Origin of the sequence: Streptomyces sp. NPDC059080, assembly GCF_042739975.1 — a bacterium.
GTDB classification, from domain to species: domain Bacteria; phylum Actinomycetota; class Actinomycetes; order Streptomycetales; family Streptomycetaceae; genus Streptomyces; species Streptomyces benahoarensis.
In genome coordinates this window covers 1-42,647 of record NZ_JBHYGX010000041.1, presented here as the reverse complement: position 1 = coordinate 42,647, position 42,647 = coordinate 1, and the positions used below count along the sequence as shown (strand labels likewise).

The 42,647-nt window shown below is 70.7% G+C and carries 36 protein-coding genes, 1 pseudogene and 1 riboswitch; of the genes and pseudogenes, 14 read left to right on the top strand and 23 right to left on the bottom strand.

The annotated features are described in order from the left end of the window. The first annotated feature begins 640 nt into the window (after window positions 1–640). Together ACFWWQ_RS24865 and ACFWWQ_RS24860 are read left to right on the top strand one after the other, a co-directional pair. On the top strand, window positions 641–1,591 hold the full coding sequence (locus ACFWWQ_RS24865) for a S1 family peptidase (RefSeq protein ID WP_384600122.1): 951 nt from the start codon (window positions 641–643) through the stop codon (window positions 1,589–1,591). Between the two features lie 231 nt (window positions 1,592–1,822). Then, window positions 1,823–2,068, top strand: a pseudogene (locus ACFWWQ_RS24860) (LLM class F420-dependent oxidoreductase); the annotation flags it as partial. A gap of 52 nt (window positions 2,069–2,120) precedes the next feature. Here the strand turns inward: ACFWWQ_RS24860 and ACFWWQ_RS24855 are convergent. Beyond that, entirely contained in the window at window positions 2,121–3,023 is a 903-nt protein-coding gene (locus ACFWWQ_RS24855; RefSeq protein ID WP_384600118.1) for a serine hydrolase, read from the bottom strand. A gap of 187 nt (window positions 3,024–3,210) precedes the next feature. Then, window positions 3,211–4,104, bottom strand: coding sequence for a LysR family transcriptional regulator (locus ACFWWQ_RS24850; RefSeq protein ID WP_384600114.1), 894 nt, complete (start codon window positions 4,102–4,104; stop codon window positions 3,211–3,213). 158 nt (window positions 4,105–4,262) lie between these two features. Here ACFWWQ_RS24850 and bla point away from each other — a divergent pair, with 158 nt between their 5' ends. Continuing rightward, the gene (gene bla / locus ACFWWQ_RS24845) at window positions 4,263–5,186 is read left to right on the top strand and encodes a class A beta-lactamase (protein ID WP_384600110.1); all 924 of its coding nucleotides are present in this window, start codon (window positions 4,263–4,265) and stop codon (window positions 5,184–5,186) included. A gap of 169 nt (window positions 5,187–5,355) precedes the next feature. On the opposite strand, the gene ACFWWQ_RS24840 is transcribed toward bla, so the two are convergent. Both ACFWWQ_RS24840 and ACFWWQ_RS24835 read right to left on the bottom strand, forming a co-directional pair. Next, window positions 5,356–5,964: a restriction endonuclease gene (locus ACFWWQ_RS24840; RefSeq protein WP_384600107.1), complete on the bottom strand. Its 609-nt coding sequence runs from the start codon at window positions 5,962–5,964 to the stop codon at window positions 5,356–5,358. A gap of 397 nt (window positions 5,965–6,361) precedes the next feature. Then, window positions 6,362–7,042, bottom strand: coding sequence for an isochorismatase family protein (locus ACFWWQ_RS24835; RefSeq protein WP_384600104.1), 681 nt, complete (start codon window positions 7,040–7,042; stop codon window positions 6,362–6,364). A 449-nt stretch (window positions 7,043–7,491) separates the two neighbouring features. Between ACFWWQ_RS24835 and ACFWWQ_RS24830 the strand changes: the two genes are divergently transcribed. Then, a complete protein-coding gene (locus ACFWWQ_RS24830; protein ID WP_384600101.1) occupies window positions 7,492–7,986 on the top strand; it encodes a pyridoxamine 5'-phosphate oxidase family protein in 495 nt (164 codons plus the stop codon). A gap of 399 nt (window positions 7,987–8,385) precedes the next feature. Then, the gene (locus ACFWWQ_RS24825) at window positions 8,386–9,927 is read left to right on the top strand and encodes an acyl-CoA synthetase (RefSeq protein ID WP_384600098.1); all 1,542 of its coding nucleotides are present in this window, start codon (window positions 8,386–8,388) and stop codon (window positions 9,925–9,927) included. A gap of 69 nt (window positions 9,928–9,996) precedes the next feature. Here ACFWWQ_RS24825 and ACFWWQ_RS24820 read toward each other — a convergent pair whose 3' ends face one another. After that, the gene (locus tag ACFWWQ_RS24820) at window positions 9,997–10,947 is read right to left on the bottom strand and encodes a LysR family transcriptional regulator (RefSeq protein ID WP_384600095.1); all 951 of its coding nucleotides are present in this window, start codon (window positions 10,945–10,947) and stop codon (window positions 9,997–9,999) included. A 74-nt stretch (window positions 10,948–11,021) separates the two neighbouring features. On the opposite strand from ACFWWQ_RS24820, the gene ACFWWQ_RS24815 reads away from it, so the two are divergent. Next, window positions 11,022–12,143, top strand: coding sequence for an EamA family transporter (locus ACFWWQ_RS24815; protein WP_384600092.1), 1,122 nt, complete (start codon window positions 11,022–11,024; stop codon window positions 12,141–12,143). 84 nt (window positions 12,144–12,227) lie between these two features. On the opposite strand, the gene ACFWWQ_RS24810 is transcribed toward ACFWWQ_RS24815, so the two are convergent. Then, complete coding sequence (locus ACFWWQ_RS24810; RefSeq protein ID WP_384600088.1) at window positions 12,228–13,559, bottom strand: aminotransferase class I/II-fold pyridoxal phosphate-dependent enzyme; 1,332 nt, start codon at window positions 13,557–13,559, stop codon at window positions 12,228–12,230. A 35-nt stretch (window positions 13,560–13,594) separates the two neighbouring features. Between ACFWWQ_RS24810 and ACFWWQ_RS24805 the strand changes: the two genes are divergently transcribed. Next, complete coding sequence (locus ACFWWQ_RS24805) at window positions 13,595–14,311, top strand: pyridoxamine 5'-phosphate oxidase family protein (RefSeq protein ID WP_384600085.1); 717 nt, start codon at window positions 13,595–13,597, stop codon at window positions 14,309–14,311. 10 nt (window positions 14,312–14,321) lie between these two features. Beyond that, window positions 14,322–14,981, top strand: a complete 660-nt coding sequence (locus ACFWWQ_RS24800; protein ID WP_384600082.1) for an FMN-binding negative transcriptional regulator — start codon at window positions 14,322–14,324, stop codon at window positions 14,979–14,981. Window positions 14,982–15,161: 180 nt separating this feature from the next. On the opposite strand, the gene ACFWWQ_RS24795 is transcribed toward ACFWWQ_RS24800, so the two are convergent. Both ACFWWQ_RS24795 and ACFWWQ_RS24790 read right to left on the bottom strand, forming a co-directional pair. Further along, on the bottom strand, window positions 15,162–16,286 hold the full coding sequence (locus ACFWWQ_RS24795; RefSeq protein ID WP_384600080.1) for a DMT family transporter: 1,125 nt from the start codon (window positions 16,284–16,286) through the stop codon (window positions 15,162–15,164). 88 nt (window positions 16,287–16,374) lie between these two features. Beyond that, entirely contained in the window at window positions 16,375–16,908 is a 534-nt protein-coding gene (locus ACFWWQ_RS24790) for a Clp protease N-terminal domain-containing protein (protein ID WP_384600077.1), read from the bottom strand. Window positions 16,909–17,315: 407 nt separating this feature from the next. Between ACFWWQ_RS24790 and ACFWWQ_RS24785 the strand changes: the two genes are divergently transcribed. Further along, on the top strand, window positions 17,316–17,744 hold the full coding sequence (locus ACFWWQ_RS24785) for an SRPBCC family protein (RefSeq protein WP_384600074.1): 429 nt from the start codon (window positions 17,316–17,318) through the stop codon (window positions 17,742–17,744). A 136-nt stretch (window positions 17,745–17,880) separates the two neighbouring features. Here ACFWWQ_RS24785 and ACFWWQ_RS24780 read toward each other — a convergent pair whose 3' ends face one another. Then, window positions 17,881–18,543, bottom strand: a complete 663-nt coding sequence (locus ACFWWQ_RS24780) for a PadR family transcriptional regulator (protein WP_384600072.1) — start codon at window positions 18,541–18,543, stop codon at window positions 17,881–17,883. Between the two features lie 203 nt (window positions 18,544–18,746). Between ACFWWQ_RS24780 and ACFWWQ_RS24775 the strand changes: the two genes are divergently transcribed. Then, the gene (locus tag ACFWWQ_RS24775) at window positions 18,747–19,571 is read left to right on the top strand and encodes a PhzF family phenazine biosynthesis protein (protein ID WP_384600069.1); all 825 of its coding nucleotides are present in this window, start codon (window positions 18,747–18,749) and stop codon (window positions 19,569–19,571) included. 598 nt (window positions 19,572–20,169) lie between these two features. On the opposite strand, the gene ACFWWQ_RS24770 is transcribed toward ACFWWQ_RS24775, so the two are convergent. Beyond that, window positions 20,170–21,513 carry a flavin monoamine oxidase family protein gene (locus ACFWWQ_RS24770; protein ID WP_384600066.1) on the bottom strand — a complete coding sequence of 448 codons (1,344 nt, stop codon included), beginning with the start codon at window positions 21,511–21,513 and terminating at the stop codon, window positions 20,170–20,172. Window positions 21,514–21,837: 324 nt separating this feature from the next. After that, complete coding sequence (locus tag ACFWWQ_RS24765; RefSeq protein ID WP_384600063.1) at window positions 21,838–22,581, bottom strand: CPBP family intramembrane glutamic endopeptidase; 744 nt, start codon at window positions 22,579–22,581, stop codon at window positions 21,838–21,840. Between the two features lie 303 nt (window positions 22,582–22,884). Here ACFWWQ_RS24765 and ACFWWQ_RS24760 point away from each other — a divergent pair, with 303 nt between their 5' ends. Next, window positions 22,885–24,672, top strand: a complete 1,788-nt coding sequence (locus ACFWWQ_RS24760) for a substrate-binding and VWA domain-containing protein (RefSeq protein ID WP_384600061.1) — start codon at window positions 22,885–22,887, stop codon at window positions 24,670–24,672. A 175-nt stretch (window positions 24,673–24,847) separates the two neighbouring features. Here the strand turns inward: ACFWWQ_RS24760 and ACFWWQ_RS24755 are convergent, their stop codons facing one another. Continuing rightward, window positions 24,848–26,422 (bottom strand): glutamate-cysteine ligase family protein, encoded by a 1,575-nt coding sequence (locus tag ACFWWQ_RS24755; protein ID WP_384600161.1) that lies wholly within the window; start codon window positions 26,420–26,422, stop codon window positions 24,848–24,850. A 530-nt stretch (window positions 26,423–26,952) separates the two neighbouring features. Here ACFWWQ_RS24755 and ACFWWQ_RS24750 point away from each other — a divergent pair. Both ACFWWQ_RS24750 and ACFWWQ_RS24745 read left to right on the top strand, forming a co-directional pair. Beyond that, complete coding sequence (locus ACFWWQ_RS24750) at window positions 26,953–27,540, top strand: hypothetical protein (RefSeq protein ID WP_384600058.1); 588 nt, start codon at window positions 26,953–26,955, stop codon at window positions 27,538–27,540. Between the two features lie 371 nt (window positions 27,541–27,911). After that, window positions 27,912–28,118, top strand: a complete 207-nt coding sequence (locus tag ACFWWQ_RS24745; protein ID WP_143943666.1) for a DUF5999 family protein — start codon at window positions 27,912–27,914, stop codon at window positions 28,116–28,118. Window positions 28,119–28,179: 61 nt separating this feature from the next. Here the strand turns inward: ACFWWQ_RS24745 and gcvP are convergent, their stop codons facing one another. Further along, on the bottom strand, window positions 28,180–31,065 hold the full coding sequence (gcvP, locus tag ACFWWQ_RS24740; protein ID WP_384600055.1) for an aminomethyl-transferring glycine dehydrogenase: 2,886 nt from the start codon (window positions 31,063–31,065) through the stop codon (window positions 28,180–28,182). 187 nt (window positions 31,066–31,252) lie between these two features. Next, a riboswitch (glycine riboswitch) is annotated at window positions 31,253–31,349 on the bottom strand. 114 nt (window positions 31,350–31,463) lie between these two features. Here gcvP and ACFWWQ_RS24735 point away from each other — a divergent pair. Continuing rightward, window positions 31,464–31,844, top strand: a complete 381-nt coding sequence (locus tag ACFWWQ_RS24735; protein WP_384600052.1) for a PRC-barrel domain-containing protein — start codon at window positions 31,464–31,466, stop codon at window positions 31,842–31,844. Window positions 31,845–31,891: 47 nt separating this feature from the next. Here ACFWWQ_RS24735 and ACFWWQ_RS24730 read toward each other — a convergent pair whose 3' ends face one another. The 10 genes from ACFWWQ_RS24730 to ACFWWQ_RS24685 form a co-directional block, all read right to left on the bottom strand. Then, window positions 31,892–33,559: a DNA polymerase IV gene (locus ACFWWQ_RS24730; RefSeq protein WP_384600050.1), complete on the bottom strand. Its 1,668-nt coding sequence runs from the start codon at window positions 33,557–33,559 to the stop codon at window positions 31,892–31,894. A gap of 86 nt (window positions 33,560–33,645) precedes the next feature. Further along, window positions 33,646–34,248 (bottom strand): MerR family transcriptional regulator, encoded by a 603-nt coding sequence (locus ACFWWQ_RS24725; RefSeq protein WP_384600048.1) that lies wholly within the window; start codon window positions 34,246–34,248, stop codon window positions 33,646–33,648. Between the two features lie 222 nt (window positions 34,249–34,470). Beyond that, a complete protein-coding gene (locus tag ACFWWQ_RS24720) occupies window positions 34,471–34,944 on the bottom strand; it encodes a bifunctional nuclease family protein (RefSeq protein ID WP_006606439.1) in 474 nt (157 codons plus the stop codon). Between the two features lie 53 nt (window positions 34,945–34,997). Next, window positions 34,998–35,744 (bottom strand): MerR family transcriptional regulator, encoded by a 747-nt coding sequence (locus ACFWWQ_RS24715; RefSeq protein WP_384600045.1) that lies wholly within the window; start codon window positions 35,742–35,744, stop codon window positions 34,998–35,000. Window positions 35,745–35,761: 17 nt separating this feature from the next. Then, window positions 35,762–36,598: an FHA domain-containing protein gene (locus ACFWWQ_RS24710; RefSeq protein ID WP_384600158.1), complete on the bottom strand. Its 837-nt coding sequence runs from the start codon at window positions 36,596–36,598 to the stop codon at window positions 35,762–35,764. 118 nt (window positions 36,599–36,716) lie between these two features. Then, window positions 36,717–37,619: a DUF881 domain-containing protein gene (locus tag ACFWWQ_RS24705; RefSeq protein ID WP_384600042.1), complete on the bottom strand. Its 903-nt coding sequence runs from the start codon at window positions 37,617–37,619 to the stop codon at window positions 36,717–36,719. Between the two features lie 278 nt (window positions 37,620–37,897). Further along, window positions 37,898–38,230 carry a small basic family protein gene (locus ACFWWQ_RS24700; RefSeq protein WP_030282870.1) on the bottom strand — a complete coding sequence of 111 codons (333 nt, stop codon included), beginning with the start codon at window positions 38,228–38,230 and terminating at the stop codon, window positions 37,898–37,900. Continuing rightward, the gene (locus tag ACFWWQ_RS24695; RefSeq protein WP_384600039.1) at window positions 38,227–39,162 is read right to left on the bottom strand and encodes a DUF881 domain-containing protein; all 936 of its coding nucleotides are present in this window, start codon (window positions 39,160–39,162) and stop codon (window positions 38,227–38,229) included. The genes ACFWWQ_RS24700 and ACFWWQ_RS24695 overlap by 4 nt, the downstream gene beginning before the upstream one ends. Window positions 39,163–39,237: 75 nt before the next feature. Continuing rightward, window positions 39,238–41,733 carry a sugar phosphate nucleotidyltransferase gene (locus ACFWWQ_RS24690; protein ID WP_384600036.1) on the bottom strand — a complete coding sequence of 832 codons (2,496 nt, stop codon included), beginning with the start codon at window positions 41,731–41,733 and terminating at the stop codon, window positions 39,238–39,240. Between the two features lie 115 nt (window positions 41,734–41,848). Beyond that, entirely contained in the window at window positions 41,849–42,457 is a 609-nt protein-coding gene (locus ACFWWQ_RS24685) for a CDP-alcohol phosphatidyltransferase family protein (RefSeq protein WP_384600033.1), read from the bottom strand. Window positions 42,458–42,647: the final 190 nt, after the last annotated feature.

Sequence of the window (42,647 nt, the reverse complement as noted above, 5' to 3'; positions counted from 1 at the left end):
GTCTCCTCCGCGCTCCCCTGACACACCCAACCCACCACCCCCCTATCAACCACCAACCCCCCCCAACCCCCGCCCCCCCCACCCTTTTGCCCGCCCCCCCCCCGGGGGGCGGGGCCCCCCCCCCACGTTCGCGCATGTGCGTTCTGTATCCGAGCAGCCAGAAGCCTGGCCCTCCGCTCGGGAGAGGCCGGGTTTCGTACGTCATACCGATGGCTTTATTCACGGGTCATGGCAGTCAGTCACCACGTCACGGAAGTTGAGCCAGAACCCGAGTTTTGACAGCACTGCGGTTCTTACTGGGACAGCATTGGGATGCTCCTGGTGAAAGGTGCTGTTCATGCCGCAGATGTCGAAGCTTCGGCCGTTCCGCGTCGCAGCCGGTTTCCAGTACGGCGTGCACGAGCGCGGGTAGGGCGTACGTCTGCGTCTTGGATCCCGGGCCGGTGACTCCCTCCGGGGGGGCTTCTCCGGCGCTCTGCGAAGTCCTTCGCCGGGCAGTCACAGTCCGGGCCCCGAGTTTTCCCCAGTGCAGAGGGGGGCTGCCCCCACCATCGACCGGCCCGCTGCCAGGATGGTCCGGCAGGCATCGCACAACGAGGCTGAATGCATACGGATCCACCAAGCGAAAAGGGAACCCTCTGTGTTCAGCTTCACGCCGCTGCGCCGCCGCACCGCCCGCACGGCTGCCGTCGGCGCTCTCGCCGCCGCGGCCTGCGCCACCGTCATGGCAGGCAGCGCCGGAGCCATCGTCAACGGGTCGGACTCCACCGAGAGCTACCCGTTCATGGCGACCATCCCGGAGTCGGCCCCCGAGCACGGTCTGCACGACGGGAACTGCGGGGCGTCGCTGATCGATCGGCAGTGGGTACTGACGGCGGCCCACTGCGTGAAGGGCGACGGCCTCAAGTTGGACGGCATCGTGCGCGTCGGCAGCGCCCACCGCACGTCCGGCGGCACTGTCCGCAAGATCGACCGGACCTTCATCCACCCCGCCTATGTGAACGGCGGCGGCAAAGTCGCCAACAAGAACGACATCGCGCTGATACGCCTGGACCGCCCGGTCGCCGGGAAGCCCATCGAGATCGCTGCACAGGCCGGACGGCCCGGCACACCGACCCGGCTCCTGGGCTTCGGCACCACCGTCGACACCGAGTTCACGTTCCCGGACCGGCTCCAGGAGCTGAACACCCGCAGGGGCGCCATCTCCGAGTGCGCGCCCGGCTACGCGGACCGGACCCGGCTGTGCACGATCACCACCGTGCCCAAGGCCATGGCGTGCTTCGGGGACTCCGGCGGCCCCCAGGTCCAAAAGGGCCGGGGCGGCCGCTGGGAGCTGATCGGCGTCACCTCGGGGCCCGGCGCCCCGAACGTGCCGTGCTCGCAGGGCCCCGGCCTCTACACCAGCGCGCCCGTCTACGCCGGCTGGATCGACAAGACCATGAAGAGCAACAGTGCTCTGTCGACTGCGGCCAAGGGCTCCGACCTCGCCAAGACCGGCACGAACGACAACACCGCGGCGATTGCCGGCGTAGCCGCCGCGCCGCTCTCAGCAGTTCGGTCTGCACCTGGTAGCCATCGCGGAAGGAAATGACGTCGTCGAAGGACCAGAGGTCCACCGACGCGCTCGCCGAGGCCACCACGGCCTCCTGCCAGGACGCCCGCTCGACCCCAGCCAGTGAGCAAGGTTCGACGAACGCAGGGGTGAAACCCTTCTCGGCGCAGTAGCGGACGTAGTCGAGGGAGTCCTCCTCACGCCCGAGCACACGTACCTTCACCGGCTGTTCCTCTCCCCCGTGCCGACCTGCTCGGTCGCTTCCGCCGGCGGCTTGCGCAGGGCGAGCAGATCCCCTCGTACGCCCGTGTCATCGGGCTCTCGGGCGGCCGCCGGGCAGCAGACGTCGCGGTGATCGGTGACGAGTGCACGGTCGCGGAGGAAGTACGGCGCTCCCGCGACGCAGGCGCCACGGAGGTGGTGTTCGCCGGTACGGAAAGCGCCGGTAACGCCGACCGCCGCCGTACCTGGCAACTCCTCGGCGAACTGGCGGGCGGTCCGGTCGCCAGGGGCTGACCCGCGCCGGGGCGTACGCCGGACCGGGCGCCACCGGGCCGCTTCCGCGGGCTCAGAACTGCCGCAGGTGGTCGCGGAGCCGACGCGCCACCTGGCCCATGAGGGCTTCGGCCCCGGGCTGGGCGCTCGCCGGGACCAGCGACTCGGTGAGGACGGCGACCGCGAATATCTGGCCGTCGGCGTGCTCGACCACGCCCGCCTCATGCCGGAGGTTGAGCAACGTACCGGTCTTGGAGGACCAGGTGGTGGCGTCGGAGCTGAAGTCCGGGGCGAGGCGGTGGCGGAGCAGATGGTGGCTCATCAGCTCCCGGACGCGCGCGGCGACCTGCGGTGGGATCGCCGAGGGCGTCCACAGCGCCTGGAGCAGGTCGGCGTAGGCGCGGGCGCTGCCGGTGTTGGCGCGGGTGGTGTCGAGCTGCGGCACGCGGTGGCCGCGGCCGCTGGTGCCCGCGTCGATGGCGAGGGCGTGCGCCAGATGGGCCTGCCCGGCGTCGAACCGCTCCTCCGGCGTCTCGGACAGCTCCCGCATCCCGTGCCGGACGGTGATGCCGACGAGGCCGAACTCCTGGAGGATCGCGGCGACCCGGGCGGGCGGGGTCAGGCCGAACAGCGCGTCGGCGGCCGTCCCGTCGCTCACGCACGTACTCAGGTAGAGCAGATCGTCGAGGGCGATCCGTACGGGGTGCCGGAAGCGGCTCAGCCCGGTGGGGCCGGGAGTGGTGATCCGGCCCGGCGCCACGTCCAGCATCGTCGCGCCGTCGAGTTCGCCCCGCCGGATGCGCTCGACCGTCGCCAGCGCCAGCGGCACCTTGACCAGGGAGGCCACGGGCAGTTGGGCGTCCGGCTCGATCCCCAGCTCCTCGCCGGTGTGCAGATCACGGACGAGGAGACAGCCGTGGAGGCCGCCGTCGTGCAGGTCGCGACGCAGTTCGCGCAGCAACGCTTCGGTACTCATGGACGGCTCCGGGCGGTAGGGGCGGGGACGGTGGGGTACCCCGGTCGGTGGGGGCCGGGCGGTGTGGCGGTGGACGGCGCGGTGTCGCCGGCCCGCCGAGGAGATGGTCAGGTACCGGTCTGCGCGGGACGGTTCGAGGGGCGCGCCCGGACGGTCCGGGCTCCGCGGCCGTGCGCAGTCCCGGCCCTCACGAGTCCGCCCCGGTGCCGGTGGCACGGTCGACGCCGAGACAGCGGGCGAGGGCATCGCCCAGGCGTGCCTCCATGTGCCGGCCGCTGCCCTCCGCGGCGGCGAGCGCGTAACCGCGGGCGAGCGTGATCCCGCCGAGCGGCCGCCAGTGCAGCGCCAGCTCCGTGGCCTGCGCCGGGGAGCAGAGCAGCAGGTCACGACTGGTCAGGACCTCCGCTGCCGCCGTCGTCAGATCGGTCGCGGTGACGAGCTGGGCGGGCCGCAGCCCCACCGCGTCCCGCAGCCGGGTGAGCGGATCGCGGATGTGCGGTACGTCGTCCTCCGGCTGGATCCAGACGCACCGGGCCGGGCCGGTGGCGGCGCGGCCGACCCGCAGCGTTTCGAGGTGGACGCGGCGTGGGCCGGAGTCGTCGGCGGCGGCGAGGCCGAGCGGCACCGTCCAGGTCGCGCCGTCCGGCGGCACGGCGAGCACTCCGGCGCGCACCTGGTGGGCGTGGAGGAGTTCCTGCCGCCGCGCCGGGGCCTCGGGACGCAGGTCGAGGGTGACGCCGTGCCCGCGCGCCTCCGCGACGAGGCGTGCCCGGTCGGCGGTCGGGCAGATGGCGGGCACCGCGAGCCGCCACGGCCGACGGCGCGCGGCCTCCGCCTCGTGCAGCAACACATCGGCAGCCTGGACGAGTTGCCGGGCAACGGGGAGCATTTCGCGGCCGAACGCCGTCAGCACGGCCCGCCGCGCGGTGCGCTCGAACAATTTCTCCCCGAAGTGCTCCTCCAACGCGGCTACCCGGCGGCTCGCCACCGACTGGGACATCCGCACGGCGGCCGCCCCCACGGTGAAACTGCCGCGCTCGCTGACGCTGACAAACGCACTGCACGCCCCCACGAGATCCACTCCGGGACCCTATGCCAGATCGGCATGGAACCGTGCGTCGGCGTATTGGACTGCATGACGGGCGGGGGCAACAGTGGTCGTGCAATCCCGATCACCCACCGGGACGGGCCCGCCCGTCCCCGATGCGCCCTGCCCGCAAGGCGCCTGGAGGTCAGACCATGCAACCGTTCCGTGCCCGGGGTGCCGTTCGCGGCGCGCTCGCCACCCTGCTCCTCGTCCCACTCGTCGCCTGCGGCACCGGCAGCGCCGAGGCGGAGGCATCGGCGCCGTCCGCGACGGTCGCACCGTCCCACGCCCGGCCGATCGCCCAAGACCTTCGGCAACTGGAGCAGAAGTTCTCCGCGCGGCTGGGCATCTACGCCGTCGACACCGGCACCGGCCGCGAGGTCGCCTACCGCGACGGCGAACGCTTCCCGTTCAACTCGACGTTCAAGGCACTGGCCGCCGGGGAGGTCCTGAAGCAGAGCACGCTGAGCGGGATGAACGAGGTGGTCAGGTACTCGCAGGACGATCTGGTCCCCAACTCCCCCGTGACGGAGAAGCACGTCGGGGCCGGGATGACGCTGCAGGCACTGTGCGACGCCGCCGTCCGCTACAGCGACAACACCGCCGCGAACCTGCTGTTCGACAAGCTCGGCGGCCCCAAGGGTCTCAATGCGGCGCTGAAGAAGCTGGGCGACCAGGTGACGCGGATGGAACGCCCCGAACCGCTGCTCAGCACCTGGGATCCGAAGTCCACCCGTGACACGACCACACCCCGGGCCCTGGCCAAGGATCTGCGCGCCTACGTCCTCGGCAAGGTGCTGCGCCCGGCGGAGCGCGCACAGCTCACCACCTGGCTGCGGACCAACACCACGGGCGACACCCTCATCCGGGCCGGTGTGCCCAAGAGCTGGGTGGTCGGCGACAAGACCGGCATGGGCAGCAACTACGGAACCCGCAACGACATCGCCGTCCTGTGGCCCGCACACTCCTCCCCGATCGTCGTGTCGATCCTGTCGAGCCGCGACGCGGAGGACGCCACCCCCGACGACAAACTCATCGCCGAAGCGGCGTCGGTGGTCGCCCGCACGCTGAAGTAGCCGGACGCGGCGGGCGGGTGCCGCCGGGCGGGGCTGCGCCGTGAAGAACGCAGTCCCGCCCAGGGCCGGACCGCCGGCAGCACTGTCCCGGACCGCTCACGGACATGAGGGGCTCGCCCCGGGAACGCTCACCGGGCCCATCTGGAGAGCGGCGGTGCGGCTCCGTGCCCTACGGGTACCAGGGCGGACGCCCACCGGCGGCCCACCGGCTCAGCGTCCGACCGTCGACGAGACGCAGCGGCTGGTCGAGTTCGGCGTTGGCCCGCCGCGCATCCTGCGTAAAGTCGCTGGTCGTCACGATGAGCGCGGTATCGCAACGGTGGTAGGCACGGTAGGTCCCGTTGACCGCGTAGACGACGGGCGCACCGACCCGGTTCCCCGCCGCGAACCGCTTGCACTGGACCGCGATCCGACGGCCGTCGGCGAGCTGTACGAGGACATCGAGCGCCCGGTCGTTGGCGCCGCCGGACACCGTGGCGGCACGGACCCCCGGATCGCGACGCGCGAGATCCGCGACGGCATGCTCGAACTGGCTCCCGCTCATGTGCTGATATGCGGCGATGCTGTGGGTGCCACCCGTACGAGCATCAGCACGCGCCCTCGACTCCCGGAAACGGCCGCCGCGCATCCGGTGGACGGTCACGGCCACCCCGAGTACCAGAGCCCCCAGAAGGCCACAGACGACGGGATGGGCCCGGACCGTCGCGATGACGACGATGAGCGCCCCCACACCGACGACGAAGCGCCCCAGGGTGACCTCGCGCCTCAGCCGCCGCACAGTACGCCGCCGGGCCCGCGCAACCGGCCGACGACGAACAGCGGAGGGCCGTCGCACAGCGCCGGTCCGACGGCTACGGGTCGAGGAACGTCGTTGTGCCGGTGCAGCCATCGGTCTCCCCGGTTCGATGGGGGCAGGTCGCATCGAGGCCGGCGCCCGCCAGGCAATCCCTGCAGTGTGCTGGGACTACGGACCCGACCGGCGCAAAGCCCGGCATGTTGGCCGGTTGTCGTGCTCGGCCGAGCGAGTTGTCGCCCTTGTCAGCCCCTCACGTCCAGCTGAGCGGCGCAGTCGTCGTGGATGTGCACCGTGAACTCGGCGCCGCCTGCCTCCTGCCGCCTGCCGCCTTCAGGCCGCCGTGCCGTTCCAGGGCAGCCTGACACGCTGGGCATACGGCCTATATTCCACCCCGCACAGGACTTCCTTCTCCGCTCTCCGTCGGCCTCTGCGGGCCTTCCCAGCACGCCACCACGTCATTGGTCCGGGTCACCGTGGCCACCAGGGCCAGGGAGTGACGGACCAACGCGGGGACGTACGCGGCCGGCACACCCGCGATCGCGTCCTCGGGTACCACCGCCACATATCCGGCGTTGACCGCGTCGAACACGGCATTCGGGATCGCCACGTTCGCCGACACTCCCGTGATCACCACCGTGCGGCAGCCGAGGTTGCGCAACAGGGCATCGACATCCGTACCGGCCAGCGGCGACAGACCATGCATCCGCCGCACCACGAGGTCGTCCTCCGACACCGCTATCGGTGCGGCGATCCGAGCCGCGGCCGTGCCGACGACCTGCTGTACGGGCAACCGCTCGGCAGCCCGGAACAGCCTGGCGTTGCGGCTGGCCCCCCGGCCGTCCGGGCGCCGTACCGCGAGCGCATGCATCACCTGCACCCCGGACCCGTGCGCCGCGGCAACCAACCGCGCCACATTGCCCAGCGCCCCCGACTCCCGTGCGGCCACGGCCAGTTCCGGCAGTGCACTCTCCGTCCCCACAACGCCCTGCTGGCACTCCACGGTGAGCAACACCGTCGTCGCCGGGTCCACCTGCGCCATGAGTCTCGCGTCCGCCGCCATCCCCGCCCCATCCTCTGCGCGTTCAGCGATCTCCGGACTGGAGCTCCCGACCGGCCTCACCCGCCGACCGGCCCCGCCGGAGACCTACCGCATGCCCTTGCATCCTGCGTCGCGCACACGCAATCATTCCTGACGGCCCATCAGTTTTCAATTGACAAGGATCCAAGGATCAACGGCGCAAGGAACGCCACATCGCCACCAAAGGGAACTCGATTCGGGAAAGGGACACCGGCCACCTGCCGGTCGGCACAGCCCGGCCTGGCAATCGGTCCGCCCTGGCCCACGGATGCACCACGCTCCACTGCGACCGCCCGGCCAAGCTTCGGCCGCCCCGGCACACCCCCGATTCCTTCCGGGCGAGATCAAGCACGGATGTCACGGACTCCCCGACCACCCCCCATCACGGCACGGTGCACCTCAAGCCGACGGCGACGACGGAGGCGACTCACATGACGGAGACCACGAAAGACGGCGGCACGGCTGACACGCAGCGGCACGGGCGTCGGATCATGATGACGGCCGACGAACGCGATGCCTTTCTCGCCGTGCAGCGGACCTGCCGCGTCGCCACCGTGAGCGGGAACGGCGCTCCCCACATCGGCGCGCTGTGGTTCGTCTGGGACGGCACGGCGCTCTGGCTGTATTCGCTCACTCGCAGCAAGCGCTGGAGGCAACTGCGGAACGACCCCCGGCTCTCGGTGGTGATCGACGACGGCGAGGCATACGGGGAGCTGCGCGGCGTCGAGCTGTCCGGCCGGGCCGTCTTCGTCGGGGAGGCACCGCGCACCGGCCAGCCGTGCCCGGAACTCGACGTCCCGGAGCGGTTGTTCGCGTTCAAGTACTTCGACCTGGAGAGCATGCCGCACGACGGCCGGCACGCCTGGCTGCGTCTCGTACCGGACACCGCCGTCTCGTGGGACTTCCGGAAGATGCCGAGGGGCTGATCGCACCGGACCTGCTCCGGCCGGTACGACCGGCGGGCCGGCCGTGACGAACTTGCGCTGCGTCGCGCCCACTTCTCCCCTTGCTTCCGTCCCGTCCAAGCGTGTTGCTGGTTTCATCTCGGCTGTTGTCATGCCTTCACGTTAGGTTTCGTCGCTGCTGTCCGTAATCAGGGAAATCCCTTGTTCCGCTCGGGGATCTCCCTGACTCACCCCCGAGCCGACGTGGGCGACGAGCCACGCCGGAAAGGCGCGGGCGTCGGCCCGTGCATGCGATGTCAGTGGTCTCTGCGAGAGTGGACGGGTCAGCTCAACAGCACCGGTCCGCGCCGTGTCGGCCGCGGGGCGGTGGGCAGCTGCGGCCCGGTGCGGCCGGGCGCCGACAAGGATGGAGGAGTTGCGGTGAACGTGTTCTTCCCCGCGCTGCGTGACAGTTCTCCCGCGCCCGCGCTGCGCTTCGGCGACCGCACGCTGAGTTATCGCCAACTCGCCGCAGTCGCCATACCGCTCGCCGAACATCTCGGCGGGCGAACGCGCGTCGCGGTGTGGGCGACCCCGACTCTGGAGACGTCGGTGGCCGTGGTCGCGGCGCTGCTGGCCGGGGTGCCCGCGATTCCTGTGAACCCCAAGATCGGGGCGAGCGAGTTGGCGCACATCGTGGCCGACAGCTCCCCTGACCTCGTCCTCACCGAACCGGGTGCCGTACTGCCCGACGCGCTCGCCGCGCTCCCCCGCCTCGACGTCAGGACCGCCACCGCCGAGCTGGCGTTTCCGCAAGAAGCGGATGGCCGGGGCATCACGGAAAGCGGGCTGACGGACGGACCGGAACGGACGCCGGAGTCGGGCGCCTCGGCGCCCCCAAAGGTGCCGGTGCTCCCGCACGAACCAGGGGACGAGGCTCCGGCGCTGATCGTCTACACCTCCGGCACCACAGGGCCGCCCAAGGGTGTGGTGCTCCCCCGCCGGGCCGTCGCGCACACCCTCGACGCGCTGGAGGACGCCTGGCAGTGGACTGCTGACGACGTACTCGTCCATGCTCTTCCGCTGTTCCACGTCCACGGCCTCATCCTCGGCGTCCTGGGGCCACTGCGGCGCGGCGGCAGCCTCCACCATCTGGGCCGGTTCACCACGGAAGGCGTGACCCGCGGCCTGTCCGACGGTGGGACGATGCTGTTCGGTGTTCCGACGATGTATCACCGTCTCGCCATGGAGGCTGGTGACGATCCGGCGCTCGCCGCTGCCCTGGGCGCCGCCCGGCTGCTGGTCTCCGGGTCGGCGGCGCTGCCGCTGACCGACCACGAACGCATCACCGCGGCGTGCGGGCGCCGGGTGATCGAGCGGTACGGCATGTCGGAAACGCTGATGAACACCAGTGTGCGGGCGGACGGCCCGTCGGCCACCGGCTCGGTCGGTGTGCCGCTGCCCGGCGTCTATCTTCGCCTGGTCGACGAGGCGGGCCAGGACGTCGCGGGGTCCGACGGCGAGACCGTGGGCGAGATCCAGGTGCGCGGCCCGAACCTCTTCGTCGAGTACCTCAACCGCCCGGACGCGACCGCCGGGGCTTTCGACGGCGGGTGGTTCCGCACCGGCGACATGGCAGTGCGGGACACCGAGGGCAACTACCGCATCGTCGGCCGGAAGGCGACCGATCTCATCAAGAGCGGCGGATACAAGATCGGCGCCGGTGAGATCGAGAATGCTCTGCTGGCGCATCCGGCGGTGGCCGAGGCAGCCGTCACCGGTGAGCCGGACGACGACCTCGGCGAACGGATCGTCGCCTGGGTGGTCATGGCACACGATGCCGCGCGGCCCTCCGCCGATGAGCTGTCCGACCACGTCGCCCGCCACTTGACCCCGCACAAACGCCCGCGCACCGTGCATTTCCTGAACGCCCTGCCACGCAACGACATGGGAAAGATCCTCAAACGCCAACTGGGTTTGTGATAGCTCCGCCCGAAGGCCCTCCGGTGCGGCACCTGCCCGGGGAGCGCGGTGTCCGCGATGCCCCGCCGTTCACTCGGTGCCGCCGCCCGGGCGGGATTTCGAGGACGTATCCGCCGCGCCTTCCACCTCCTTGCCCGCTGTCTGCAGGGCGTTGACGGCGGCACGGATGGAGGGGCGGCGGTCCGCGTCCGCGCGCCAGATCGCGTAGACGTGGCGTCGCATTTGGTGGCCCACCGGCACCACGCTCACCCCTTCCGGTACCGGACCGCGCCCCAGACGCGGCGCGACCGCCACCCCCAGACCGACGGCGATCAAGGCGAGTTGGGTGTGATGTTCCTCTGCCATGTGTGCAATGCGCGGCTCGATGCCCTTGCTGCGCAGGGTGAACATCAGCCAGTCGTGGCAGAACTCCCCCTGTGGCCAGGAGATCCAGGCATCGTCGGAGAAATCCTCCAGTTCGACGGTGCGGCGGCGGGCCAGCGCGTGGTTCGAGGGCATGGCCACATCCGCCGGATCGTCCAGCAGCGGAGCCTTGGCGAGACCGTCGGGCAGGGACAGCGGGCGGTTGTACCAATCCAGTACGACCGCGAGGTCGATGTCTCCGCGTACCACTCCCCGTACCGACTCGTCCGGCTCCAACTCCGTCAGATGGGAGCGGAGCTGCGGATAGGCTCGGCTCAGCCTCACCAGTGCGGACGGGAAGAGTCCCCGGGCAGCGGTCGGAAAGGCGCCGAGCCGGAGCTCCCCGACGGCCTGGCCGCGACGCGCCTCCAGCTCTGCCTCCGCCAGCTCGACCTGGGACAGGATGCGGGCGGCGTGGTCGGCAAGGAGACGGCCCGCGTCGGTGAGGCGGACGCCCCGGCCGTTCTTCGCCAGCAGCTGCTGCCCGGTCTCCCGTTCCAGCTTGGCGATCTGCTGGGAGACGGCCGATGTCGTCACATGCAGCCCGTCGGCCGCCGCGCTCACCGAACCGTGCCGCGCCACCGCGTTCAGCGTCCGGAGGCGATCAAGGTTCAACATGTAAGCAATGCTAAGTGATACCCCCCACATATTCTCGCTTGTGCTACGACGTTGCACGGCTCATCGTGGTGCGCATGAGCACCACCGCCTCTCGCGCGACGCGCGTCGCCGCCCCTCCCTCCCCAGCCGCCTCCTCGCCCACCGGTTGGCGGCTGCGCTTCGCCGTACTGGCCCTGATCTGGGGCTTCAGCTTTCTTTTCATCAAGGTCGGCACTGAGGGCTTCGCGCCCCTGCAGGTGACGCTCGGCAGGGTGGCGTGCGGCGCCGCGGTGCTGCTGGTCGTGCTCCTCGTGAAGCGGCAGCGGCTACCGCGTTCGGCGCGTACCTGGGCACACCTGGCGGTGGCAGCGCTCTTCCTGAACGCGCTCCCCTTCGCGCTCTTCGCCTTCGCCGAGCTGACCATCCCCTCCACGCTTGCCGGTATCTGCAACGCCACCTCGCCGCTGTGGGGCATGGCTCTGTCGGTGGTCGCCCTGTCCGAGGACCGCCCCACGCGCCGCCGAGTGGCCGGTCTGGGTGTGGGATTCCTGGGCGTTCTGACCGTGCTGGGCGCATGGCAGGGCTTCACGGGCACGGACCTGACGGGCACCGCCATGGCCCTCGGCGCCTCCCTCTGCTACCCGATCGGCTGGATCTATGTGCGCCGTACGCTGGGCGGCTCCCAGGATTCCCATCTCTCCCTCTCCAGCGCACAGCTGCTGCTGGCGACCGCGCAACTCGCGGTGGTCACGCCATTGTTCACCAGCGCGCCGACCGCCTTCCCCGTCTGGCCCGTGCTGTCCGTCATCGCCCTTGGCACACTGGGTACCGGCATCGCGTTCCTGCTGCAGTACGGATTGGTCGCCGAAATCGGCCCCACCACGGCACAGATGGTCACCTATTTCATTCCCGTGATCGCCACGGCCGCCGGGGTGGTGCTGTTGGGTGAGCAGCTCAGCTGGAACACGCCGGTCGGCGCCCTGATCGTGCTCGCCGGCGCCGCCCTCACGCAGAGCAAGCCACGCCGCTCCACCCCTTCGCCCGTCGTGGCCTCGGGTCCGGGCCGCTCCGAAACACCTCCGCACTCCGCGGAACGGTCCGGCTCTGTCACATGCACCCGCACCTCCCCCACCGGCCCACCCGCCGCCCCGGACACCGGCGCACCCGCGCCCGTACCCCATGCGGCCCTGGCAGGCGGGACACCCGACGAAGACTGACCGGCGACGCGGTGGCCGGTCAGTCTCCGTCCTGACACCTCGCCCGCTCCTGATGGGGGCCGCCTCGGCGCGGCCCCCATCCGTTCATTCGTAGCGTCGCGCCTCGCCGGAGCCGATGGCGGCCGCGACGGCCTCGGCCAGCGGCTCGGTGTCGGCAGAGGTCAAGCCGGAGATCGTGATGCGGATCGCGGGCGGTGACTGCATGCGGAAGCGCGCACCTGGCGCCACCGCCCAACCGGCGTGCAGCAGACGGGCGACCGCTCCCGTCTCATCGGGGACCGGCACCCAGACGTTCATGCCGCTCCGCCCTCGGGCGGGCACCCCGCGCGCGGCCAGTGCGCGTATAAGGGCGTTCCGCCGCTCGGCATACGCGGCGGCCACCACCACCGGGTCAACGGCGGAGCTGCGCCACAGATGGGCGACGGTGTGCTGGAGGAGATGGCTCACCCACCCCGGACCGAGACGCTGTCTGCCACGGACCCGGTCCACAGTCGCCGGGTCGCCGGTCATCACCGCCAGCCGCAGGTCCGGGCCGTACGCCTTTGCCGTCGAGCGCACCAGCATCCAGTGGTCGGTGACGCCCGCGAGTGGGTGGAGGGGAAGGTCGACGATGCCGTGACCGTGGTCGTCCTCGATCAACAGGACTCCGGGGTGTGCCCCCAACAGGCTCCGCAACTCGGTGGCGCGCGCCCGACTCACGGCCGCTCCGGTGGGGTTCTGCGCCCGGTCCGTGACGACGACGGCCTGCGCCCCCTGATCGAGCGCCCGCGCCAACTCCGCCGCCAGCGGCCCCTCATCGTCGACGGCCACCGGGGCGGGGCGGAGGCCGAGTGCCGGAATGAGGTCCAGCAGGCTGCCCCAGCCCGGATCCTCCACCGCCACCGTGTCCCCCGGTCGCAGATGCACGGCGAGCGTTCGCTCGATGGCGTCGAGCGAACCGCTGGTCAGCGCTATCGGCCCGGCAGGGACGCCGTCCTCAGCCAGTGCGGCGAGCGCCATCGACTCAAGGGCACCGTCGACCGGCGGCGCGCCGTAGAGCACCGGCCGCCCGGCACTGCGCGCCGCGGCGGCCGTCACCGCCTCCTCCCATGAGGGGAGAAGCGCCGTATCAGGGTTCCCGGCAGAGGCGTCCCGGACGCCCGGCGGTACCTCGACCCGGATCGCGTCGCGCGCCGTGCTCGCAGGCCGCGGACGGATACGGCTGCCGCGTCGCCCGGCCGTCTCGATCACCCCACGGTCCCGCAGCGTGCGGTACGCGGCGGCGACCGTATTCGCATTCACCTCCAGATAGACGGCCAACTCCCGCAGCGGGGGAAGGACTTCGCCCGGTTGGAGCTCACCGGCACCGACGGCTCGCTCGACGCTGGCGGCAATTTCCGATGCGCGCCGCCCTTCGATCCGATACTCTTCTAGCACAAAATTGATTATGCACTAGTGCAATGGAGTTGGCAATGTCCCGGACCCCGTCGCGCCACCGGCTGCACATCCCCTTTGCTTCCCCCGCCGACGATGCCCCTCAGGAGTACGCGCGGACCGAGCGGACCGTTCCCACCCGGTCCGCCGACCGTGCCGCCTACGATCAGGAGACCGTCCACGCGATCCTCGACGAGGGATACGTCTGCCATCTGGGATTCGTGCGGGACGGCGCACCGGTCGTCCTGCCCACGCTCTACGGCAGGGTCGGCGACCGCCTCTACCTGCACGGTTCGACAGGTTCGCGACCGCTACGGGCGGCCGGGGAGCCGGACCCCGGCCTCGCGGTCTGCGTCACGGTGACGCATGTGGACGGCCTGGTGCTGGCGAAGTCGGCGTTCCACCACTCCATCAACTACCGCAGCGTGGTGGTGCACGGCACCGCCCGCCAGGTCACCGACCCGCAGGAGAAGACCGCGGCCCTCGACGCCCTCGTCGACCACGTACTCCCCGGCAGGTCCACCGATTCCCGGCCCGGCAACGCCAAGGAGCTGGCCGCCACCGCCGTCATCCGGCTCGATCTGCGTGAGGTCTCGGCGAAGATCCGCACCGGCGGCCCGAACGACGAGCCCGAGGACCTGGCGCTCCCCCACTGGGCGGGCGTACTGCCCGTGGCCCCCGTGTACGGCACCCCCATACCGTCGGAATCCCAGGCCCCCGGCATTCCCGAGCCGGCGTATCTCACCGCACGATGAGGAGCCTTCCGTGCTGATCCACCCCTGGGACGCCCCGACCCACGACAGCGAATGGCAGCACTGGCTCGCCGGACACGACTTCGGCCAGCTGGCGGTCAACGGCCCGCCGGGCGCGCCGCCGCTCGTCCAGCCGATGCACTTCGCGTACGTGCCCGGGAGCGGTGAGGTCGTGACCCATCTCGCCCGGCCGAATCCGATCTGGCCCGCGCTGGAAGCGGCGCCGACCGTGCTGCTGAGCGTGGTGGACGACTACACCTTCATCCCTGGCCCCTGGCAGGCCACCGAGGACGAGCCACCCGAGCACGGCGTCCCCACGAGCTTCTACGCGGCCGTGCAACTCACCTGTCACGCCCGCATCGTGGACGACCCGGAGGCCAAGGCCGTGCTGCTGCAACGTCAGATGGATCACTTCCAGCCGGAGGGAGGCTCCGCGCAGGTCGCCGCCGACCAGGCACCGTACGGCCGTCAGCTCGCGGGAATCCGGGGGCTGCTTCTGGAGGTACGAGAGGTACGGGCCAAGTTCAAGTACGCCGGCAAGCGGTCCGAGGCCGTGCAGCAGCGCATATCCGATCGGCTGGCCGAGCGGAACGCGCCGGGCGATGCCGCCGCCCGCGTCCACCAACAACGTCGCCTCGCAGCCGCTCGCGAGGGGCGCACCCGGACGCCGTGAGGTGCCCGCGTCCCGTACTGAGGGCAGGCGACCTGGGGCGCGGCACATGGTGTGGCCGGGCGCTCGCCGTCCGGGGCAACCGCCCGACTTCACCACCTGGCAGCCCACCCGCCGAGGGCGCCGGGGTGCTCCCTGGCGGCTGCCGCACTCCGGCAACGACCGGCGCTCACCGGCACCGCCTCAGTCGGGCAGCCGTTCCCTGCGCTCGCGCTCGCCCGTCGCGTCCGCGCTGTCGGTGGCCACGGCTCCGGGCGACCCGGCGACCACAGTGGTCTCCTCCTGGCACCCGGCCGTCGGCGTCGACGATTGCGCGATGAAGGCGCCGACCAGCACCACGACGCCGCCGAAGATCTGCGGAGGGGAGAGATGTTCGCCCAGCAGCACCCAGGCCAGGACTGTCGCGATCACCGCTTCCAGGCAGGCCACGACACCGGCGACCTGGGGCGACAGTCGACGGATTGCCACCACACCGGTGAGATAGGCCAGGACGGTCGCGACCAGCACGATCCAGGCGAGCAGCAGCGCAGCGGGGACATCGGTGCCGTTCATCGAGGTCATCCCGCCGAGTACCGACCAGTCCATCCCCCAGGGGCGGGCGATCACGGTGAGGACGACGGTGCCGATCAACAGCCCGTACGCGACGACGCCGAGCGGATCGACGGTCTCCTCGCCATCGGTTCCGTGGTCCGAAAGGACGAAGTAGCCGACCTGGCAGCAGGCGGCGCCCAGGGCGAAAGCGAGTCCCAGTGCATCGATGCTGAGCCCGGACCACACCTCGACAACGCAGGCCAGGCCACCGACGGCCAGGATCACACCGATCGCGGCGGCGCGGGTGACCGGCCGCTTCTGGACGAAGCGGACCCAGCCGAGCACCAGGGCGGGCGCCAGATACTCGATGAGGAGCGCGACACCGACGGGGATCCGGGACAGTGAGGCGAAGAAGCACGCCTGGACACCCGCGACGGCGAGCAGCCCGAATCCGGCGAGCAGCGCGGGCCGCCGTCGCACCAGGGAGCGGTGGCGCCAGGCCACGGGAAGCATCACCAGGGTGGCGCCCGCGACACGGAGCCAGGTGACGTGAAGGGGCTCCAGTCCCGCCTCGATCAGGGGTTTGGCGGCGACACCGGAGCCGCCGAAGGCGACGGCGGAAAGCAGCGCGAGGGCCAGGCTCGTCCCTCGGCCCGCGGTGGCCGTGTGCCCTTCCGCCCCGGGTACGGGAGGGGGCGCGGACGATCCCCCGGCGCCGTGAGTACCCCGACCCGGCCGGGCGTTCGTAGCGGCAGGGCTCCCCGAAGACGCGTGCATCGGGTCATCATGACAGGCGCCACTGGCAGAGTCACCCCTTACCGGCTCGTCCCGTCTCCCGGACTACGGGGCAGCCGTCAGCTGGCCATCACCCCAGGTCGGCGGCGTCCCCATCCAGGCGGGCCGCGAGTCGCGTGGTGTCGACGGAGGCGCGGCGCAGCACCTCGACGGCACGGGACTCGGGATCGTCCACCAAGGCGGCCAGCAGATCCAGGCAACCCGCACGGAGGGCGTAGCGGGCGTGCGCGCGATCGAGGGCACCGTCCATGGCTGCGGCCGCGGCGGGCGACCACCCCGGTACGCCGCCCTCGGCCACCATGGGCACCGCGCCGGAATCCTCGACGGTGCCGTGCCACTGGAGCCCGTATCCGATGCTGCGCTGGACGAGGTAGCCGAGGAGCCGGGCGATCTGGGGCGGCCCGCCGTCGAAGGCATCCCGTACGGCCGGGTCCCACTCCAGCAGACCGTGCAGGAGGTGTGCGGTGTCGACCTGACGATCACCGTCCCGCGTGGCCCGTCGGCGGGCAGCGGATATCACCGACGCCAGCTCAACGGTGAGCTGTGCGTCCATATCCACCCGCGCGGGGACCTCCCCGCCGCTGTACGCAGTACGGTTTTGCACGCCTACCACCCCACCAGCCACGAAACGCCCGGGCATCCCCGGTGGGGAGCATTTACACATCCCACCATGGTTGGGGAGAAGCCCGTCACTTCTCCTCCTTACGGAGGAGAAGCGGGCGCCGTGAGGGCGAAATATCCGGAAGCCACCCCTGCGCCGGGAAACCCGGCCGCTGCTCCCCGATGTCCTCCCGTGACGGACCTACGAGGGAGCACCGCCCAGTGCAGCATCCCGCCGTGGCGTACCTCGGCGCTCATCCGGCGGGCGGCCACGCCGCTGTGGCTCTCGGAGGAACAAGTGTGGCTTGGCTGATCGTCGGCATTGACGGGCCATCAGTATGGAAGGTTGTCGCCGGTGCGGATACCTTCCGCGGACCCGTCAGGCATGTCGTCACCTAAAGGGGTGGTCATATGGCCGCAGTCACCGCGCAGGTCCGCATCGAGGCTCCAGCCGGGCAGATCTGGGAGCAGCTCACCGACTTCGAGGGCTACGGTCGGTGGAACGCCACGCACACCGACTTCCCTCAAGGCGGGCCGGATCCGCTGGAGACGGGCGCGGAGTACGAGGAAAACATGAAGCTGATGGGCTTCCCGGCCGAGGTCCGCTGGACGGTACGGGAACTGCAGCCGGAGCGGCTGCTGGACATCCAGGGCAAGGGCCCGATGGGCGTGACGCTGGCAATGCGGTACGCGCTGGAGCCGGACGGCGGGGCGACGACGGTACGCATCGACGGGAAGTTCTCCGGCGCCGCGGTGTCCTTGATGGCCGGAAAGCTCAAGGACTCCGCGAGCTCGGCGCTGCAGACGTCACTGCGCGAACTCGCCGCACTCGTCGCCTGACGCAAGCCCCGACCCTCGCGCCGCGCCCCTCTAGAGGCCGCGGCACGGACTTCGGCGAAGCCCCGGCGCGCGGCTGCTCGCGCACGCCGGGGCGGGTATCCGCACGCCGGGGCGGGGTGCTGCGCACCCCCGGCCCTCAGTCCTCCTCGGCGAGGATCAGGTAAAGCTCCTTCCGCGCCTTGTTGACCACCGCCATCGCCTTTTCCCGCTGCTCAGGGGTGCCGGTCGCCCACACCTGCCGGAAGGCGTCGACGAGACCCCCGCCGGCCTTGCGGATCTCGTTCATGGCCTCCCAGTCGACGCCACGCCCGGCCTCCTCCCAGGGGGCTTCGGGGCCGCCGCCGGCCTCCGTGCGCCCCTCCTCCGTCAAGGAGAAGAGCCTCTTGCCCCCCTCGGACGCGCTGGCGATCAGGCCCTCGTCCTCCAGGAGCTGGAGGGTCGGGTAGACCGAGCCGGGGCTGGGCTTCCAGGCGCCGCCGCTGCGCTCGGCGATCTCCTGGATCATTTCGTAGCCGTGCATCGGGCGGTCCTTGAGCAGCGCGAGGATCGAGGCGCGCACGTCGCCGCGCCGGGCGCGGCCGCGCGGCCCGCCACGCCCCCGGCCACCGCCGAACTGCGGTCCACCGAAGGGGGGCCCGAAGGGCCCGAAGGCGCGGCGGCCCTCGAACCGGTCGCCGAAGCCACCGAATCCGCCCGGTTCACCTGGGCCACCGGCGCCGGGGCCACCGTGTCGACCGGCGCCCCAGGGGCCGCGACCGAATCCGTTTTCCTGTCCGTGTCCATGTCCGTGGGATCGCATGAGCTGTCCTTTCGCCAGCCGGTGACCCAGTGGCCAACCGGTCGCCGGCCAACCATTTCATTGACTGATCGCGATGCGTCAACGATATATCGGTATTTATTTTTTTGACAAGGGTGAGCACGCCTCGATGCCACCCACCGTCATGCCAATTTCTCGGGATTGGCCCTGAACTGTGGCGGATCGGGTGGCCTAGGGTCCTCGGCATGAGGATTCGTATCGTCGATGCGTTCAGCACACGCCCGTTCACCGGCAACCCGGCGGGAGTTGTCCTTCCGGACTCGGATGACTTCCCTTCCAGGTACTGGATGCAGGACGTCGCCCGGGAGGCGAACCAGTCGGAGACCGCGTTCGCCCATCCCCTGCCGCCCGGTGGCGAGGCGGACTGGGCGCTGAAGTGGTTCACTCCGACCACCGAGGTCACCATGTGCGGGCACGCCACGCTCGCCACCGCGCATGTCCTGCACACCACCGGGGCGGCCACCGGAACAGTCCGCTTCGCCACCCGCAGCGGTGTCCTGACCACGACCGCGAACGACGACGCCACGTTCACCCTGGACTTCCCGACCGCCCCGCTCACCCCTGTGAAGGTTCCGCTGTCGGTCACCCGCGGGCTGGGCGGCGCCCCGATCCGCGGCGCGTACGAGACGGGTCCGCAGCTCGGCGACCTACTGGTCGAGCTGGCTGATGAAGAGGCCGTGGACTGTCTGTCGCCGAACTTCGCGGCGCTGGCCGGGCACGACGGCAGGGGTGTGATCGCCACCGCGCGCGCCGACACGACCGACTGCAGTTACGACGTCCGGGCCCGCTGCTTCTTCCCTCATGTCGGTATCAACGAGGACCCGGTGACGGGCAGCGCGCACACCGCGCTCGCGCCGTTCTGGGCCGCCCGGATCGGCCGGGACAGCCTCACCAGCCTGCAAGGGGGTGCCCGCACCGGCCTCATCCACACCCAGCTGCGCGGCGACCGCACCCTGCTGATCGGCTCCGCCGTCACCGTGATCGACGGGGAACTCCTCGCCACGCCCTGAATACCGTATGAATGCGGTGCCCCGTCCCGATGGATGCGGTGCCCCGTCCCGCGGGACCTTTCCGGGGCACCGCACTGCGCTGCTTCCGGTCGTGTCCGAGCCTTCGTCAGGCCGCCCCCTGCCGTTTCTCGGCACTCGTGAGCGTTCGCGGCAACCAGCGGCGGGATGGCGGTGTTTCTCTTCGTGAAAGATCTGGTCGGCGCCGGAGGCGGCGGCCAGCGCGAGGATCTGACGGGGGAAAGAGGTAGCAGCGATGTCACACCACACGCCGCCGAACTGTTCAGGAACCGGAGGAGCGGGGCTGCCGGGGAGGGAACCGCCCAACGGGCCGAAGTCCGATACGGGGAGCGGCCTGCTTCTCTCCTCCGCACCGAACACCACCGGTCTGCAGGAACCACCGGTAGCGCCCAGTTCGGGCCTCTCGGGAAGACGCCGCGGTCTGCCTGGTGCGTCCCGGAGGACGACGGCACAGCCCTCGGGTATCCGCCCCGGCAGGAAGCGGACGGGCGCGGCTGCACCGCCGGTGGACGACGCCCGCACGGCTCCGGCGTCCGACCCCCGGTACGCGGCGCGGGACCACAGACCAATCGGCGCGGTCTCAGCGGGAGCCGAGGGCGTGGAGCACTTCCCGGGCAGCGCGACGGCCGGACTCGACGGCTCCTTCGAAGTAACCGTTTCCATGCACGGCGGTCTCCGTGCCCGCCCAGTGGAGCGCCCCCTCCGGCAGACGCAGAGCGTTGCCGAAGGCCGTCCATCCACCGGGGGTGAAGTGCCCGGAGAAACAGCCCCGGGTCCACTCCTCCGCGAGCCAGTCGAACTCGACGAACTCCTGCGGTTCCGCCGCCCGCTCGGTGAACAGTTCGCCGAGGCGGCGGGTGATGCTCTCCCGGCGCTCTCCGGGCGGACGGGCCCGCAGGTGGGCTGCGTCGTCGCCGTAGACGAACGCGGTCAGCACCGCCCTCGGGGCCTCTGGCGGCGTGTTGTCGACGGTTTCCGTGAGCACGCCCGTCGCCGACGTCGACACTCCCGACAGCCCCTCGTCCCGCCAGAAGGGCTCGGAATACACGGCATGGACCTTCAGCGCGGTACCGGCCGTCATACGCTGGAAGACACCTGCCCTCGGGGCGCTCAGCGGCGGGTCGTAGCGGAGGCTCCCGGCGAGCACGGGCGGCAGCGTGATCACGGCCCGCGCCGCGCGGTACTCCCCCAGAGTCGTGGTGACGCGGACCCCGGTGTGGTCGTGGGCGATGCCGACGACCGGCTCGGACAGCCGGACGGTGCCGTCGGGCAGATCGGCGGCCATCCGCTCGGCGATCTCCTGCGCTCCGCCGACGATACGAGTCTCCTGCGCCCCGCCCCGGAAGCCGAGCAGCGCCTCGGTCCCTCCGCCGCTGGCCAGGTAGAAGAGCGTTTCGAGCAGGGAGGTCTCCGAAGGGCTTCCGGCGAGGAGTCCGCCGGAGATGACCCGTCCGACGTAGCGCTTCGCGGCATCCGGGGCCCCGGTCTCATCGAGCCAGGTGCCGAAGGTCTGCCGGTCCCAGGCCACCGCGTCGGCGGCGGTCCACGGGCTCTTCACGGGGACATGCCCGCACAGCGTGTCGAGTTCCCGGAGGAGCGCGGTCACCTCGTCCGGGAGCGCGGTCCGGTGCTCCCCGTCGTAGTCGATCACCGAGGAGCCGTACTGCGGGGTCGGGTAGGTGGCGATGCCGTAGTGGCGGACCAGTTCGCTGATCCGGGGCTGGCCGGAGGAGATCCACTGTCCGCCCAGGTCGAGTTGGGTGCCGTCGGGCAGAAAGCGGGTGAAGGCCCGCCCGCCGACCCGGCCGCGGGCTTCCAGTACGAGGATGTCGCAGCCCGCCCGGTGGAGTTCCTGCGCGGCGCTGAGGCCCGCGAATCCTGCGCCGACAACCACCGCGTCGCGCTCGCTCACTCCGGTCACCACTTCCCTGTCTCATTCCGCCCGGCCTGCGCCGTACGGGCCGACGGCACCTTCAGGATCATGGCCGGGCGGCGGGCCCATGGGGCGCGCCACACCGCTCATGGCCCGGTTCACCCGGTATGGGCAACCGCCCCCGCAGGGCCCCCACCGCGGAAAATCGCCGCTGTCGGCCCACCTCCGCACCCCGGTCCTTTCGGGTCCGGCTCGCCAACGCCCGACGTGCACCACCTGCTCCGGGCCACCGGGCCATCCCCCTGGAACGAGCCACGAACCAGACCGAACAGCTCACCCGCACCGCATCCATCCGGCGCACCCCGCGCCCTGCGCCTACAGCGTCGGCAACCAGTCCACCCGGCCCGCGAGCAGCGCGTATCCCAGGAAGGCCACGATGTCGATCAGGGCATGTGCGGCGATCAGCGGGCCTACGCGGCCCCACCGCCGGTAAAGGAGGACGAAGATCACGCCCATCACCATGTTGCCGACGAAGCCGCCGATGCCCTGGTAGAGGTGGTACGAGCCGCGCAGCACGGCGCTGGCGGCGAGTGCAGCCATCGGCGTCCAGCCCCACTGCCCCAGGCGGCGCAGCAGGTAGCCGACGACGATGACTTCCTCCAGGACGGCGTTCTGCACGGCGGAGGCGATCAGCACGGGGAATTTCCACCACACATCCGGCAGCGCCTCAGGCACCACCGTGAGGTTGAAGCCCGCCGCCCGCGCGCCCAGGTAGAGCAGCAGTCCGCTGCCGCCGATCACCGCGGCGACCGCCGTACCGCGCCCCAGGTCGAACCCGGGACGCCCCCGGTCGCATCCCAGGGCACGGAGCCCACCCACCCGCTCTCGCAGCAACAGATGCGCCACCAGGGCGACCGGCACCAGCGCCGCCGTGATCCCGAAGAGCTGCCAAGCGAGGTCCAGCCACGGACGGCCGGGCGCGTGGGAGCCGTTCAGCATCGCCGCCTGCTCCTTGAGGCCGTCGGAGCGGGTCACCGCGCCGAGGAAACTGATCAGCGCGGACACACCGCTGGCCCCCAGCGAGAGGGCCAGCACCAGAAGCGTCTCGTTCCGCAGCATCTTCCGGGACAGGAGCTCTCCCGGGCGCCCATCACCGGGTACGTCAGCCTCGCCACGGACGTCCACATCCGACCCCACAGATTTCTTCACTTCCACCGCTTTCTCCGCTCGCGCTCCTGCCTGCGCATCCATCGCTTCCACCACTTCCGCGATACCGCCACCCGTGCCATGCCTGCCCGGCTAGGGTCGCCGCACCAGGTACGAAGATCGCGCGACAGGCCGGGGCAGGCGCCGTCCACGTGGTGCGCCCCACCTCCGCCGAGTCCCGATCGAGCCCCGAGACGCAGAAGAGGCGCTACCGCGATGGGACGTCACAGCTTGCCCGACAGCTCCGAACCGGACGGCGCGGGGCCCCGGCCCGGCACGCGCCGCCGCACCGTCGTGCTGGCCACGGCGCTGGTCCTCGCTCTCGCGGCGGGCACGGTGGTGGTGCTGCGCGCCGATCTGCTGCCGTTCGGCAAACCGTGTGGCGGCGACTCCGTCCGGCTCGATGTCGTCGCCTCGCCCGACATCACCCCGGCCCTCGACGACGTGGCGGAGCAGGCACAACGCGATGAGACACGGACCGACGGGAAGTGCCTGGACGTCAAGGTGACGGCGCGCTCCGGAGCAGAGGTGGCCGACTCACTCGCGCAGCGCCCGGCACACAACGAATTCCAGGTGTGGATACCGGACTCCACTCTCTGGGAGGACCGCGTGGAAGCGGCCAGCGGCACGCCGTTGACCACCAGCGGGACGATCGCGGCCTCCCCCCTCGCGCTGGGTGCCGTGCCCGCCGCCGCCGAGAAGCTGGGCTGGCCGGAGAAGACGTACGGCTGGGCCGCGATGGCGAAGGCTGCCGACGACGGCACTCTGCCGCTCGGGGTGGCCGACCCCGCGCGCAGCGCCACCGGACTCCTCGTGCTCTCGCGCATCGACGCCGCCTACCGGAAGGAGGAAACGGGCGAGGACGCCGGCACGGCACAGAGCCGGACGGCCGCCGTCGCCAAGATGCTCCGCCGGCGGCTCGCCGGCGGCGACGAAGAACTCGCCGCGACGCTGCCGCGTGACGCCTCCGACGCCGAGACAGCCGATCCGCACCGCAATCAGACGGTGCTCCTCTCAGAACAGGCCGCGTTCGCGCACAACCGCGCCGCCGCCGGGCCCGGGCTGGAGCTCTTCTACCCCGCGGACGGCACCGTCCAGCTCGACTACCCGTACACCCTCGTGGACGAGAACCAGCTCGACGCCGACCAGTCGCGCGCCGCCAGCCGCTTCATGACCCTCCTGGCCACGCCCGAGGGTCAGCAGGTGCTACGCGCCCACGGCTTCCGGGCGGGCCACGGCAGGGCGGACGAGAAGGTGACCCGTGCGGCGGGCGGACGCGTGCCCCAGCCGTACACCCAGGACGCCGACCCGCTGCCGTCCGCCAAGGAGATCCGGGCGCTGCTCGGCATGTGGACGGTCACCGTGCAGAACGCCCGGCTCACCACGGTGGTCGACGCCTCGTCGTCGATGGGGCTCGCGGTGCCGGGCAGCGGCGGCCGGTCACGGATGGCGCTGGCCAGGGATTCGCTGCTCCAGGCGCTGACGACGTTCACGCCGGACGACGAGATAGGGCTGTGGAAGTTCGCCACGGTGCTCGACGGTTCCCGCGACTACCTGGAGATGTCCCCCACCACCCGGCTCGGCGGCCGCGACTCCGGCGGCTCCACCCACCGTGACGGCCTCGCGGCCGCCCTGCGGAAGCTCGCGCCCGTCCCCGGTGGCCGCACGGGGCTGTACGACACCACGCTCGCCGCGTACCGCGAGGCCCGGTCGTCGTATGCGGAGGGGAAGTTCAACGCGGTCGTGGTGGTCACCGACGGCACGGACGACGACGCCGACAGCATCGGGCTGGACGGCCTGGTGGAGCAGGTGAAGAAACTGACGGACCCGGGGCGGCCGATACCGCTGATCGCCCTCGCGCTCGGCCCGGAGGCCGACCGGTCGGCACTGGACCGCATGTGCGCCCCGACCGGCGGCTCCGCCCACAAGGTCGAGGACCCGTCACAGATCGGCGAGGTGATCCAGCAGGCCATCGTCGCCGCGGGCAGCGCAGAGCAGGGATAGCACGGGCGACCGGAGCGCACAGGACCTGCCCGAAGGCGGGCGGCTCCCGGCCTCGTCCCCGGGGCGAGCCGCCGACGGCCCGTACCCCAAAGGTCAGCCACCCGGCTCACGGCCCCCGGGGCAAGCCGCTTCCCGGGTCTCCCCACCGGTCAGCCCCGCACCAAGCCTCCCCGTCTCACCCCTCGTCCGCCCTCTCCCCGCTCCCCCACCCGTTCGCTTCCGCGCGGCGCGGCGGCGGTACGGTCCGGCGGACCGCGGGCCAGGCGACGGGCCAGGTGTGCACCGGCTCGCCGGACCGCATCAGTTCGCCGTAGCGGCGGGTCATCGCGGCCAGTGCGGCCCCGCGGTCCAGGCCCTGTTCCCGCGCATGATGGTAGGCGGCGGTCTGCCAGGAGGCGCCGTTGGTGCGGCGGGCGCAGCGTTCCTCGATGATGCCGAGGTAGCGGTCCCGGTCGGCCGGTTCGACGCCCCAGGCGTCCAGCCCGGCGGCGGCCAGCGGCAGCAGCTCCTGCCGGACCAGCCGCGTCACCGGTATCTCCGCGACCCCGCCCCGCCCCGGACGCGGCCAGCGCAGCGTGGCGTCGATGCCGTGGCGACAGGCGGCGGCGAAGTTCTCCGCGGCAGCGGCGAACGGCAGCCGGGTCCACACCGGACGCGGCTCCTCGGCGAGCGCCCGCACCAACCCGTAGTAGAAGGCGGTGTTGGCGAGGACATCGGCGACGGTGGGACCGGCCGGCAGCACACGGTTCTCGACCCGCAGATGCGGTACGCCGTCGGCGACCGCATACACCGGACGGTTCCACCGGTAGACGGTGCCGTTGTGCAGCACCAGCTCCGCCAGGTCGGGCACCCCGCCCGCGTCGAGGACACGCAGCGGGTGCTGTGTTCCGCAAAGCGGCAGCAGCGGCGGGAAGTACCGAACGTTCTCCTCGAAGAGGTCGTACGCCGAATCGATCCAGCGCTCCCCGAACCAGGTACGCGGGCGCACCCCCTGCGCCTGGAGTTCCGGTGGCCGGGTGTCGGTGGACTGCTGGAAGACCGGCGGCCTCGATTCGCGCCACAGCTCACGGCCGAAGAAGAACGGCGAGTTGGCACCGACGGCCACCTGGACGGCGACGAGGGCCTGGGCCGCGTTCCACACCGCGGCGAACCGGCCGGGCGTCACCTGGAGATGCAGCTGTACGGAGGTGCATGCGGCCTCCGGGGCTATCGACGGCGATCGGGCGATGAGCCGTTCGACGCCCTGGATGTCGAGCGCAAAGTCCTCGCCGCGCGCCGACCGCATTTCGTCGTTGAGCAGGAAATAGCGGTCGTTCTCGGAGAGGCTTGCGGCGGTGAGATCGGTGGTTTCCAGGGTCGGCAGAATACCGATCATCACGATCCGGGCAGCCACTTCGCGGGCTTTGCGGTCGGCATAGGCGAGCGCGGTGCGGAGTTCCTCGGCAAGCTGCTCGAAGACCTGCCCGTGCAGCCGGTGCGGGGTGATGTTCACTTCGAGATTGCAGCGGGCGAGTTCGGTCTGGAAATCCTGGCTCGCAATACGCTCCAACACCTGGGAGTTCATCATCCGGGGCAGCCCGTCGGCCCCGGCGAGATTGAGTTCGATCTCCAAGCCCACCAGATTCTTCGGCCGGTCGAACCTTTTCTCTCCCAGCAGCCTCGCCAACCCCTCAAGACACTCCTGAAGCTTTCTTCGATAACGCTCCCGGTCCGCCAGGCCGATGCCGTCCGCGGCGACCTTCTCCCCCATCGAAGGGTCCTTCCTCCAGTGGACGGCCCGCAGCCACGGGCCGTCCGGGGCCGTCCCCGGCACCACCGGGGCACGCATCACGGTCGATGATGCCCCGGTGATCTGATCCATAACGCCTTGAGGGCGTTCGGCTGCCCGATAGGCTCGAAGTGGCGGAGAGCCCGGCACGTACCGTTGGCATATTGCAGCGACAACCGCCGCCGACAATTCTCCGGATATCCATCGGGAAGATTCGGCCTACCGCCTGACGAGAGGGTATCGAGGCGATTCGCCCGCCCTCCACACAAAGAAGGAGAAAACGTCTCCTTCATGGGTCCGGATTACCTCTTGCCGGAAATCATGGGAACGATTACCGGAAACACCGCGGGAACATATGTCGTATAAACTCCGTCCACGAGGCGGAGACTTGGCCCCGTGTCGCGTTGCGCGCCCCTGCGCGGAGATACGCGCCCGGCTCCGACCCCGCACGCTGACAACGCCGTCCGCGTCTGCCGTGCCTCACCGTGTCTCCCAAGTGAGAGGCGACCACCATGCCGCTGCACGTACCCGCTGCCCCCGCACCCGCCCTGCGCAGCGTTCTCACCGCTCTCGGCGCGCCCAGCGCCGTCCGCGAGGCCCGCCCCGCCGCACTCCGCGCGCATCAGGGACCGCTCAGCGCCGACCACCCGCTCCCGGTCCACGTCCTGGACGGCATCGGCCGCACCGGCGCCCCGTCCCGCACCCGCCTGGCCGGGTGGCGCTTCCTGGTGCTCGGCGGCGAGCGGCCGGTCGCCGCAGCCGAGGCACGGCTGACGGCAGACGGCTGGGCGTTCGCCCACTTCTGCGGCGGCCCGTACGTCACGGCGACCGAACAGGCCCTTCACCAGGCCGAATCGCTCAGCGCCGCGTACCAGCCGCGGCTGCTGTCCGTACCGGAGCTGTACATGCTGACGCTGTGGCTGCACCACGACACCGCCTCCGACGGCACCTCGGGGCTGCCGGCCGCGGGCGATCTCCTGGTGCCGCTGGCCCCCGCACCGCCCGGGATCGCCGCGCACCTCCCGCAGCGGGTGGCCGACCTCCTGCCCCGGCTCAGCGACCGGCTCGCCCCGCCACCGCTCCTCGGCTCCACCGCCTGAGCGCGTCCGGAAGCGACCGTCCGACGGACACGGACCGCCGGACCGGCGCCCTCCGCACGGCGTACGCACCGCGCGGCCGAGCGCCCCGCGAGCCCCCGAGGCCGCGGGGCGCTCGGCTGTGCGACCCACGTGCAACCGTCCGCCGCCCCTCCCCTCAACCCCCCTGGCAAGGTGCGCATTTGGGAGCAACCGCCCGCACGGGTGACACGTCCGTATCGAGTGCGTACCACTGCTGCGAAATCCCTGCGGAAATCCGTCCGCGGGGCAACACTGAGTCCAACCGAAGGAAAACGGGGGAAGCGGCCATGACCACTTCACGCTCATCGAGCCGCACGACGACGTTCACCCATTCGCAGCGAAAGACAACGCCCATGTGTCAGCACCAGCCGCCCTGCCCGTCAGCCGACTCCACCGACCGGGAAGCCGCGCATCCCGTGGCGCACCACCCGGAGCAGGGCTGGAGCCTGTTGTGCAACGGCGTCCTCCTCTTCGAGGACACCGGTGAGCTTCTGCCGGACGGTCAGGTCATCGCCCCGCACCGTCCGGACGGCACGAACCGGGTCGCCACCACCGTCTGACCCGTCGCACGTCAAAGGGCCCCCGGCGCGATCGCCGAGGGCCCTCATCGCTGTGCGGGCGTCAGACGTCGTACTCCGTCAGCGGCGGGCAGGAGCAGACGAGGTTACGGTCGCCGAAGGCACCGTCGATGCGGCGGACCGGCGGCCAGTACTTCTCCGCCGCCACGACACCCGCCGGGAAGACGGCCTCCTCGCGGGTGTACGAGTGCGACCACTCACCGCCGAGCGCACCCGCGGTGTGCGGGGCGTTGCACAGCGGGTTGTCATCCTTGTCCCACTCGCCGGTGCCTACCTTTTCGATCTCCGCGCGGATCGCGATCATCGCGTCGCAGAAGCGGTCCAGCTCGGTGAGGTCCTCGCTCTCGGTCGGCTCGATCATCAGCGTGCCGGCCACCGGGAACGACATCGTCGGGGCGTGGAAGCCGTAGTCGATGAGGCGCTTGGCGACGTCGTCGATGCTCACGCCCGTGGCCTTGGTCAGCGGCCGGACGTCGATGATGCACTCGTGCGCGACCAGCCCGCCGGGACCGGCGTAGAGCACCGGGAAGTGCGGCTCCAGGCGCTTGGCAATGTAGTTCGCGGAGAGCACCGCGACCTGCGTGGCGCGCTTGAGGCCCTCGCCGCCCATGAGGCGGACGTACGCCCAGGAGATCGGCAGAATTCCGGCCGAACCCCAGGGCGCGGCGGAGATCGGGCCGACGCCGGTCTCCGGGCCCGCGGTGGGCTGCAACGGGTGGTTGGGCAGGTACGGCGCGAGGTGGGCGCGGACACCGACCGGGCCGACGCCGGGGCCACCGCCGCCGTGCGGGATGCAGAAGGTCTTGTGAAGGTTCAGGTGCGAGACGTCGCCGCCGAACTTCCCGGGCTCGGCGAGCCCGACCAGCGCGTTGAGGTTGGCGCCGTCCACGTAGACCTGGCCGCCCGCGTCGTGCACCGCCGCGCAGATCTCACTGATGTGCTCCTCGAACACACCGTGCGTCGACGGGTACGTGACCATCAGAACGGCCAGCTCGTCACGGTGCTTGTCGATCTTGGCGTGCAGGTCCTCGGTGTCGACCTCGCCGTCCTCGCCGGTCTTGACGACGACGACCTTCATGCCGGCCATCACAGCGCTCGCGGCGTTGGTGCCGTGCGCCGACGACGGGATGAGGCAGACGGTGCGCTGCTCGTCGCCGTTGGCGCGGTGGTATGCGCGCACCGCCAGCAGACCGGCCAGCTCACCCTGGGATCCGGCGTTCGGCTGGAGGGAGACCTTGTCGTAGCCGGTGACGGTGGCCAGCCGCTCCTCCAGCTCCTGGATCAGCGTGAGGTAGCCCTGCGCCTGCTCGGCGGGGGCGAAGGGGTGCAGCTGCCCGAACTCCGGCCAGGTGACCGGCTCCATCTCCGTCGTCGCGTTCAGCTTCATCGTGCAGGAGCCGAGCGGGATCATGCCGCGGTCGAGCGCGTAGTCCTTGTCGGACAGGCGGCGCAGGTAGCGCAGCATCGCGGTCTCGGAACGGTGCTGGTGGAAGACGGGGTGGGTGAGGTAGCCGTCGGTGCGCAGCAGGCCCTCGGGCAGCACATCCGCGGCCGCGGCGTCCAGCTGCTCGACGTCGCCGGAGAGGCCGAAGGCGCGCCAGACGGCGGCGAGCTGCGCCCGGCCGGTGGTCTCGTCGCAGGCGATGCCGACGTGGTCCACGTCGACCTGGCGGAGGTTGACACCGGCGTCCCGGGCCGCGGCGACGACGTCGGCGGCCCGTCCCGGCACCCGGGCGGTCACGGTGTCGAAGTACGCGCCGTGCAGCAGCTCCACGCCACCGGCCTTCAGGCCCTCGGCGAGGACTGTGGCGTAGCGGTGGGTACGGCGGGCGATGGCGGCCAGCCCGTCCGGACCGTGGTAGACCGCATACATTCCGGCCATGACGGCGAGCAGCACCTGCGCGGTGCAGATGTTGCTGGTGGCTTTCTCACGGCGGATGTGCTGCTCACGGGTCTGCAGGGCGAGCCGGTACGCCTTGGCGCCGTCGGCGTCGACCGAGACGCCGACCAGGCGGCCGGGCAGGCTCCGGGCGAACTTCTCGCGTACGGCCATGAAACCGGCGTGCGGGCCGCCGAAGCCCATCGGGACGCCGAAGCGCTGGGTGGTGCCCACCGCGATGTCGGCGCCCAGCTCGCCCGGCGAGGTGAGGAGGGTCAGGGCCAGCAGGTCGGCGGCGACGGTGACGACGGCGCCCAGCTCCTGGGCCTGCGCGATGACCTGGCGGGGGTCGCGGACCGCGCCGGACGCCCCGGGGTACTGCAGCAGCACACCGAAAACGCCGCGCTCGGCGATCTCCGCCGGGATGCCGTCACCGAGGTCGGCGACGACGACCTCGACGCCGGTGGGCTCGGCGCGCGTCCGGATGACGGCGATGGTCTGCGGCAGGCAGTCGGCGTCGACGAGGAAGACGCCCTGCTTGACCTTGCCGACCCGCCTGGAGAGCGCCATGGCCTCGGCGGCGGCGGTGCCCTCGTCGAGGAGCGACGCGCCCGAGGTGGGCAGGCCGGTGAGGTCGGCGACCATCGTCTGGAAGTTCAGCAGCGCCTCCAGCCGGCCCTGCGAGATCTCCGGCTGGTACGGGGTGTATGCCGTGTACCAGGCGGGGTTCTCCATGACGTTGCGCAGGATCACCGGCGGCGTGAACGTGCCGTGGTAGCCGAGGCCGATCATGGACGACAGAACCTGGTTGCGCTGGGCGAGGGCGCGCAGCTCGGCGAGGACGTCCGCCTCCGAACGGCCCTGCGGTAGCCCCAGCGCCTGGGCACTCTTGATCACATCGGGCACGGCGGCCGCGGTCAGCTCGTCCAGCGAACCGAATCCGACCTGCGCGAGCATCTTCGCCTGCGCCTCATGGTCCGGACCGATGTGCCGGTGCTCGAAGGGCGTACCGCCCTCCAGCTCGGCCAGAGGGATGCGATTGGTGGTCATCTGCGGGGGCCTCCTGGTCTCAACGACCTACGAGGGGCACCACGGCGCTGGTGCCCGGACGGCCTCCCCCTCTGTCATCTCAACCTGAGAGCTTCACCGGCCCACCGCTGCGGCCCGGCTTTCACCGTCGGTGAGGAGGGGTTCCGGCGCTGCGTCGTCCGTGGCCCGCCCTGCTTTCCAGAGTGACCTCGTCCGAGCGGTACGTGTGCCTGAGAGTTTCCGGGGAGGATTTGCTCCTTCGGCGTCCGCGCCGTGAACGACATGGACTCTCCCGCACGGGGTCAGCGGCCATTTGCCAGCCTACCAGCGCGTCATCTGGGCGATCCTTCGAGTGGCCGACATAAGAAATGTGCCGTTTGGTAGGTGTCACAATGCAGTTGCGACCACTTGGAGGGGCCGTGCAAACCGATATCGACCCGCGGAGCCTGATCGGCCGCAAGGCATACGACCGCCAAGGCGCCAAGATCGGCACCGTGGACGAGGTCTACCTCGACGACGCGACCGGCGAACCCGAATGGGCGGCAGTGCGCACCGGTCTTTTCAGCCGCGATGCCTTCGTCCCCCTGGAGCCGAGCCGTCTGGTCGACGACGCCCTGCGCATCCCCTACGACCGCAAGCTGATCAAGGACGCCCCCGACTTCGGCGTCGGCCGCCACCTCTCCCCCGAACAGGAACTCCAGCTCTACCACCACTACCGGCTGGACCTCACCTCCCCGGCGGACGTCGACCGTCCCCCCGCCGACAAGAACTTCGGCAACATCGCGGGGTCGGACGGCTGACGGCCGTCCCTGATACACAGCCCGACGATCCGCGCCCGGCCGACGCACTACGAGCCGCGGCAGGCGCCTCCCGAGGAGGAGATCGTCGACGGGCCGGGGGAAGCCACCCCACGTGCGGGCTCGCCATCGGGCGACGCCCCTGCCCGGTCAGGCTTCGGGCAGTCCGGCTCCTGGTGACCCGACTCCGCCCGGCCCGACTCCAGGAGGCCCGACCCCAGGTCGTCCGACTCCAGAGGGCCCGATTCCTGGTCGTACGACTCCGGACCGCCGGATATCGGGCGGCCGAATATCCCGCTCGGCCCGCTCTCTCCGCCCATGACCGGCGCTGCCTCACCCCGTACGGGACCCGCCGTCGGCGCGCCACCCACCAGCGGCAGCGGCTCTCCCGGCCGTAGCGCCGGATCGTCCACGGCGAAGGTCCGTACCCGCCCCGGCGCCGACCACGGCTGCTCGAAGCGCACCGTCACCCGTCCCACCCCGCTGCCCTGCACCCATCCGGCGCCGTACTCGTCATGGACGACGTCCAGCCCGGGGTGCCACCGCCGCGGCCGCTCCTCCTCCGGCTCCGCCCCGCCCCGCTCCTCGCCACCCTCCGCAGCCGCCCCCAGGGCCAGCTGAGCGGCTTCGACGGCCTCCCGCTCCGTGGCCAGCTGGGCGAACAAATCCTCCTGTGTGAAGTCGGCCAGCCCGCTCACCCCCACCCCCAGCAGCCGCACCCCGCCCGTGGTGTCCACCAGGTCCAGCAGGCGGAGCGCCGCCTCCCGCACCACCGCCGGGTCATCGGTGGGCCCTCGCAGCGTCTCCGACCGCGTCAGGGTCGAGAAGTCGTAGTTCCGTACCTTGATCACGACCGTGCGGCCGGAGCGACCGGCGGCCCGCAGCCGCTGCACACACCGCTCCGCCAGCCGCACCAGCTCGTTGCGCACCCGGGTGCGGTCGGTGAGGTCGACCTCGAAGGTGTCCTCCACCGACACCGACTTCGCGTCCCGCTCGGCGACGACCGGCCGGTCGTCCCGGCCCAGCGCCATCGCGTACAGCCCCGCCCCGTGCGCCCTCCCCAGCAACCGCACCAGCTCCGCCTCCCCCGCCTCGGCGGTCTCCGCGACGGTCGTGATCCCTGCCCGGCGCAGCGCCTCGGCCGTCGCCGGTCCGACACCCGGCAGGGTGCGGACGGTCATCGGCCCCAGCAGCTCGCGCTCGGTGCCCGGCTCGATGATCCGCAGGCCATCCGGCTTGGCTGCCTCCGATGCGATCTTGGCGAGCATCTTGGCCCCGGCCAGCCCCACCGAGCCCGTCAGCCCCGTGACAGCCCTGATGTCGCGCCGCAGCTGCTCGCCGACCGCGCGGGAGGCGGCGGAGTCGGCCGCGACGCCGCCCGCCTCCAGGTCGACAAACGCCTCGTCCAGGCTCAACGGCTCGACCAGCGGCGACAGCGCGTGCAGCAGCTCCATGACGCTGCCGCTGACCTGCCGGTAGACGGAGAAGCGCGGACTGAGATAGGCGGCATTGGGGCACAGCCTGCGTGCCTGGGCCGTAGGCATCGCCGACCGCACCCCGAAAACCCGTGCCTCGTACGACGCGGTCGAGACGACGCCGCGCGGCCCGATTCCGCCCACGACCACCGGCTTACCGCGCAGGCTGGGCTTGGCCGCCTGCTCGGCGGCCGCGAAGAACGCATCCATGTCGAGATGCAGAATCGTCGGCGCACGTCTCACACAACCGATGCTGCCGCATGCCACTGACAATCGGCCCCGAGCAGGGCCGGAACGTCCGCCGAAGGCCGCCCGGAGGCGGCCGGGGCTCAGCCCGCGCGGTTGCGCCGCCGGGCCAGCTCGTCGTGCGGGTTCTGCCCGACCAGGGTCTCGCCCGTGTCCACCCGCTCACCGTGCAGCTGGGACAGCGCGCTCTCCACGTCCCGCCACACCACGCCGATGGCGATGCCGAAAACGCCCTGACCGCCCTGGAGGAGATCGACCACCTGATCCGGGGAGGTGCATTCGTAGACCGTCGCGCCGTCGCTCATCAGCGTCATCCGCGTCAGATCGGCCAGGCCCCGGGAGCGCAGGTGCTGCACCGCGGTGCGGATGTTCTGGAGCGACACGCCCGTGTCCAGCAGCCGCTTGACGATCTTCAGCACGACGACGTCCCGGAAGCTGTAGAGCCGCTGGGTCCCCGAGCCGTACGCCGGGCGAACACTCGGCTCCACCAGGCCGGTACGCGCCCAGTAGTCGAGCTGCCGGTAGGTGATGCCCGCGGCCGCACACGCGGTCGGTCCGCGGTAACCGATGATCGCCGTTCCACGCTCCGCCGACACCGCGGCGGCCTGTACCGGGGCTCGGTCCGCCACCACACCCGGAGGGAGCGGCAACGCCCCCTCCGCCGTACCGTCACCGGTGATTGCCACGCCGCCCTCCGTCCTCCACGTCCCGGACGGGACCTGCCGTATCGACGGTATGCAGTCGCTCGGGGTGCGTCAACGATCGCCGCGCTCGCCACGCCGAGTGATAATCACCCCACGAGTGGTTTCTCGTACCCCGAGACGGGGAAGGCGTAGTCGGTTGGCCGAAAACTTCAGCCGATGGCCGGTTTCTTGCGGAGCCCATGGAAGCGCCGCCACCGGCCGCTGTCACTGGCTGTTGGTGCCGAAATCCTCGGGCGAGATCTGGTCGAGGAACTCGCGGAACTTCTCCACCTCGTCCTCCTGCTCGTCCGGAATGGCGATGCCCGCGTCGTCCAACACACCGTCGGTGCCGAAGATCGGCGTACCGGTGCGCAGCGCCAGCGCTATCGCGTCGGACGGCCGTGCACTGACCTCCACCCCGCTGGCGAAGACCAGCTCGGCATAGAACACCCCCTCGCGCAGATCCGTGATGCGGACCTGCGTCAGCTCCTGGCCCACCGCTTCCAGCACGTCCTTGAAAAGGTCGTGCGTCAGCGGCCTGGCAGGGACCATGCCCTGCTGGGCGAAGGCGATGGCGGTGGCCTCCCCCGGCCCGATCCAAATGGGCAGGTAACGATCGCCTCCCACCTCCCGCAGGAGCACGATCGGTTGGCTGGAAGGCATTTCCACCCGGACACCCACGACGTCGAGCTCGTTCACACAGCAACCCTAGGACGTGCCCGGCAGGTTTGGGTAGTCGGGCAGGTATTTGCTCACTGGAGTTGGGCCCGCAGCGCGCTCTCGACGAGCGCGGCATGCAGCCGCACGGAGAGGGTGGCCAGCTCCCTGGCCGTGGCCTCCGCATGCGCCCTGGTCTGCGGGTTACGGTGCCGCCGCAGCGGCGCCACGACCTGTTCCACCAGGCCGGCCTCGCGCTCGGCGGCGGCCTTCACGGCCCGCAGATGACGCGGTTCGAGCCCGAAACCGCCGAGATCCGCGACGAGCCGGGCGATACCGACGGCCTCGCCGCCGTAGCGGCCCTCCGCATCGGCGGTGAGCAGGCCGTACGACTCCCACTCGGCCAGCGCGGCCTCGTCCACCTCAGCGGCGGCGAGCAGCTCGGCGCGGCCGATCCGGGCCGTCGCGGGCCGCTCCTCGCCCAGCTCGGGGACGCCCTCCACCAGGTCCCTGGAGGGCGCCGGGGCGGGCAGCGGCACCTCCTCGCCGCGCTCCTGGGCGTCGAGGTGCTCACGGATGACCTTCAGCGGGAGGTAGTGATCCCGCTGCATCCGCAGCACGCTCGCGAGGCGCTGGACATCCGCGGTGGTGAATTTGCGGTACCCGGACGACGTACGCGTCGGCTCGACGAGTCCCTCGGCCTCCAAGAAACGGATCTTGGAGATCGTGACCTCGGGGAACTCCTCGCGCAGCAGGCCGAGCACCGCGCCGATGCTCACCGGCTTGCCGTCCGAGGAGGTGGTGCCGGACGAACCGGCACCACCTGTCGGTGTGTGGCGCATATGCCTTCCCTGGCCGGTCAGATCCCCGCGCCCCGCTGGCTCGGGTAGAAGACCAGGCGGTACTTACCGATCTGCACCTCGTCACCGCCGGCCAGAGCGACGGAGTCGATCCGCTCGCGGTTGACGTAGGTGCCGTTGAGGCTGCCGACGTCGGAGACAGTGAAGACACCGTCCTGACCTCGGCGGAACTCCACATGACTGCGGGAGACCGTCACATCGTCGAGGAAGATGTCGCTCTGCGGATGCCGGCCCGCCGTCGTCAGCTCGCCGTCCAGCAGGAAGCGGCTGCCGGAGTTGGGCCCCCGGCGGACGATCAGCAGCGCGGATCCCAGCGGCAGCGCGTCGACCGCCGCCTGCGCCTCGGGCGACAGCGACGGGCTCAGGTTCTGCCCCGTGGCCTCCCCGTCGTACGCCTCGATACCGGAGATCGAGATCGTCGACGTCGTCTCGGACGGGCGCTCGGGCTGCGCGCCCGCACGCAGCGGCGCGCCGCACTGCGAACAGAACTTGCCCGCCTCGGCGTTCCGGTGACCACACCTCGGGCAGGTCGAGGCCGCCGCCCCTTCCGCACCCGGCGCCGCAGAGCCCTGGGCACCTATGCGACCGGCACCGGACGGGTCACCAGCACCTGCCCCGGGACCACCCGCGACCTCATCGCGGAAGAGCGGACGGTCCGCTCCGGCGCCGCCCTCCTCGGGCTGACGCGGGGCGCGGTGCCGCGCCGTGCCGCTGTCACCCTCCTGGCGTGCGCTCTTGCCGAACAGCTTTCCAAACAACTTCACGGGCGATTCCCCTTGTACGAAACAGACCCGCCCGTGGGGCAGGACGAACCCTCGATGCACACACCGGCCGATCCGGACATCCTGTGAACGTCCGCGGCCTCCAGACAGTTTCCCTCACACGCCCCATACACGGTGCGTCGACCCCCCGCTACCTCATGCCCTTCCCGGGCCATCCCCATACGCGTCTCTCTCACTGCGATGACGACCGAGCGTAGTCAGGCCGCTTCGCCTCTCGCAAGGCGTCCACGATGATCTTCTGCTCACCCGTGACACCCACCGCGGCCTGCTCCTTTTCCAGAGTCTGCACCACACCACCGGGGATGTTGAGCGCCGGCTCCAGATCCTGCGGCTTCCCGATGACCTTGAAACGGTACGGCTGCGTGACCCTCTTGCCGTCGATCTCCACTCCGCCGCGGACATCCGAGAGGTAACTGTTCGCAACGATACGGACGTCGTTCACCTGAATCGCCTCGGCACCCGCGGCACGCAGCTCCTGGATCGTGTCGAGCAGCTTGTCCGCCTCCACGGAGTGCGTCGGGTCGTCGATGGTCAGGTTGATGCCGGGCCCCTGGGCCGCGACAGTCCCGGCCAGCACGCCCAGCTGCTGTTCCTTCTCCACGGTCTGCTTACGCGCCTCCTCTGCCTGGTCCGAGCTGTTCTCCAGCTCGGTCTTCTGCCCCTCCAGGCGCCGCTGTTCGTCCGTCAACCGTTGCGAGCGGTTATCCAGTTCGTCCAGGATGCGTACCAGATCCTCCTGGCGCGCACCACGTAGCGCGCTGCTGTCACTCGTGGAACGTACCTGAATCGCCAGCCCCAGGCCGAGAATGAACAGCAGCACCGCAACGATCAGTTGAGCGCGGGTCAGCCGTGGCGGCCACAGACCGGCGCGCAGCCGCTGGCGACCGGTCATCGGCGGCTCCCCGCCGTCGCCGCCCTCCGCGGCCCCGTCCGGCCGCCCACCGGCGCCGCTCCCGCCGCCCGAGGCGCCCCCGGACGCGTCGCTTCCGTCCGCCGGATCGCGGGGACCGGCCCCACCGTCCCGACCGGCGTGTCCCGCCCCGGCGTCCGGCCGCAGTCGGCTCTCGGGCGGCATCGGCCTCCGGTCCGCAGGCCGCCGCTCGGGCTGATCTGCCGCCCGGCCCGCGACCTCCGCCTCCGGAAGCTCACGGCGTACAGGAGCCGCACCGTCATCGGGAAGCTCACGGCGCGCCGGAGCCCCGGCCTGCGGGCGGCTCACGGGAGCCTCGGCCCGCGGACGGCGCGCGACCTCTCCGCGGGGCATCGTCTCCGGAGCCGTGTCCCCCTCGGGTCGCGGCGTCCCGTCAGCGGCCGAACGTTCCGGCTCGGGGGTCTCGTCGTTCGCCATCCGCCTCACGCCCTGAAGATGTGCCGGCGGATCGCGGCGGCGTTGGAGAAGATCCGGATGCCGAGCACCACGACCACGCCAGTGGAGAGCTGGGCGCCTACGCCGAGCTTGTCCCCGAGGAACACGATCAGGGCGGCGACCACGACGTTCGACAGGAACGACACGACGAAGACCTTGTCGTCGAAGATGCCGTCCAGCATCGCACGCAGACCTCCGAACACGGCGTCCAGCGCAGCCACCACAGCAATCGGCAGGTAGGGCTCGACCACCGTCGGCACCACGGGCCGGACCACGAGCCCGACCACGACCCCCACGATGAGCCCCAATACGGCGATCACGATGTGCCCTTCCCTATGTCGGCGCCGTCCGCCTTCGTGGCGCCGGTCTGCGGCTGTGCTGTGCGTACGATCACACTGGGCGCGGGCGGCAGGGTGACCTCACTCTCCACGGAAATCCTGGTGCGCACGCCGTAGTTCTCCTGCAACACGTGCAAATACCGGCCGTCGACGCTGTCCTGGAACGCGGTACTGAGCCGCTGCCCGTCCCCCACCGCCAGCACCGTGTACGGCGGTACCAGCGGTTTGTTGTCGACCAGTATGGCGTCTCCCGCGGCTCTGATCGCCGACAGGGACGTCAACCGCTGCCCGTTGACGGAGATCGCCTCCGCTCCGGACTGCCAGAGGCCGTTGACCACACGCTGCACGTCCCGGTCGCGTACCCGCCCGGTGTCGGAGAAACCATTGCTCTCCCGGGGGCCGCCGCCGTTCCCGGACTCCGCGCCCTTGGCGTCGTCGATCACGAGTTTCACGCCACGGCCGGTGACCTGCGTCGAACCGGCCAGCAGGGCCAGCAGCTCGGCCTTGTCCCCACCGTAGCGGCGCAGAGCCTCGCGCCGCATGGCGTCGACGGAGTCGCGCAGGGCATCGACCCGGTGCTGCTGCGCGTCGGCCTCGTCGGTGCCCTTCTGGATACGGTTGATCAGCTCTTCGCGCTCTTTCGCGAGCGTCGGCGCGGATATCCGCGCCTGCGCGGCGCCCACCGTCACCACCACCGCGGCGAGCACCAGTCCGGCGGCGAGCCCCAACTTCGCCTGCAGCGTGCGCGGAAGGCCGCCGAAACCCGCGGTGGCCTTCCGCTCGGCGGCCTCCGCGTATCCGTCGTCGAGGCTGTGATCCATCACATTGGTCAGCAGCGACATGGACGCGTCGGGGCGCGCGGCCTGTCTCCTGGTGGTGCTCCGATCGGGGCGCTGCTGCGACATGCCGCACATCGTCGCACGTCGCCCGCGTGGCCTCCCAATGGCCCCACCGACGTGCCGGATCGCGGCACGCCGGTGGGGTGCAGGTCAGCGGCCCGCGCCGTCAACCACCGTTGACCATTCGTCCAGCAGCCGGTCCGCGGAGGCTTCGTCGGGACCCTCCGCCCACAGATGCGTGACCGCCTCCGCGGGGTCGGGCAGAACGAGCACCCACCGGCCGTCCGCCTCCACCACCCGCACGCCGTCGGTGGTGTCCACGGACCGGTCCCCTGCGGCCTCGACGACGTGCCGCATGACCAGGCCCTTGACGGCCCAAGGCGTCGCGACGTCCCGGCGCCGTACGTGCGCCCGCGGGATGCGCGCGTCGATCTGGCTGAGCGTGATCTGCGACCGCGCGATCAGCCCGAGCAGTCGCACGAACGCGGCGGAGCCGTCGAAGACGCTGCTGAACTCCGGGATGATGAAGCCGCCTCGGCCGTCGCCGCCGAAGACCGTGCCGTCCTCCCGCCCGACCCGCGTCAGGTCGTCGGGCGACGTTGTCGTCCATTCGACCTGTGTGCCGTGGTACGCGGCGACCTGCTCGGCAATGCGGGTCGTCGTCACGGGCAGTGCCACCCGGCCGCTGCGGCGCTCCGCGGCGATCAGATCGAGCATCACCAGCAGTGCACGGTCGTCCTCGATGATCCGGCCGCGCTCGTCCACCAGCGACAGCCGCTCGCCGACCGGATCGAAGCGCACTCCGAACGCCGCCCGCGCCGACGCGACGATCTCGCCGAGGCGGACGAGTCCCTTGCGCCGGGCCTCGCCCGTCTCGGTCGGCCGCGCCTCGTTCAGGCCGGGATTGATCGTGAGGGCGTCCACGCCGAGGCGGCCCAACAGGCTCGGCAGAACCAGCCCGGCGCTGCCGTTGGACGCGTCGACGACGACCTTCAGCCCGGATTCCGCGAGCCCTTCGGTGTCAACGGCCCGCAGCAGCGATCCGGTGTACGAATCGAAGACACTGGACGGGAACCGCAGATCACCGATTTCGCCGGGAAAGGCGCGGCGGTATTCCTGACGGGCGTAGACGCGGTCAAGTTTCCGCTGCCCGGCCTGGGATAGGTCGGCGCCGCGTGCGTCGAAGAACATGATGTCGACGGAGTCGGGAACGCCGGGTGTCGTACGGACCATGATGCCGCCGGCACTGCCCCGCGCGGTCTGCTGACGGGCGACCGGCAGCGGCACGTTCTCCAGGTCCCGTACGTCTATGGCACTGGCCTGGAGCGCGGAGATCACGGCGCGTTTGAGCGCGCGGGCGCCTCGGGAATGGTCACGTGCCGTGGTGACCGTGGCGCCTTTCTTGAGCGTGGTCGCATAGGCTCCGGCGAGCCGTACGGCCAGCTCCGGCGTGATTTCCACGTTGAGGATCCCGGAGACCCCCCGGGCGCCGAACAGATGCGCCTGCCCCTTCGACTCCCAGATCACCGACGTGTTGACGAAGGCACCGGCCTCGATCGTCTTGAACGGGTAGACCCGCACATTGCCCTGAACGATCGATTCCTCACCGACGAGGCATTCGTCGCCGATGACCGCACCGTCCTCGATCCGGGCGGCGCTCATGATGTCGGTGTTCTTCCCGACGACACAGCCGCGGAGGTTGGTCCGGGGCCCGATGAAGACGTTGTCGTGCACGACGGCCTTATGGAGGAACGCGCCGCTCTTCACCACGACGTTGGAGCCGATGACCGTGTGTTCGCGGATCTCCACATCCGCTTCGACCTTGGCGTAGTCCCCGATGTACAGCGGACCGCGCAGTATGGCGTCGGGATGGACATCGGCACCTTCGGCCACCCATACGCCGGGCGAGATCTCGAAGCCGTCGATTTCGACGTCGACCTTGCCGTCCAGGACGTCGGCCTGGGCTTTCACATAACTTTCGTGGGTGCCGACGTCCTCCCAGTAGCCCTCCGCGACATAGCCGTAGATCGGCTTGCCTTCCTTCATCAGCTGGGGGAAGACGTCGCCGGACCAGTCGACGGAGACATCGGGCTGGACGTAGTCGAAGACCTCGGGCTCCATGACGTAGATGCCCGTGTTGACGGTGTCCGAGAAGACCTGGCCCCAGGTGGGCTTTTCCAGGAAGCGTTCGACCTTGCCCGCCTCGTCGACGATGGTGATGCCGAATTCGAGGGGGTTGGGAACCCTCGTCAGACAGACGGTGACGAGGGCGCCCTTCTCCTTGTGGAAACGGATGAGGTCGGTGAGGTCGAAGTCAGTGAGGGCGTCACCGGAAATTACGAGGAACGTATCGTCCCGCAGGGCCTCTTCGGCGTTCTTCACGCTGCCCGCGGTGCCGAGGGGTTTTTCCTCATTGGCATAGGTCAGTTCCATGCCCAGCTCTTCGCCATCGCCGAAGTAGTTCCGGACGAGTGAGGCGAGGAATTGCACGGTTACCACGGTCTCGGTGAGACCGTGCCGCTTCAGCAGCCGCAGTACATGCTCCATGATCGGCCTATTGGCCACGGGGAGCAGAGGTTTGGGCATGCTGGACGTCATGGGGCGAAGACGTGTGCCTTCGCCACCAGCCATCACAACGGCCTTCATGTCGGAAGCGTCCTCCTCTAAGAGACGACGGTCTTGCCGACTTCACCCGTCTGGATCGCCCACTGTTCTCACGTACGGGCGCCAGGGTGGCACTGGTATTGCCTGTTCGGCGAGCTCAGTCGGCTGTGGCGTCCGCCCTGATGATCCTGCGGACCTGAACCACGTAGAGGATTCCTGCCCACCAGTAGAGCGCCGTACCCCATCCGGCGAAAGCCCATCCGAAAACAGCAGCGAGGGTATGAAGCCAGCCACTTCCCTCACTGAGAAGGAGCAACGGGAAGGCGTACATGAGGTTGAACGTTGCGGCCTTGCCGAGGAAGTTCACCTGGGGCGGACCGTATCCGTGCCGACCGAGGAATCCGACGGCGATCAGCAGCATGAGTTCCCGCGCCACCAACGCCGCGGTGAGCCACAGTGGCAGGATCTCCCGCCAGGTGAGTCCCACGAGAGTGGAAAGGATGTACAGCCGGTCCGCGGCCGGGTCGAGGAGGCGTCCCAGGCTGCTGATCTGGTTCCAGCGACGGGCGAGTTTACCGTCGAGATAGTCGCTGACTCCGCTCAGGGCCAGCACGAGCAACGCCCAGCCATCGGCCTTGGGGCCGCCGAATTCCGGCCACAGAATCAACCACAGGAAAACCGGCACGCCGACCAGGCGCGCCATGCTCAGAATGTTCGGGATGGTGAGGACGCGATCCGTGTGGACCCGCGTCTCCTGGACCTCCACGCGGGGGCCTCCTGTGGGAAATGTTCCAACAATGCTCCCTGACCCTACCTGCCGCCCCGAGCGGTTTGCTCCTGGGGTCTGCAGGTTGCCCATGAAACGCAAAAATGCTCCGGCCCCCGGAAACCACTGAATGGTTTCCGGAGACCGGAGCTCAAAAATTGTTCGGCGGCGTCCTACTCTCCCACAGAGT

What these genes read in the sequence shown, in the direction of transcription:
- ACFWWQ_RS24855 (WP_384600118.1), bottom strand. Translation starts at nt 3,023, where the DNA reads ATGAGTACCGAAGCGTTGCTGCGCGAACTGCGTCGCGACCTGCACGAC.
- bla (WP_384600110.1), top strand. Translation starts at nt 4,263, where the DNA reads ATGCAACCGTTCCGTGCCCGGGGTGCCGTTCGCGGCGCGCTCGCCACC.
- ACFWWQ_RS24835 (WP_384600104.1), bottom strand. Translation starts at nt 7,042, where the DNA reads ATGGCGGCGGACGCGAGACTCATGGCGCAGGTGGACCCGGCGACGACG.
- ACFWWQ_RS24830 (WP_384600101.1), top strand. Translation starts at nt 7,492, where the DNA reads ATGACGGAGACCACGAAAGACGGCGGCACGGCTGACACGCAGCGGCAC.
- ACFWWQ_RS24820 (WP_384600095.1), bottom strand. Translation starts at nt 10,947, where the DNA reads ATGTTGAACCTTGATCGCCTCCGGACGCTGAACGCGGTGGCGCGGCAC.
- ACFWWQ_RS24815 (WP_384600092.1), top strand. Translation starts at nt 11,022, where the DNA reads ATGAGCACCACCGCCTCTCGCGCGACGCGCGTCGCCGCCCCTCCCTCC.
- ACFWWQ_RS24805 (WP_384600085.1), top strand. Translation starts at nt 13,595, where the DNA reads ATGTCCCGGACCCCGTCGCGCCACCGGCTGCACATCCCCTTTGCTTCC.
- ACFWWQ_RS24795 (WP_384600080.1), bottom strand. Translation starts at nt 16,286, where the DNA reads ATGCACGCGTCTTCGGGGAGCCCTGCCGCTACGAACGCCCGGCCGGGT.
- ACFWWQ_RS24785 (WP_384600074.1), top strand. Translation starts at nt 17,316, where the DNA reads ATGGCCGCAGTCACCGCGCAGGTCCGCATCGAGGCTCCAGCCGGGCAG.
- ACFWWQ_RS24780 (WP_384600072.1), bottom strand. Translation starts at nt 18,543, where the DNA reads ATGCGATCCCACGGACATGGACACGGACAGGAAAACGGATTCGGTCGC.
- ACFWWQ_RS24775 (WP_384600069.1), top strand. Translation starts at nt 18,747, where the DNA reads ATGAGGATTCGTATCGTCGATGCGTTCAGCACACGCCCGTTCACCGGC.
- ACFWWQ_RS24765 (WP_384600063.1), bottom strand. Translation starts at nt 22,581, where the DNA reads ATGCTGCGGAACGAGACGCTTCTGGTGCTGGCCCTCTCGCTGGGGGCC.
- ACFWWQ_RS24760 (WP_384600061.1), top strand. Translation starts at nt 22,885, where the DNA reads ATGGGACGTCACAGCTTGCCCGACAGCTCCGAACCGGACGGCGCGGGG.
- ACFWWQ_RS24755 (WP_384600161.1), bottom strand. Translation starts at nt 26,422, where the DNA reads ATGGGGGAGAAGGTCGCCGCGGACGGCATCGGCCTGGCGGACCGGGAG.
- ACFWWQ_RS24750 (WP_384600058.1), top strand. Translation starts at nt 26,953, where the DNA reads ATGCCGCTGCACGTACCCGCTGCCCCCGCACCCGCCCTGCGCAGCGTT.
- ACFWWQ_RS24745 (WP_143943666.1), top strand. Translation starts at nt 27,912, where the DNA reads ATGTGTCAGCACCAGCCGCCCTGCCCGTCAGCCGACTCCACCGACCGG.
- gcvP (WP_384600055.1), bottom strand. Translation starts at nt 31,065, where the DNA reads ATGACCACCAATCGCATCCCTCTGGCCGAGCTGGAGGGCGGTACGCCC.
- ACFWWQ_RS24715 (WP_384600045.1), bottom strand. Translation starts at nt 35,744, where the DNA reads ATGCGCCACACACCGACAGGTGGTGCCGGTTCGTCCGGCACCACCTCC.
- ACFWWQ_RS24705 (WP_384600042.1), bottom strand. Translation starts at nt 37,619, where the DNA reads ATGCCGCCCGAGAGCCGACTGCGGCCGGACGCCGGGGCGGGACACGCC.
- ACFWWQ_RS24695 (WP_384600039.1), bottom strand. Translation starts at nt 39,162, where the DNA reads ATGTGCGGCATGTCGCAGCAGCGCCCCGATCGGAGCACCACCAGGAGA.
- ACFWWQ_RS24690 (WP_384600036.1), bottom strand. Translation starts at nt 41,733, where the DNA reads ATGAAGGCCGTTGTGATGGCTGGTGGCGAAGGCACACGTCTTCGCCCC.